A 56202-nucleotide genomic window follows, 5' to 3' on the forward strand; every position below is an offset into this window, starting at 1 on the left:
TCCCTGCGCGGCGAGGTGGGACAGCAGGGGACGGGCCTCGCGGCTCTTGCCTCCGCTGGTGTAGTGGCCGCCGTGGAAGTAAATCAGGACCGGCGCGTTCCGCGGCGCGTCCCGGTGGCGGTAGATGTCGAGGAGGTTCCGGCGGCCGGCGTCACCGTAGCTGATGTTCCGGATCCGCTGCACGTCACGCCGGCGCATGAAGCCCGGCAGCAGAAGGATGCGGGCCCACGGCCGGTTGCGGCGCATTGGCGTCTGCACCCGGTCCCGCCAGCCGGTCCCGAGACCGTCTTCAAGGGCCTGCCCGACGGCCTGATCCGAGCGCACACCCCGCGAGGCGGATACCGCCAGCCCGAGCGTGGCCGCGACGGACACCGCGACCAGCACCTTGGCGCCCGTCGAATCGAGGTCGCCCTGACCTGCGGCCAGGGCCGTGGAACCCACCAGGAAGTAGATGCCCACGAACGGCACCTCGTTGATGATCAGGCCGAACCAGAAGCTCATGCTCGCCAGCAGTTGGGGCCGGCGCGGCGCGACAACGGCGAAAAAGGTGCACCAGGCGATGAGCACGGTTGTCGCTAGATATCCCATTGGCATGGCGATCACCGTACCCGCGTCAACTCCGCTGTGTTGCTTGGCCTTTCTTCGACTACCGAACTCGCATGAGCGCAGTCGCACCGCTTGCCCGACCGCAGCTTGGCCGATGAGCCGAGTCGGCAGCTCGGCGGGCTGAGATACACGCAAGGATGCGCCTCGGAGCCTTCGATTCCGACCGAGACGTCGCCTGGAGAACCGCTACAGAAACGGTCCAGCTCCTCCGCCGGAGTGCCCGGTCGCCCGTACCGTGAGCTCTCTCCAGGCTTCGGGATCGGGCCGGGACGCGCGCATCGGTGTAAGGGTGAAGGCACATGTCGGATACAGCCGTCACCTCCCCCAACAGGCAGCACGCCCGAGGACGGATCAGCTGTTGCTTGGCCGCGACCGTGGCGGCTGTCATCGTCTGGCTGGTGGCGCACTCCGTGGCAGCCGTACTCGTTCCCGGATTCGCCCGTACCGCGCGAAAGGACTGACCATGGCAAAGACAGCTCTGACCCTGCGCAAGACGGGCGGCACGTTCGTCATCGACGGACTCGAATCCCCCTCCGGCACGCTGAGGTTCAACCGCGGCATGCGCACGGGCACGGTCACTGCGGATGGTCACGCTCTGCCGATCGCGGCCACCGGACGGCTACGGACCCGTGTCACGGCCGGCGAGGACGCGATCCTGTGTCTGGACGGCCAAGGGGCGTTCGTCCCGGGCAGCGGGGCGCCGGTCGAGTGGCGTACGTCCCCGCCGCGCCGTGGCCGGTACCACGCGACTCTCGTCCGGGGCTCCGACCTGATCGACTTCTCCCTGGCCCGGTCCGCAGGCAAGTCCGTGCGGATATCCGTCAGCGGCCACTGGGACGAGCTCGAACTGATAGCGCTCGCGGGCTCGTTCGCGCTGCTGTCCCGCCGCCGCGGCGACACGTACCTCAAGATGGCCATCGCCGGCATCGTCGGCGGACACGGCCCGCGCTGAGTGTCCGTCACGCGACGGCGGCCTCCTTGCCGGACTACCCAAACTTGCCGCACTTACCGACCGCAACCGCCCGCCGTCGCGATGGGGACCCGGGGACTGGCGCGTCCTCGACCCGCCGCTAGGCCCTGTCGTCAAACTGCCGTCGTCGCCCGGAGGGCGGCTACGCTGCGTCTGGTGCGTGTGACCGCGGGGCACTGGAATAGTCTCGCAGTGGAGCTGCCAGGGCGTTTCGGCAACGCTTCCAGCGCCAGAACGCCGAGTGGCAGACGGCAATTACGCCAGGAGTAGTTCCGCCATGTCCCCAGGCCGTAAAGGCCCGCCCAGGTCCTGACAGAAATGCCTGTGCGTCCGGGCTCGGACTCCCGGGGGCAGACACTCCGGCACAAGCAGCACGCTGAGCATCCTGCGGAGCGCTCCCTTCCGCGGACCGCCATGCCTACCCTGGCAGGCATGACTACGGGGGATGAACTACTCCTGCTCGCGATAGTCCCGGGCAGGCAGCGCATACGCATACGAAGCGACAATCGGCTTCGGTACGCCCTGCGGGCCTCGGAGTTGGCAGATCTGTTCCTGGCCGGACGGATCGCCGTCGGGCGCCGACGGATCGACGTGTTGGACACCCGGCCTGTCGAAGACCGTCGCCTGAACAATGTCCTGCAAGGTCTCGGCGCAGCTACTCCCCCGCCCGGCCTCAAGGACTGGCTGCGCCGGACACCGCGCTCCCTGACCATCGAGTACCTCTCCCAACTGGAGGACCAGAAGGCGGTCCGTGTCCGTCGGTGGCGCGATTCCAGCGGCCGTACTCGCAACGACATTCTTTCCGTGGACATGCCGCGCCGCCAGGCGCTACTGACCAGCCTCGACAGCGTGGTCCGCTCTGGCTCGGCAAGGTACACCGCTGACCGCAACCTCACCCTCGCCGTGCTTGCCCAGGCCGCGGGCCTCGCCCCTGCCGCCTACCCTGGACTGCGCGGCATCACCGACCGCCGCCGTATGGCCGCCCTCGCCGCAACGCACCGTCTCACCCCCGCAGCCGCCGGAGCGGTCCCGGCCGCCGACGTGGAGCTCGCTGCGGCACTGACCACCGGCGCCGACGTCCTCACCCGCCAACTCCTCGGCGAGCTCAGTGACCTCTACGCCGACTTCACTACCGGCGGCCACGGTCTTGGCCACGGATTGGACTCCGGCGGTTGGTCCGAGGGCGGCGCAGGCGGCACCGGCCACCACGGCGACGGGCACGCCGGCTGGTGACTCCGACAGCCGGGAGTCGCACGGTTCTTGACCTTGCCCGGACCCGGCGGAACTCGGGACGCGAGCCGTGCGGGCATCCCTCGCCATCCATCACATGACATGGTGTCAGGGGCGCCTCTACTATCCGTAGCTTAGCGTCGAGCCCACATCAGGAGCGATGCGAGAGCGACTGCTGCCTGGTAGGACTCGGCGTTCTTGTCGTAACGCGTGGCAATGCCGCGCCAATGTTTCAAGCGGTTGAAGCAGCGTTCGACGACGTTGCGCTGTTTGTAGAGCTGCTTTATCGAAGGTTGGCGGGCGCCCGTCGCGGCATCCTCGGCGGAGCCGGTTTCGGATCTGGTCGGCCCGTTCCGGGATTGTGTGCCCGACACCGCGCTGTCTGAGCCAGACCCGGATGGCTTTGGAGCTGTAGCCCTTGTCGCCCAGGACGTGATCGGGCCGATTCCGTGGCCGTCCCGGTCCGAGGCGGGGCATCCGTATCGCGTCCATCACGGCAGTGAGCTGGGTGCAGTCGTTGGTGTTCCCACCAGTGACAGTGAAAGCAAGCGGACGTCCCAGGGCATCGCAGGCCAGGTCGATCTTGCTGATCAGTCCGCCCCGCGAGCGTCCGAGTGCGGGACTGCCCCCTTTTCGTGCCCCGGCGGCGTGCTGGTGAGCCCGGACGGCCGTGGAGTCGACCGACACAAGCCAGTCGATGCCCCCGGCCGCGTCCGCCTTCGCCTTCGCCTTCGCCTGGGCGGACCGGAGCATCCGGTCGAGAGTGCCGTCCAGGGCCCACCGGCGAATTCGGGTGTGCAGCGTGCCCCACGGGCCGTACCGCCGCCCGCCGCGCAGCGCAGCACGATCCTGGCACGCAACGCGAGGAACTGAGCGGTCTTGGCCCGCCGCGCCCACTGCTGCAGCTGTCGGCGCTCAGTCTCGTCGAGGATCAGGTCGGCCTTCGGCCGGCCAATCCACCCGGCGTCCTCAAGCCCGGCCATCCGCTCCGCCGCGAAAGCCCGACGCCACTTGCCGACCGTCTTGGCCTGGACACCCACGAGCCGTGCGACACCAGCGTTTGACATGCCCTCAGCGCACGCCAGGATGATGCGGGCCTTCTCAGCCGAGCGCCGATGCGGCACCTCTGTCCGGCGCTACAACTCGGCACGCTCGCCCTCGGACAACGTGATCGCCACAGCAGAAGGTCCCGAATGCGACATGACATCAGGCTACTTACTAACCCTCAGGATTTCTGGCGCATCACACTAGCTGATCGGCACCGCACCCGCGCCGCGCAGCGGGAGCACGGAGCCGTCCTGGGGGCTGCGTCCGTCGCCGGCGGGGGTCGCCAGCAGGGCCTTCTGCAGTCGGCCGAGCCGGACGGACGGTTCGATCCCCAGTTCCTGGACGAGCGTGTTCCGCAGTCGGCGGTAGTGTCCGACCGCCTCGCCCCGGCGGCCGGAACGGTGCAGCGCGATCATGAACTGGGCATGCAGGTTCTCATGCGTGCGGTAGCGGCTCACCAGTACCGTCAACTCGGCCAGCAGCTCGCGGTGCCGCCCCAGCCTCAGATCCGCGTCGATGCGCTGATCGAGGGCGCGGAGGCGGCTCTCCTCGAGCCGTCTGACCTCCATTCCCAGCTGCCCGCCCGTCTGCACTCCGGAGAAGGGTGTTCCGGTCCACAGTGCCAGCGCCTGCCGCAGGGTCTCTGCGGCCCCGGGGTAGTCGCCCGCGTCCATGGCTCGGTATCCCATGCCTGCGAGCCGGTCGAACTCGCGGACGTCGCTGACCCCTTCTGCACCGCTGACGAGCATGTAGCCACCGGGCGCGGTGACCAGGACGTCCTTGGAGGTACGGGCAGGACGGTCGGCGGGGTCCTTCGACAGCGCCACGGCGATGTGGTCGCGGACCTGAAGCACGTAGGTCTGCAGGTTCGTACGGGCGCTGCGCGGCGGTGTGCCCGCCCACAACTCCTCGATGAGGACCGGCACATGCACCACCTGGTCCGCCTGCAGGGCCAGGAGTGCGAGAAGCTGACGGGGCTTGGGCGCGGTAGGGGTGACGGAGACCCCGTTCTCACGTACGTCCAGCGCACCCAGAACGTCGATGTCCACGCAGCTCGCCTCCCCGGCTTCCTGGCTTCCCTGACTTCCTGGCTTGGCGCACAAGGCTGACAGTAAAAAACAGCACGGGCGGTTTGTCAATGAGGCCGCTGGTGTCCGCGGTCCTTCGCCGTTGCGCCGGAATGCCTGTTACGCCTCGGCGGAAACGTGCTGCGTGTCGGTCGCGTTCCGAACCTCGGCCAGGACGCGGGCGCCACGGTCCGGTGCGGTGTCCAGCCTGACCAGCGCCGCAGGTGTGGCGATGGCAGGTAGCACGTGGCTGTACAGCACCGAGATGCGCCGTTCGAGATCTCCGTAGCCGGACTCCGCCTCGGAGACGAGCTGGGTGCCGACCCATGCACCGAGAAAGCACTCCGCGGTCTCCGCCGGATCGACGTGCGGCAGCACTTCGCCCCGCTCCTTCGCCTCCGTGAGGAACGTGGTGATCAGGCCGGTCCAGGCCGGCCACGCGCTGCCGAACCGAGCACGGCCCTGCGTGTCGGCCGACAGGCGGATGCCGGCGAGCAGGATGACATCGCCCGGGATGCGGTGGGCCAGCGTCATCCCGACGTCGACCCACTCCTGCAGTCTCAGATCACGCGGCACCCACCGCTCGGGGTCGACCTGCTCTTCTATGACTCCGCGCGCCAGCGCTTCCTTGGAGTCGAAGTGGAAGTAGAGGGCGCCCTTGGTCACTCCGGCCCGCTGGAGGATCTCGGCCATGGTGGCCGCGGTGTAACCCCGTTCGGCGAAGACCATGGCTGCCGCCTCGATAACAGCGCGACGGGTCCGTATCGCACGCTCTTGCTGTGCCATGGCCCCTCCTCCGGTAGCAAACAAAACCGAACAGGACGTATCTTACTCATTCTCCGCCACCGGACACAGCTCGCCTCACCCCGTCCGACCGCCGCCGTGGTCCGTCCCGCCGGGCCACCGCACCCTGCTCCGTTCAGCGGCGCCACGCCTGGCTGCCCCAGTCCTGCCGGGCCAGATGCATCATCGGCGAATGCCGCTGTCCCGCGTAACGCGCTACTGCCAGGTCGAGTTGATCAGGTGAGACGTCGAGCCTGCTGCCTTCGAGCGACAGGATGCGCAGGCCGCCCTGGTCCGTCTGGCACGGCCACCAGAGCGAGCGCGGTCTGACGGCGCCCGGCCGGAACCACACCACCAGCGAGTGCCTCACCGGTTTGGGACTGCACACGATGCCGATGCTCTCGATGTCTCCCCAGGGAACCCGCAGGGAGCGGGTACCGACCGGAGTCCGGAAGACGAGTGTCAGGCCCGGCACACCGACGTGGAAGGTGACCCGGTGCCGGCCCAGCAGGAAGTAGGCAGGCAGCCCGATCAGCGGAAGCGGTCCGAGGACCATCGCGTAGAGCGCGTCCAGCCAAGGCGGCGCGCTCCCGTTCGTCATGAACTGCGAGGCGGAGAAGCCGGGAGCCATGAGCAGCACGGTGAGCAGCACCGCCACACCCACGGAGCGGTATCCCGCGAAGGAGCTTCCTTCGTGGGGAATCGCGCCCCTGCGCGCGGACCTCGCGGCCTTGGCCGGGCTGGAGTACAGCCAGTCCCCGGCGTCGGACACCACCGGCGTGTCACCGGCGAAGCGTTCCAGTGCCTCCTTGACCTCGCGATGATTGTCGGCAATCTCCGGCAGCACGCACAGAGTGACGCGGCCGGCGGTGAGCCGTGGCAGGAGCCGACCGGTCCGGTCGACCGGTGTGTGCGTGCCGGCCGATGGCCGGACCGCCAGCAGGCCCATGCTGGTCATCCCCCTGGGCCAGCCGACGAGCGCGATCTCCTCGATTTCCGACCAGGCGTACGAGATCTCCAGTGCGGCCCTGGTCAGGCGGAGGCCTGCCGCGCTCACCACCAGCCGCACCGGGCTGACCAGGCGTGAGACGCTGAACCAGCAGACGCCGCAGGACAGGGCGCAGAACAGCAGCGGCATCACCTTCAGCCACAGGGTCTCCGGCTCCGTGAGAACCCGCTCGGGAAAGAAGGCGTAGGCGAGCAGTCCGAACAGGACCGCACAGGCCGTCATCACCTTTCTGTCCGCCGTGAGTTCCACGATCGGCTCCGTATTGCGGACCGAGCCGAGAGGCCCTGCGCTCGGCGTCCATGCCGACCCGGCCATCTCCGCGAGGGCGGCCTCCACCGCGGCCGGGGGCCCGTCCAGGTGCCGGAGGGCCGCGAAGTGAAGGGCGCCGGTCGTCGCGTCGCGACGGGGCCCCGGGGAGCCGCGACGCGACGTGCTGATGTACGCACCGGGTTTCGGCCGGAGGAGCAGCTCGTAGCGGGGCCCGCGGATGCGGCCGCCCGGCCGTGTCCGCACCCACACCCGGCTCACCCGGTGCCACGGGTAGGAGAAGCTGTCGTTCTTTCCGTAGCGGACTTCGATCCCGTCGGGCCGGATGATGAGGTAGTAGTCGCTCGGGTAGCGGCGCCACAGCACGGCGAGGATCAGCACGAGAGCGGTCAGGCATGCGCTGGTGACGATGCCTTCGGGGGTCTTCAGGTCGAGTTGCTGGTCGTCTCGGATTCCGAAGGCGGAGATCAGCCAGCCGAGCCCCAGTACGGCCGGCACGGCGATGCCCCACTGCATCACCCGGCTGTGCCGGACAGAGGCGCCGAAGCGGGTCTCGGTTCCCCGAGCAGCCCGTTCCCGCTCCGCGGGGCGGCTCGACACGCCGGACACGTCCTCGGCCAGGGTGACCGCACGGTTGCTCACGATGGCGAGTTCGGCATGCCCGTCGGAGCCCTGTTGCTGGGGAAGCGGCATGGAGCGCCGCTTCAGGGCTTCGCACAGCGGGCCGTACAGGGCGCTCAGGGACAGCAGTTCGGGCCCGCCCGGCACACCGTCGCGCATGAGTTGGATCAGTTCACCGCTGAAGGCGGTGTAGCGGTCCCCGGGCGGTGCGTACGAGAGCAGATCGGCCGAGGAGGACGTCAGGAGGTAGGTCCCACGGATCGCGGACTGCTCCGACGCCTCGGTGGAGTCGCCCATCATGGCATCGAGGATCCAGCCGCTCCGGCAGCAGTCCAGGATCAGTATCTTGTTGCGGCAGGACGAGGTCTCGAAGATCTCCCGCAGCGCCTGGAAAGGCACGGCCGTCCACCGCAGATCGTTCTGGTCGGCCCCTGTCAGTGCGAGATACAGCTCGCTGTAGTCGTAGTTGAGGATGCCGTGGCCGGAGAAGTACACGAGCAGGGTGTCCGGAGCGTCCTGCGCCGCCTCCCGGACCTTGCGGCAGACCTCCTGCGGAGCCGAGGAGTCCTGCACGACCGTGCACCGCCCGGGCAGGAATCCCCCGCCGCTGTCGGACGTGAGCAGCTCCTGCAGGACCTCCAGGTTGTTGCGCACGGCGAGCAGGGGTTTGAGGTCCACGCTGTCGTACGAAGAAGTGCCGATCAGGACCGCGCGGGACCCCCGCGGGTCCGGCAGTCTCACGCTCATGGCCGGGAGCGGTCGCGCAGGGCCTCCTCCAGGAGGAGCCTGGCGTCCTTCGCCGAATCGGCGGTGATCGTGGCGCTGCGCCCGTCGGCGAGCGTCACCTCGACGGTGGCGGCGGAGCGGCGCGCCTGCAGCAGGGCGGGGAGCGTGGTGACGAGGGCGGTGAGCGCGCCGCCGCTGCCCAGGCCGACGAGCAGCAGTTCGGTGCCGGAACCCATCGCGCCCTCGTCCGGCTCCGCGCTCACGGTGCTCACATGGCCGCGCAGATCACGCTGCGCCGTCAACTGCTGCCGGATGGACGCCACATCGGAGTCGGTGACTCCCTCGCCGAGCAGCCGCAGTTCCACGTTCATCGGCACATTCCCCCGTTTGCTCCGTAGTTGGTGCACAGTGTGCACCAACTCCCGTCCTGTGGTGAGTGGATCGGGATTCATACGGCGCCAGGTGGACGCTGCCGGCTCAGCGAGGGCAGCGCTCAGAGTGAACCGTCGGCCGTTCGCTCGGCCAGCTTCTGGAACTCTCCGAGGTCGTAGTTGGCCAGGACCGAGTCGAGGTTGGTGAGGGCTCCCACGTGTTCGACGAAGCCCTGCGGGTCGTACTCGATCTGCAGAGTCACCCGGCTCGACTCGTCGTCCAGCCGGTGGAACGTGACGACACCGGCGTGGTGGACCCCCGCCGTCGTCTTCCACGCGATCCGCTCCCCCTCCACGACCTCGCTGAGCTCGGCGACGAAACTCTTGTCCGCTCCCGGGAGGGAGAGCTGCCAGGCGAACCGGCGCTCGTCCAGCCGATCGACGCGCTGTACGTGGCTCAGGAACACCGGCCACCGTGACACGTCGCTCCACAGGGCCCATGCGACGGACACCGGTGCCTTGATGTCGACCGTCTCGACGAGTGAGGACGTCATGGAAGCTCCTTAGGGGTTTCGCCGGCCTCTGGGCCGTTGCGCGCCATTCCGTACCGGCCACGTGCCGTTCCGTTCCGGCTGTACGTCGATGCGTCGATGTACTCCGGACGACGCTGCGCCTACCCCCGCCGGCCGAGGCCACACACAGGGGGTCCGGGCGTCCGGGTGAGCGGTGCATCGGGGGTGACGGGGTATCCGAGGCAGGACGGTGATACCTGTCCATTCCGAGGAGGTTCGCCCCATGCACGCGTTGAAGCATTGGTTCGACCGCAGTCTGCTCGCACAATCAGTGTTCGTCCTGGTGCTCGGCGTGGGTATAGCGGCCCTGTTCCATCGGGGCGACAACCCGGTCTCGTGGGTCGTCCAGGGTGTGTTCTACGGGGCTGTCGTCATGGGGACACTAGCCTTCCAGCGTCGTAGGGCCGCCCGCGCCGCCGGTACGGACGCACAGGGCGTGACCGAGCTGCACCGCAAGATCCGGCACCGTGAGGTGCCGGAGGAGCCCGAGGAGCGGGCGGCCATGAGACGCCTGGTGGCCGAGCAGTTGGGCACGATGGAGCGCGCGGGTCGCTGGCTGCCCTACTCCCTCGGTTTCCTGGGCCTGATCGCGGTCGGTCTGGTCGTGCTCGGGGTGGTCGGCGGTTCACTGACCTTTCCGCTGATCTTCGCCGTGGCCTTGATCGGCTTCTGCTACTGGTGTTTCTGGATGCGCCGCCGCTCCCTGGGTCTCTATCACCACATGTGGGCAGAGCTGCAGGGTCACACCTGACGTGGCCGGGCGGTCTGCCAACCGTCCGTGGCCACTGGTCCGGACCCCGCCGCCGGCCCCTTGCACTCCCCCGCACCACCGCGACCGTGCCCGCTCCCCGAGGACTCGGGGAGCGGGCACGGTCGCGGTGGTGCGGTCAGACCTTCGTCGGGCTCTTCACGGGCGGCGGACCGGTCACCGGTCCCGGAGCGGTGGTGTGTCCAGTGGCGGGGCCCCCTTCGCTGAGGCCGATCCGTCCGTGGAGCTTCCGCAGGAAACCGGGTGCGTACCAGGCCGAGCGGCCGAGCACCCGCATCGCGGCGGGCACGAGGATGCCGCGTACGGCGACCGCGTCGATGAGAATGGCCAGCCCGCTGCCCAGGCCGAACATCTGCATGAAGCTGAGCTCCGCCGTACCGAACGCGAAGAAGCTGACGGCGAGCAGGCAGGCGGCCGCGGTGACGATGCGTCCGGTGTGGCCCAGGCCGTTGGTGACGGCGGACTCGTTGTCCTCTCCCTGATCGTGGAGTTCCTTGATGCGGCTGGTGACGAACACCTCGTAGTCCATCGAGAGTCCGAAGGCGATGCAGAACATCAGCACGGTCATGGACACCTCCATGGGCTGCGCGGTGAAGCCCAGCACGGAGGAGAGGTTGCCGTCCTGGAAGATCCAGGTCATCACGCCGAGGGTCGCGCCCAGGCTGATCAGGTTCAGGAGCAGGGCGCGGAGGGGCTGCACGACGCTGCCGGTGAACAGGAACAGCAGGAGGAAGGTGGTGACCGCGACCATGCCGACCGCGAGCGGGAGCCGGCTGCCGATGGAGGACTTGGAGTCGACGAGCTGGGCATCGACTCCGCCGACCAGGGGGTGTGTGCCGGCCGGCGCGGCGACTGCTCGGACCTGTCCGACCAGGCTCTCGGCCGCCGCCGATTTCGGTGCCGGCGAGCTCACCACGTTGATCCGTTGCGCGTCGGCACGGCCCAGGGCGCTGTTGCCTCTGCCGTTCGGTGCGGACTGCCCGTCGGCGTAGGTTCCCGTGCTGGTCTCGACCCGGACGACGCCCGTGAGCCCGGACAGGGCCATCGCGTACGACTCCAGCGAAGCCTTGCCCACGGAGTTGCCGATCACGACGTGGAGGGCGGCGTCGTCGCTGCCGTCGAACTTCTCCCGGAGTTCCGCCGACACCTGGCGGCTCTGGGCGTTGTCGGGCAGCACGCGTTCGTCGGGGGTACCGAAGGTGATGCCGAGGAGCGGGCTCGCCGCCACCAGCAGGACCGCGAGCACGGGAAGCGCGGTGAGCGCGGGACGCCGCATGACGGTGCCGGCCAGCCGTCCCCACAGGGGTGCCCGGGTGGCGGGGCGCTTCGCCTTCGCCCATGGCATCCGCCCGCTGTTGACCCGGTGCCCCAGCACGACGAACAGCGCCGGCATGACGAACAGGGTGCTGACGGCCGCGATGACGACGACGCCGACCCCCGCGTAGCCGAACGAGCGCAGGAAGTACTGCGGGAACACCAGGAGCGCCGCGAGTGCGGCCGCCACGGTCGCCGCGGAGAACGCGACCGTGCGGCCCGCCGTGCTCACCGTCCGCCGGACGGCGTCCTCCACGCCCGCCCCGGTGGCGAGTTGCTCCCGGAAGCGGTTGACCATGAGGAGGGCGTAGTCGATGCCGAGGCCGAGGCCCAGGGCCGTGGTCAGGTTGACCGCGAAGACGGAGACGTCGGTGACGCTGCCCAGGAGATACAGCTCCGCGAACGTGCCCGCGATGGCGATGACTCCGATCGCCAGCGGCAGCAGCGCCGCGACCAGGCTGCCGAAGACGAGGAGGAGCAGAACGAGGGTCAGTGGTACGGCGATGGACTCGGCGAGGACGAGATCCTTCCCCGACTGCGTACCCATCTCACTGGTGACGGCCGCGCCGCCGCCGAACCGGACGGTGAGTGAGTCCTCGTACTGACCGCTGTAGGCGTCGATGACGCTGTCGGCGTTCTCGCCCCGCTCGGTTTCGTCGTCGCCCTTCACATGGGCGAGGACCATCGCTTCCCGGCCGTCCTCGGAGCGGAGTTCGGGGGCGGTCGTGTCCCAGTACGAGACCACGTTCTCCAGATGCTGTTCCTTCTTGAGGTCGGCCACCAGGCTCCGGCCGCGCTGTTCGGCGGCCGGGGCGTCGACGCGGCCGTCGGACGCACGGACCAGCAGCACGAGGTTCGTCTCCCCGCCGAACTTCTCGTCGATGACCTTCGCCGCCCGGGTGGACGGGGAGGCCGGGTCGTCGTATCCGCCGCCCAGCAACTTGCCGAACGCGCCGGCTCCCAGGGCGCCCATGAGGGCCAAGGCCACTACGGCGACGACGAGTACCAGCCGTGACCTGCGTATCGCCAGTTCGGCTATGCGTTCAAACACGCCCGTTCTCCTTCGGTGTCCATACGGTGAAATGCGACGCGAGACGGCCGGGCCGGCCTGGGGGAAGGTGCGGTGATGATCCGCAGCCCCTCTCCAACTCGGCAGGAGCGGCAGCGGTGTTGCCCTCTTCGTCGCCGTGAGTGACGTTAGTGGGGCACCAAGAAATTTGGCAGTGTTAGATTTTCCTGGCATCTCGCACTCACCGGATGGTCCACAGCGGCGGCGGTTTCACGGTCGCCCCATGCCCGTAGAGGAATCCGCAATGACCCAGCCCTCCCTGCGCGAGCGACGCCGGACCGCGGCCACCCAGGAGATCGTGGACGCCGCCGAACGCCACATCGCCGAACACGGGCCCGCGGCCCTGTCCCTGCGGGCCGTCGCCCGGAGCCTGGGGATGACCGTGCAGGCGCTGTACCACTACTTCCCGAGCCGGGACGCCCTCGTCACGGTCCTCGTCACCAAGGCGTACGACGACCTGGCCGACGCCGTGCAGGCCGCCGTCGACAACCCGGCGGACGGCCCGCCCCTGCCCCGCCTGGTGATCGCGGCCGAGGGCTACCGGAACTGGGCGACCTCCCACCCCGAACGCTTCCAACTCCTGTACGGAACACCCCTGCGGGGCTACGCGGCCCCCGCCGACGGCCCCACCACCCAGGCGATGCGCCGGATGAGCGCGATCTTCGAGCACGAGATGTTCGGCGGGTTCACCCAGGAGCAGCTCGCCGCGGCCGAGACCTCCGCGCTCTCACCGGCGCTGCGCACCTACCTGGAGCAGCTGCCGCACTACGGTCTCGGGCATCTCCCGCCCGCCGCGACCGCACTCCTGCTGAGCTCGTGGGGACACCTGCACGGCCTCGTCGTGCTGGAGGTGTTCGGGCACAGTTCCTTCCTCGGTGAACACCAGGGCGAGATGTTCCGCGGGGCGATCCAGAACCTGCTGGACGATGTGAACCGCCGCATCCCCGCACCCGCGAGCCACGCCTGACGCGGACGGGAGGACCTGACCGGCGCTCATGATCCGTAAGGGGCCCGGCGGATCCGTAAGGGCATCCGACGCCGCGTCGAGCGGATGTCGGTGGCCGCCCGATGTTGTCGGCCCGCTGTCGGCGGCCTGTCGGCGGGACCTTGCACCGTTCCAGGGACGGCCGCCGCAGACGATCGGGCGGCCCCGACCCGGAGGAGCGATCATGCACACCCCCGTCACCATCATCGGAGCCGGACTCGGCGGACTCACGCTGGCCCGCGTCCTGCACCTCCACGGCATCCCGGTCACGGTCCACGAGGCCGAGGCCTCCGCGTCGGCGCGCGCGCAGGGCGGGATGCTCGACATCCACGACTACAACGGGCAGCGCGCGCTGGAGGCGGCCGGGCTGCTGGACGAGTTCCGTGCCGTCGTCATCGAGGGCCGCCAGGCGATGCGGCTGGTCGAACAGGACGGGACCGTGCTGCACGAGATGGCCGACGACGGCACGGGCGGACGCCCCGAGGTACAGCGCGCCGATCTGCGACGGCTCCTGCTCGACTCGCTTCCGGCCGGCACCGTCCGCTGGGGGCGGAAGGTCAGCGGGGCCCGCGCCCTCGGCGACGGCCGTCATGAGGTGACGTTCACCGACGGCGGCACGGAAGCGACGAGCCTGCTGGTCGGTGCGGACGGGGCCTGGTCGCGCGTGCGGCCGCTGGTCTCCGCCTCCGCGCCCACGTACGTCGGCACCTCGTTCGTCGAGACGTACCTGTTCAACGCCGACACCCGCCACCCGGGCTCCGCCGCACTGGTGGGCGGGGGTTCGCTGCTCGCGCCCGCACCCGGCAGGGAGATCGTCGCCCACCGGGAGAGCGGTGACACCCTGCACGTCTACACGGCGCTGTCCAAGCCGCTGGACTGGTTCGCCGCCATCGACTTCAGCGACGCCGGTGCAGCAGCCGCACGGATCGCGCGGGAGTTCGACGGCTGGGCACCCGAACTCATCGCTCTGCTCACGGACGCCGACACCGCACCCGTGCTGCGCCCCCACCACACCCTGCCGGCCGGCCACCGGTGGGACCGGGTGCCGGGGGTCACCCTGCTCGGTGACGCCGCCCACCTCACGGCACCGAACGGCGAGGGCGCCAATCTGGCCATGCTGGACGGCGCCGAACTCGGCAGGGCCCTCGCCGCGTCTCCCGACGACGTCGAGGCCGCGCTCGCCGCGTACGAAGAGGCCATGTTCGCGCGCGGTGCCGAGCCCGTCACCTTCGACGGCGCCGAGATCCATGGCATCGACTCCGAGAAGAACACGGCCCGGACGATGCTCGAGATGATCACCCAACAGGGCTGATGGGCGAAGCCCCTCGCGGCACACGGCCCATGACCATCGGCACGCGCTGACACCGGGACCATCGGCACGCGCCGACACCGGCCGGAGCCGATCGGCCCACACCCGCCCGCGTCCGCCCGGACCGGCCTGCACCGATGGGCGGATTACCCGCCTATCGGATGATTGATCGCAACCCATTCAGGGAAGGCGACTCCCATGATCGTCGATCTGTCAGGAAAAACGGCCCTCGTCACCGGCTCCACGCAAGGAATCGGTGCGGCGATCGCCGCCGGACTCGCGGCAGCAGGGGCCCGTGTCGCGATCAACGGCCGCAGCGCCGGCTCCGTGGCAGCCGCCATCGAGCACCTGCGGGCGCAGCATCCGGAGGCGGAGTTCGTCGCCGCACCGGGCGACATCGCCACCGACGAGGGCGCCCGGGAGGTGCGGGACGCGCTGCCGCACGCCGACATCCTCGTCAACAACCTCGGTATCTTCGGTGCCAAGCCGGCGCTGGAGATCAGCGACGACGAGTGGCGCCGCTACTTCGAGGTGAACGTGCTGGCCTCGATCCGCATGACGCGGGAGTACCTGCCGGGCATGACGGAGAACGGCTGGGGCCGTGTGCAGTACATCGCCAGCGACTCGGCGGTCGTGGTCCCGGCCGAGATGATCCACTACGGCATGTCCAAGACGGCGCTGCTGGCCGTGTCCCGCGGCTTCGCGAAGGAGGCGGCGGGTACGGGGGTCACGGTCAACTCCGTCATCGCCGGGCCGACGCACACCGGCGGTGTCGAGGACTTCGTCTACCAGCTGGTCGACAAGGATCTGCCGTGGGACGAGGCCCAGCGCGAGTTCATGCGCGTGCACCGGCCGCAATCCCTGATCCAGCGTCTCATCGAGCCGGAGGAGATCGCCCACATGGTGGTCTACCTGGCTTCCTCGTTCGCCTCCGCGACCACGGGTGGCGCGCTGCGGGTGGACGGCGGCTACGTGGACTCGATCCTTCCCTGAGCCCACCCCGCGGCACGCGGGGCCCCGCAGCGGACGGGTATCGCCGGTCTCGGTCCGGCGCGCCACGGACCTGCGGAAACGCGATCGGGGGCGGCAGAGGCCGCCCCCGGTTGCGTCTGCGCGCCATCAGGTCTGCGGACGGCTTCCGTGGTTTGCGCCGTTCTTGCGGCGGGCCTTCTTCTTGCGACGTCGCTTCGAGGACATCAAACCCTCCTTACTCTGCATCTTTGGATCATTATCTACCGGTTTGTCGCCTGTGGCGATCACAGGTCCCTTACCCACTCACACAACGACAAACTCTCGGCGGAGACACCCACGGGCGGTCCGCGTCACCGCCCCGTGACAGTCCCGGCACCCCGGCCTCGCCATGCCCGGAGCAGAGGGGTATTTGCGGCAGCGGGGCCTGATGAGCCTTTCTCATTCCCGTGCTCGGCGGTCTCTGTGGGAGCGATCAGGTCCGGTCGACGGCCGTCGTACGGGGGACAGCCGACGGGACTGGATACTGGCCCTCAACGCCGGCACGCATGAGGAGCACGACCGATGAGCAGCGACAACCGCATAGGACCGCCCAGCGTTGGCAGCGAACGCGACATGCTGCGGGCGTTCCTCGACTACCACCGCGCGACCCTCGCCATGAAGTGCGAAGGGCTCACCGACGAGGAGCTGCGGCAGCAGTCGGTGCCGCCGTCCACGCTTTCGCTGCTCGGTCTGGTGCGGCACATGGCGGAAGTGGAGCGTGCTTGGTTCCGCCGGGTGTTCGAGGACAACGAGGCGCCCATGGTCTGGTCCGACAAGATCGACTTCCAGGCAGCGTACGACGCGAGTGCGTCGACCAGGGCCGAGGCGTTCGCGGCCTGGGATGCCGAGGTGGAGAACTCGCGCCGTATCGAACGGGAGGCCGAGTCCCTGGACCAGGCCGGGCATCAGCCACGATGGGACGAGGAGGTGTCGCTGCGGATGGTGATGGTGCACGTGCTTCTGGAGTACGGCCGCCATAACGGGCACGCGGACCTGCTCCGCGAAGGTGTCGACGGGACCGTGGGCGCCTGACTCCGCCGGAGCCCTCGATCCCCGCATGCTGATCCGTTCCGGACAATCGCCTGCGGGGGTTGGCTCAGCCCGCAGGGCGGCGTCCTGGCGCTGACGGCCGCGATCCGGCGCAACGACCGTGCCGGGCAGACCGCTCTGCGCTCACTCACCGGATACGGCAATTGACCCTTTGGAATCGGTCATCCATGCGTCGGGGTGCGCCGGCAGGGCGAGCCACTGCGACCAGGAGATCTCGCGGCCGAGGAGGCGCGGCCGCTCGAACGGCCAGTCGGCGGCGATCCACCGCGGCACCAGCGCGTCCAGGGCCTGCTCGACCTCGCCGCCCACCAGCTCGTCCACCACCCACCAGGCGACTTCGCCGTCCGCGCCGGACTTCTCCGGTGGGTCGATGTAGACACAGCCGAGGAGTGCCGTCTCCCCCTCGTCGAACAGCGCGTAGTTGAAGGACTGGTGGGCGGCTATCTCCTTCTCGTGCCGCAACAGGTCGGCCCGGTCGGCCTCGTAGGTCATGGTGGCGGCGGGCCAGCCCCAGGCCGGACCGAAGATGGTCCACAGCCGCTCGCGCGAGCCCATCACGGCGCGATAGTCGTGCGGCGCATCCGCCTCCCGGATCGGCCGCAGGTGATGGCCCCCGCCCGGCAGCGGTACCAGGACAGGGTGGACGAAGTCATCGGGAAGCCAGCTCATGGCGACCGACCGTAACACCGTGCGGGCATGTGCTCCCGCGGCCGGGGCTCCGGCTCCGGCTGATCCGGCCCTGCCGCCACTTGTGTGAGTTGGCACCGGGCGCCGTGTGAGGCGAGCTGTTGTCGGGAACCTTGGTGCGGTGAAAAGTGAAATCACCGTGCAGGTCGACGGAATCACACGTCAGCTGACCGTCGACACGCGTACGACGCTGCTCGATGCCCTCCGCGAGCGGTTGGGGGTGACGAGCCCCAAGAAGGGGTGCGATCACGGACAGTGCGGCGCGTGCACGGTGCTGGCCGGCGGGCAGCGTGTGCTGAGCTGCCTCACTCTGGCGGTCACGCAGGACGGTGCCGAGGTCGTTACCGCCGAGGGGCTCGCTGCCGGTGATCAGCACGCCGAGGGGGGTCTGCATCCTGTGCAGCAGGCCTTCATCGACTGCGACGCCTTCCAGTGCGGCTACTGCACACCGGGCCAGGTCGTCTCCGCGGTCGGAATGCTCGACGAGTTCGCGCGGGGCTGGCCGAGCGCCGTCACCGGCGGCACCGAGGCCCCGGCGCTCGACCGTGCGGAGGTGGCCGAGCGGATGAGCGGCAACCTGTGCCGCTGCGCCGCCTACGTCAACATCGTGCCCGCCATTCAGCAAGCCGCCGCCGCTGCGTCCGGCGTCCAGCGGGCGGCCGGCATGGAGGTATCCGGGTGAAGCCGTTCGACTACCAGCACCCCACCGACGCGGCCGCCGCCGTGCGCAGTGTCGCGGGGGTCCCCGGCGCCGTGTTCCTCGGTGGTGGCACGAATCTGGTGGACCACCTCAAGCTGGGCCTCGTCGAACCCGATCTGGTCGTCGGTGTCACCGATCTCCTGCCCGCCGGGATCGAGGAGCTCGGCGGGGGCGGGCTCAGGATCGGCGCGGGTGTCAGCAACAGCGAACTCGCAGCGGATCCGCGGGTGCGCGAGTGGTTCCCCGTGCTGTCACAAGCCCTGCTGTCGGGCGCCTCGGGGCAGTTGCGCAATATGGCCACCACCGGCGGCAACCCGTTGCAACGCACCCGGTGCGTCTATTTCCAGGACGTCACGACACCGTGCAACAAGCGGGAGCCCGGCACGGGCTGCTCGGCGATCGGGGGCTGGACCCGCAACCACGCGATCCTCGGCGCCTCCGAGCACTGCATCGCGGTCCATCCGTCCGACATGGCCGTGGCGATGTCCGCGCTCGACGCACAGGTGCGCGTGCTCGGCCCCGGTGGCGAGCGCACCATCCCCTTCGTCGACCTGCACCGGCTGCCGGCCGACACCCCGGAGCGCGACACGGTGCTCGAACACGGCGAACTCATCACCGCGATCGACCTGCCCGCACAGTCCATCGCCCGCCGATCGGCCTATCGCAAGGTACGGGACCGTGCCTCCTACGCGTTCGCCCTGGTCAGCGTCGCTGCGGCGCTCGAGGTCCAGGACGGCGTGATCACTGACGCGCGCATCGCGTTCGGTGGCGTGGCGCACGCGCCGTGGCGCGCGTACCGGGCCGAGGAGACGCTGCGGGGCGCCGCGGCCTCGGAGGAGAGTTACCGTGCCGCCGCGGACGCCGAACTCGTCGATGCCCGGCCCGCCGAAGGCCTGGACGGCGGGAACGCGTTCAAGATCCCCCTGCTGCGCCGCACCCTCGCGGCAACCCTGCGTGACCTGGCCCGAGAGGACGCCTGATGACCTTCCTGAGCGAGCCGGTCGCCATCGGCAGTGACCTGCCGCGCCGGGACGGCGCGGTCAAGGTCCTGGGCACCGCCACCTATGCGTACGAGACGCCCCTGGAGAACGTCGCCTACCTGCATCCCGTCCAGGCGACGATCGCCCGTGGGCGCGTCTCGGGGCTGGACACCTCCGCGGCCGTAGCGCTCGACGGTGTGCTCGCGGTGCTCACGCCCGACACCGCTGAGCGCCTGGCTTCCACGGAGGACCGAGAGCTGGCGGCCCTGCAGGACGAGGCGGTCGACTTCCGCGGCCAGGTCATCGCCCTGGTCGTCGCCGACAGCTCCGAGGTGGCCCGGCATGCCGCCGCACTCGTCCGGCCGGCCTACGCGCAGGAGGAGCACGACGCCGAACTGCGGGCCGACCACGAGGCTCTGTACGCGCCCGAGCGGGTGAACCCGGACTTCCCCACCGACACCGCGGAGGGTGACGTCGCGGCAGCCATGGCGGCCGCGGAGGTGACGGTCGAGCAGACCTACACCACCGCGATGTACCACAACAACCCGATGGAACCCCACGCCACGACAGCCCTCTGGGACCCGGCAGGCGAGGGCTTCCTGACGCTGTGGGACTCCACCCAGGGCGTCCATCCCGCGCGTGCCACCCTGGCGTCCGTGTTCGGCCTCGACGAGGCACGGATCCGGGTCGTCTGCCCGTACGTCGGTGGCGGGTTCGGGTCCAAGGGCGAGCCGCACGTCAATGTGGTCCTCGCCGCGATGGCCGCGCGCGCAGTCCCCGGCCGGCCCGTACGACTGGCGCTGACCCGTCAGCAGATGTTCTCCCTCGCCGGTTACCGCACACCCACCATCCAGCGGTGCGCTCTCGGCGCCGGCCGCGACGGCAAGCTGACCGCCCTCTCGATCGACGTGGTCGAACAGACTTCGCGGATCAAGGAGTTCGCCGAGCAGACCGGTGTGCCCTCCCGGATGATGTACGCGGTGGCGAACCGGCGGACCACGCACAGGCTCGCTGCCCTGGATGTCCCGGTGCCGTCCTGGATGCGCGCCCCCGGCGAGTGTCCCGGCATGTTCGGGCCCGAGGTGGCGATGGACGAGCTGGCGGAGCGCCTGGGGATGGACCCGGTCGAGCTGCGGATCCGCAACGAGCCCGACGTCGAGCCCGGTTCGGGCAAGCCGTTCTCCAGCCGCGACCTTGTCGGCTGCCTGCGGGAGGGCGCGGCGCGGTTCGGCTGGGCGGAGCGTGATGCGCGGCCCGGCGTGCGGCGCAGCGGTGACTGGCTGGTCGGCACGGGCGTCGCGTCCTCCACCTACCCGGTGCACCGTATGCCGCGGTCGACGGCGACGATCCGGCGGGAAGGCGACCGCTATGTCGCCGAGATCGGCGCGGCCGACCTCGGCACCGGCGCATGGACCACGCTGGCGCAGATCGCCGCGGACGCGCTCGGCGTACCGGTCGATGCGGTGGAGGTACGGATCGGTGACACCGACTACCCGATGGCGACGGTGGCCGGGGGTTCCTCGGGCACGGCGACGTGGGGCTCGGCCGTGGTCGAGGCCGCACGCGCCTTCCGTGACAGGTTCGGGACCGAGCCGCCGGACGGGGCCGAGGCGTCCGGTGACGTCGGCCCGCTCGACGACCGCTACGCGATGCACGCCTTCGGCGCGCAGTTCGCCGAGGCGCACGTCCACGTGGACACGGGCGAGGTGCGGGTGCCGCGCCTGCTCGGCGTGTTCGCCGCCGGCCGGATCATCAACCCGCGCACGGCACGGTCCCAGTTCATCGGCGGGATGACGATGGGGCTGTCCATGGCCCTGCACGAGAACAGCGTGCTCGACCCCCGCACCGGCCATGTCGTCAACCACGACTTCGCGGGCTACCACATCGCGGCCAACGCGGATGTCGACGAGGTCGAGGCCCACTGGCTCGACGAGCACGACCCCCACGTCAACGCCATGGGGTCGAAGGGCATCGGAGAGATCGGCATCGTCGGCACGGCCGCCGCGGTGTCGAACGCGGTGTGGCACGCCTGCGGTGTGCGCGTACGAGACCTGCCGATCACTCTGGACAAGGTCCTGCACGCACTGGAGGACCGGCCCGAGCGGTGAGCACCGGGCGACAGCCGGTATTGCGGCTCTGCTGGAAAGTCGTTCAAGCCCCGAGACTGCCCGCCATGGCCGCCCTGTCCCACCTTCTCGGGCAACGGGTGGAATGGACTTCAGGCGGCCTCGTGCGTGCTGTGCGAGGCCTTCTCGACGGTGTCAGCAAGCCGGGCGAGCATGCTGCGGTGGCGCAGTTGGATCAGCGCGTCCACGGCTGTGTTGTGAAGCTTCCCCGCGGGTCCGCGCAGCGGGTGTTCGTCAATGGTCACCAGGGCGTTCTCGCCCCAGGGACGGACTTCCAGAGCGATCCGGGCGGTGCCGAGCCACCCGCTGTCGACTTCCAGTTCCAACACTCCGGGTGCCTCGCAACGCCGAACGACCGTTCTTCCAGCCACCGACCACGGTCCGAACCGAATCGTGTACCTGATGCTGGAGCCGACCTGCGGCCACTCTCCGTCCGCGGGACGCGACCGCGAGGTCCCCACCACCCAGTCGCCGTACCGCGTACCGTCGGCCAGGACGGCCCAGACTTCCCCGGCGGGACTTTCGATCAATCGATGTCGTACGGCCATCGGTCCTCCACGTTCTCGTCGGATGCACCGGGCCCCGTACCGGCCCCTTCCGGCGTACGCATTCATTCACCCGAGCAGGGGTGAACCGCGCGACGCGCCGACAGGACCGGGCGCCCCGGCCCGGCAGGTCAGACCACGCGCTCAGGGAACCAGCAACGTCTTGATCATGCCGTCCTCCTTGTCCTGGAACGTCTTGTACGCCTGCGGCCCCTCTTCGAGCGGCAGATGGTGCGTCGCGAAGCCGTCGACGCCCAAAGGGTCCTCGTCCGTGAGCAGCGGGAGGATCTCGTCGACCCAGCGCTTGACGTTGGCCTGGCCCATCCTGAGCTGAATCTGCTTGTCGAACATGGTCAGCATCGGCAGGGGGTCGGCCGCGCCCCCGTACACCCCGGACACCGAGATCGTGCCGCCCCTGCGCACCACGTCGATCGCTGTCCGCAAGGCGGCCAGGCGGTCCAGTCCCGCCCTGTCCATGAGTCGTTCCGCCAGACGATCGGGCAACATTCCCACGGCCCCGTGCGCCGCCTTCGCCACGGGGGCGCCGTGGGCCTCCATACCGACCGCGTCGATCACCGCGTCGGTGCCTCGTCCGTCGGTGAGGTCGCGGATGGCGTCGCCGAGTTCCTTGCCGAGCCGGCGCAGGTCCAGGCATTGCACTCCGTCCGCGGCGGCGCGGGACAGACGCGCGGGTACGAAGTCGACGCCCACCACCACGCCCGCGCCCCGGTGCCTGGCGACTCGCGCCGCCATCGCGCCGATCGGCCCGAGTCCCAGAACGGTCACCGACCCGCCGGGCGGGATCGCCGCGTACTCCACGGCCTGCCAGGCGGTGGGCAGTACGTCGGAGAGGTAGACGAACCGGTCGTCCGCCGGACCGTGCGGAACCTTGATGGGCAGGCTGTCCCCGAAGGGAACCCGCAACAGCTCCGCCTGGCCACCGGGCACCTGGCCGTAGAGCTTGGTGTAGCCGAAGAGGGCGGCCCCCATGCCCCTCTCCCGGACCTGCGTGGTCTCGCACTGGGAGTGCAGCCCTCGATCGCACATGTAGCAGTGCCCGCACGAGATGTTGAAGGGGACGACCACTCGGTCCCCCGGGGCGAGCGAAGTCACCTGTGGGCCGACCGCCTCCACGATGCCCATGGGCTCGTGGCCGAGAATGTCTCCGGGGTCGAGGTAGGGGCCCAGGACTTCGTACAAGTGCAGATCCGAGCCGCAGATGCCCGTGGACGTGATCCTGACGATGATGTCCGTCGGGTCCTCGATCCGCGGATCCGGAACCGTGTCCACCCGGACGTCCCTTTTGCCTTGCCAGGTCAGTGCGCGCATGAGGCGAGTCCTCTCAGGAGGAACTGCGAAAACGACCCGTGAAGTGTGCTGTGCGGACAGAATTCAACTTCATACATTCCTCGTCGATCTTCGTCGCCACCCACTTCACCCGGTCTCCTTCTTCCGCAAGGACTGAGGTTTATGGACAGCACGACGGCCGGATTTATCGCTCTCGACCTCGTACTGCGGTCGGTCCTCTGACGCGTCGACGGTACGTCCCGCCGCCTCGGTGCGTTTCGTGATCTTCTTCTTTACTCTTCCGGGTACGACCTGACCATGGCTGCTCCAGGCGACCTGGTCCCCCGGGTCGAGCTTCTTGCCTTTCGCCATGATCCCTGCGCTCCCCGGACTCGAAAATCGGCTGCGGCAGCCCGCACTTCACTGTCGCGCCCTTCATGGCTCGGCGCACTCCGGCAGGCTGCTGCGCCAGAAAGTGGCCAGAACACCGATGAGCGAGGGCGCGCATGGCCTCATTCCGACCCCAGGCTGTCGGCCTTTGCTCTCGGGAGGAGTAACCCGGCGGATAGGTAAAAGCCCTCTCAGGGCATAGGTACGGGCGTGAGCGATGAACAGAACAGCCGCCCGGACACTTCACACCAGCGCCCCGAAGGCGTCAGCGACAAGACCGTCGAAGCGCTGGGGGCCCTGTCGAAGGCGTTGGAGACGACAGAACGCGCGCGCGGCGCACTGTACGAGTTCCATCAACTGACCGGAAGTGCCGACTTCGCCGTCGGCGACGCCGTCCGCCTCCTGCGCGAGGCCGGCCACGATCAGGACGCCGACCTCGTCGAGCGCGAGATCCTCGGCCGCAATGTCATCCCGGGCCACTGGACCTTCCAGCTCATCGAGACGTACAACCAGACCTACTACCGGCCCTTCACCGATATCGAGCAGCAACTGGTCCACAGGCTTGCCCAAGGCCGCGACCACCTGTACGAAGCCGAAATGAAAGGGGCACGCCGTCCTCTGGGCGGCACTCCCAGGACCACCATGCGCCCGGATTAGGCGTTCCGCCGGTGGCTTCTCCCTTATCCGGTCCGGGCTCGCCCACAATGCGGCTTGACGCCGTAGGCTGGTAGCAGCGTCAAGCGAAGATGGAGGACGCCATGATTGTCCTCGGCATCATTCTCCTGGTCATCGGTTTCGTTGCGGGAATCTCGATTTTGTGGACCATCGGGATCATTCTGCTCGCCGTCGGTGCCATTCTCTGGATCCTGGGGGCAGCGGGGCACGCCGTCGGCGGACGTCGGCACTACTGGTAGTCGCGGGCGCTCCTGGTAGTCGCGTCGGAGCGTCATCTTCCGGAGCCGAATCGCGGAGGATCTCGAGGCCGCCGTGGCGCCGGCTTTGCCGTGCCGACGCCGAACGCATGGCCTTCTGGGCGTAACCGGCAGCCACTAGGACGCCAGTCCCGGGGTCCGGCACGGCACCTCACTGCACGCGGCGCGACTTCCCGGGAGCGCTCTTCTCCTCGTCGTCGTCCGCGCTGTCGTCGTCACCTGGCACGTAGACGTCCAGAACCCTGATGTTGATCTCGACGACCTCCAGCCCGGTCATCGTCTCCACCGCATCGGTGACATGGATGCGGATCTTCTTGGCGGTTTCCAGGATGAGAGTTCCGTACTCGACCACGATGTCGACGTCGACGGCGGCCTGCTTCTCGCCCACCTCGACCTTCACTCCGCGGCCTGGATCGTTGGAGCGGGACACCTTGTCCTTCATCGCTCCCACAGCCCGCGAAGCTCCCCCGCCGATAGCGTGAACCCCATCGGTCTCACGTACCGCGATCCCCGCGATCGTCGCGACGACGGTATCCGCGATGACCGTCGTCCCCTTGGTTCCACCCGACGATTCGTTCGATCCGAGCGCCGTTCCGTTTTCACTGCCGTTCGCCATGAGTACCTCGCAGCGAGAGTTCTGTGAGGGGGCCGACCGGAATTGGCGGACGTTTTCCACCACCCGTGCCCCTCTTCCACGGTGCTCCCGGATCACGACATACGCCATTCGAGTGCTGGGGAAGCGCAGCGTATTCGTGCTCGCCCCTCTGCCTGTCCTCAGTCCCGGGGCAGGAGAGAGCCCAGGGGGCCGAGGTCAAGATTGAGGTCTTCCATCCGTACACCGTGCTGCTCGCAGAGCTCTCGCATGCGCTGATCGAGCATCATCAGGGTCGTGCCGATCTCATCGGTCTGATCGTCGGTCAGGTCGCCTTCGTCGATGCGCCGCAGGGCTTGTCGTTCCATCAACTGGCGGAGCAGTTCGACCACCGTCAGGACCAGGGTGACCAGATCCCGCCCCATCTGCTCGGAGTCCAGATCTACTCGTGACGTCGTCACAGCGGCCCACTGTCGGCCCAGGGGGCGGGAACACGCTCGTTGACCGACGACAGCAGCGCATGGAGTGAGACACGTACAAGTGGGACGTCGGCGATGGCGATGACCAGGTCACCGCTCACGACCACCCCGGTCGCCAGGACACGGTCCAGCAGATCGACCAGTGGCACGCCGATCGGGCCGCTCAAGCCGCCCGGGTTGTCCCACGGAACTGTTTCATGCGTCACGGACTACACCTCGCCGACGAAGGAGTAGGGCACCCAGGGCCCAGAGACCTCGATGTGCGCACCGGTGCGCTCTCGCAGTCCAGCAACCAGCAGGTCCAGCTCGGCGGCCCGTTGCCCCGCGACCAGATAGGTCGCGTTCAGGACCTGAACGCGACCGTCGCCAACGGCTCCGTTGCCGTGCGGCCGGAGCCGGCGGGACTCCGTGGCGATGCGGCTCACGTCCGCATCCACGACATCCGCGACCCGCAAGGAAGCCGCTTGCCGCTCCTCACGCTGCGACTGCAGGTTGCGCTTACGTTCCAGATAGGCCCTGCCCGCTCCAGGAGCCGGGCGCGCGCGGTCGGCCGCCGCGGCCGGCTGTTCCTCCGGGGTGTCATCGCCCGCGCTCCGCGAGACGGGTGCGTAGACCTTGATTCCCCATTCGGCGTGATGCGCGATACGTGTCAGCGCCGTGCGGAAACGTGTCGACTCACTGGCCAGTGCGCGTGCCGCCCTCTCGTCCCCGTTGTACAACGTGGCCAGCGGCAAGGGGACTGTGGGGAAGCGGGCAGCGACCGCCGAGACGACCTCATGGTGAGCGCGAGCGTATCGCTCCAGTTCAGCCTCGTCGGTCAGCCTCTTCTGCCAGACCTCGTCCGTGAAGTCAGCCCCCCGGACGGTCTGCACGATCGCTGTGAGCGAGCCGATGCGGAGGGAGCGCACCGGCTCGGCCCGCGTCACCCCGGTGAGCCCCTGCACGTCGGGGGCCTCCTCCGCGCGGCAGACCGCGAACACGTAGATGGCGTTCTTCTCCGACGTCCCTGTGCCGCACTCCGTCATGAGCCCCTGCTCTTCCTCTCCCTGACTCATCACGAGTCCGACGATGTCTCTTCGGAGCCCGATTCAAGTGCCTCAAGCCTCGCCCGCAGCTCGCGGTTCTCGTCCTTCAGTGCGTTCCTCGCCGCATGGGAACTGAGCGCGGGGTCGGTCTCCCACCAGTCGATCCCGGCCTTCTTCGCGGTGTCCACGGAGGCTACGAAGAGCCGCAGCCGAATGGTGAGGAGCTCGATGTCGAGAAGGTCGATCTTGATGTCCCCGGCGATGACGATGCCCTTGTCGAGCACGCGCTCGAGGATGTCCGCCAGGTTGGTGTTCTGCGGCCCGGCAACGGGATAGGAAGCATCCTGCCGGAAGTCCAGATCAGTCACTTCGCGCTCTCCGTGATCGCTGCTTCGTGGGCGCGGACCGCCTTCTGCGCGGCGCCTCTTCTTCCTCTTCTTCCTCGTCTTCCTCGTCCGGCTCTTCCTCTTCGTCCGGCTCTTCCTCTTCCTCCTCGTCCTCGTCCGTCAGTTCGTCCTCGTCCTCGTCCTCACCGTCGTCCTCCTCGTCCCAATCGTCCTCGTCCTCCTCCGGCTCTTCCTCGTCGCCGCCTTCTTCCTCGTCGCCGCCTTCTTCCTCGTTCTCGTTCTCCGCTTCTTCCTCTTCCATGGCCTCTTCGTGCGACACGACGACTTCTCCGTCGCGGATCTCGCCACGCCACCCTTCCGGCTCCTCCTCCGTGAGCGTGACGTACCGCTGGAAGTGCTTGAAGTCGAGGCGGACGCGGCGTCCTTGCGCACGCCACAGGTTGCCCGTCTTCTCGAAGAAGCCGGACGGGTAGTACTCCATGACCAGGACGATGCGGGTGAGGGACGGTGCAAGTTCGTGGAAGCTCACCGCGCCTCGCGTCGTCCCCTTGGCGCCTTCGGAGGTCCAGACGATGCGTTCGTCAGGGACCTGCTCCTGCACCGTCGCCTTGAAGCTGCGGGAGGAGGGCCCCACCTTGACCTTCCAGTCGCTCGACATCTCTTCGTCCATCGAGACGTCGCGCACGCCCTTGGCGAAACTGCTGAACTGGTCGTACTGGGTCCAGTGGTCGTACGCCGTGCGCAGCGACACTCCCACATCGAGGACCTCGACGATGTTCATGAGCTTTCCGCCGCTCGCCTTGCGTTTGCCCTTGCCACCGCCGAAGGCTTCCTTGGCCTTGTCCACGACGTTGTCCTTGACACCCTTGGCCTTCTCCGAGACGAACGCCTTCACCGGGGAGTCGCCCTGGAGGATGCGAGAACCGATGGCCGGCAATGAGCCGCCGTTCTCCGCGGCATCGTTCAACTGACCGGTGACATCGGTCAGCTTGTCCCCTGCCTTCTCCGCGAGCTTCTCCACCTGTGTGCTGAGGAAGTTGGAAACCTCACCGCGGAGTTTGTCCATTCCGGACTCTTCGGTCTCTTCGGCCTCTTCGGTCTCTTCCGACTCAGGCTCTGCGTTATCCGTCCTGGCCATGACTCGCTACCTCCGACCGCTGGTGCGCTTGGATGCGGCCCGCTTCGACGATGCCTTGCCTGCTGCCGTCTTCTTGGCAGCCGCCTTCTTCGCCGGAGCAGCCTTCTTGGCGGCCGCCTTCTTCGCCGGGGCCGCCTTCTTGGACGCAGACTTGGCCGGGGCTGTCTTCTTGGCTGCGGTCTTCTTCGCCGTACCGCCGGACTTCTTGGCGGCCGCCTTCTTCGCCGGGGCGGTCTTCTTGGCAGCCGCCTTCTTCGCCGGGGCCGCCTTCTTGGCTGCGGTCTTCTTCGCCGTACCGCCGGACTTCTGGGCGGCTCCACCGCTCTTGCCCGTGGCCGACGACGACCGGCGGGGCGCGCGCCTTCTCGGCTGCTTCTCCTCCGGCTCCTCCTCGGGCTCCGGCTCTTCCTCCTCCTCGGGCTCCTCCTCTTCCTCGGGCTCCTCCTCTTCTTCCTCTTCTTCGTCTACTGGCTGCTCGTCCTCTTCGTCGCCCTCCTCGTACTCCTCGTCCTCGTACTCCTCGTCCTCTTCTGCGGGTTCCTCTTCGTCCTCGTACTCGTCCTCGTACTCATCGCCCTGGTCCTCGTCGCCCTCGTCCTCATCGCTCGGCGGTTCCAGGAGACGAGCCGTGCGCTCACTGATCGAGCCGGCCAATGTGCTCATGCTGCGGTTGGCCGCGGCGGTCATGGCCTTGCGGCCCGCCTCCAGGACCTCGCCCCTGAGCTGGTCCTGGAGTTCCGCAACCTGGGGGACCTCGCCGAGTCGGCGCATACCTTCTGCGGCGAGCTGGCGTGGCTCCAGACCGAAGCGTCGACCGGCGAGATACGTGGCGACACTGAGAGCCAGCCGCCCCTTCTTGGTCCGGCCCAGCACGTAGCCGCCGACTACTGCGACCGCTAGGGTCAACTTCGTCTGGTCTTCCATGAGCACGTCACCTTCGATCACTTTGTGCCGGGCCGACCCGTACGGCGTGCAGCCGGTCAAGCAAGCGTTCCTCTTCGCGTTCGAACTCCTCCAGGCTGATGTCTCCGGATTCAAGTTCCTGATTGAGTACCGCCAACTGCGCACGCAGCACAGCAGGGTCGTGCAGCTCGCGCTCGGCAGCGTCGTTGAGCTTCTCCGCCACCCACACCACGCCACGTACCGGCGCGATCGGAAGCGTGAGCAGTCCGGTGATCAGCCCCATGTCATTTCCCGCCCACGAGCACGGGGCGAGCCTCGGCCGAAACGAAGCTGTAGCAGGGAAGGGGGCCGGCCGGCCGGATCTCCGCATGCTCCCGAAACTCCGCCCCGAGGCTCTGGGCCCGCAGGAGGAAGGCTTCGCTCTCGGCACGGTCGACGAGAAAGGACTCGTTCAGCACGCACCCCTGGACCTCCGGTCCGGGGACGGACGCCCGGGCAGCAGGCGCGAGCTCGCGGAGGATCCGCTGCCCCGCAGTGGCCGCACGCCTGGTGAGCGCACCGGCGATGGCCTCGCCCAGCCGGAGACTGGCCTCGTAGCCCGGGGTTCTCCGAGCTGCCGCACGGAGCTGCCGCACGCCTTTGTCCTCGGCGACGAGCGCCTCCAGCGCGTTCTGCGCGGGAAGGACCTTGACGTTGATCTCGATGCGGCCCGCGAGCCGGTCCAGGACGGCGGCATACCCGGATTCACCGGCGGCGAGTTGCGCAAGGACCGACTGCTCGTCCGCCGCGACCATTCCGAACCGCATGGGAAGCACCGGCCCGTCGTCGGACAGGCGCATCAGGAGGTCTTGGTGTGCCAGCAGATCGCGTCGGCGGGCTCGGAGCTTCGGGGGCGCGTCGCTGACGACCGCCTCCAGGAGGCCCTGCCTGATGACCCTGAGGACCGCGGGTGGGGATCCGACGCCGACCGCGTCCTTCGGCAGCGCCGTCGCGGCCCGCAGGATCGCGTAGACGTAGACACCTTCGGTCGCTGCGCTCACGCTCATGCCTCCACGCGCCGTCGTCGGCTCTCGCTGCTGCGGGCGGGTGCGCGTCGCTTCTTCGGCCGCTCCTGCGGCTCGTCCTCATCGTCGGACGAGTCGTCGCCACCGCCTACTGCCTTGCGCACGGTGTCGCCAACGGACTCGGCCGCGTTCCGCACCTTGCGCTTCCCCACGGACTTGGCCACACCGCCACCGAGCAGCTCGGGAATGGTGGTGCTGCCGGAATCGCGCTCAAGGTCCAGCCGGTTGCACGCCTCCGCGAAGCGGAGGTAGGTGTCCACACTCGCGACAACGATACGGGCGTCGATCTTCAGGATCTCGATGCCGACCAGGGAAACCCGGATGAATACGTCGATGACCATGCCACGGTCAAGAATCAGCTCCAGTACGTCGTACAACGTCCCGGCGCGGGGCGGGCAGGCCACTACCTCGTCCGAGTAGGTGGTCGCGGTCATGGAGGAGTCCTTCCAAGAGGGAGCAAAGCGCGAGTCACTCGTCGGCTGCACCACGTCGGTACCGCCGGACCCTGCGGTATTCCAGGAGTTCGCCGTCGCGGTCGAGCTGCACCTCGTAGGAGGCGAGGAGGCTCGTGGTGTCGGGGATCCGTGGCACTTCGAGAACGTCCACCACCACGCACCAGCCGTCGTCCTCGCGCCGCACGGCGGAGACCCCCTCCGCGGGGTGGCCGATCAGCCCCTCCAAGGTCTTGCTGGCAGCACGGGCCGCATGCTCCGGCCCCCGCGCCGGTCGTCGGGCGCGGGAGGCGGTCGCCGTCTTCGAGCTCCCGGCGTGTGTGCGACGTTGTTCTGCCATAAGGCCAGTCTCGTCACTCCTGTCGACCGCGCATCTTGAGTGGATCCATCGGAGTGCGTGGTATGAGGACCGGAGCGTCTGTCGAGGGCTCCAGCGGCACACAGGGGCGGGGGCACACAGCGACAGCCCCCGCCTCGCGAGGCGGGGGCTGTCGCACGAAACAAATGGGAGGCTATTGCTCGTTCGAAAGGAAACCTCGGTGCATGGTGTGATGGCGCATGGCTTGCCTCATCGAGTGATCTCACGATCTCCGAGGCCATCGCTGCCGACCATCCCCGTGGCACCCACAGCTAACGTTGTTCTTCCAGCTAACGCCGTTCTTCCGCGTACGTGAGTGCCTCGCGATGCTCGTCGAGCCCCTGCCGCCCGTCCCGCGCCCTCAAGGACAGGTCCGAGCACAGTCTCCGCGCCATCTCCCGTGCGTCGTCCTGCGGCGCAGCCCCCTCGACGTACTCCAGGAATCCCAGCAGGGCCTGCAGCTCCCCGGTGCGCAGCGCCACCTCGACGACCTCCTGCTTCCCGGCGGTCAGGGCGCTCACGGCCCGCTTCTGGCAGGCGTCGATCTGAAGGCGGGTGAAGCGGCTGTCGTAAGGCGGTGAATCCGCACCACTGTCGTCGTTGAAGGCGGCGAGCCGCTGGAGGAGAGCGCCCGGCTCCGTGTGCGGAGCCCGGTAGAAGGGTCGCTCGTCACTTCCGGAAAGGGCGGCATCCAACTGAACCTCGGAGAGGAACGCGGCCACTCGGCCAGGGTCAGGCGTCAAACCCCCGCCCATCCACCGAGCGGACTCCATCAGTGTCCGGCCGGACCCCTCGGGTATGCAGAAGAAGCACCACCCCGAAACCCCGCACCACAGCAGCCCTGCATCTCGCCCGTCACCGAAGAGCTTTCGCCGGAAGGCGCGGGTGAACTCCACGCTTCCCTCCACGTCCGCACCGAACGCGTCCTGGCTGGAGTCGTCATAGGCCCCGTACGAGGAAATGGAGGAAACCGGGAGGCCTTCGTCGAGAAGCCTGGCGGCGACAGCCACCATGTAGTGGCCTATGGCAGCTTCGAGATCGTCACTCATCTGCTGCGCACGGTCTTCCTTGTACAACACCAGGGTTCTCCGATTCGGCTCCGGTTGCGGGTCCTGTCCTCAAGCCGATTCCCGGAAAGCTGCAGTTCACACGGGGGGCGGCACATCTGACCTCGCGTCAGTCCCCGCTCGGAGGCTTCGGCCGGCGGGGCGTCCTTGGGCCGTCCCCTCAGGCCCGTGCTTCTTCGCCGGGCCGTTGCCGATCGGTGCGGTAGCGGATCAGGCCCCGTTCAGACGGACGGCACTCTGGAGAAGGGGCTGTCGTCGAGGCCCGCCAGAAGGCCGGCCGGATCCGGATACACGGCGTCCGCTCCGGCCTCTTCCAGGTCCTCGCGAGAGATTCCCCCGCACAGCAGGCCGATGACGGCCACGCCCGCTCCGACTGCGGCCTTCATGTCCCAGACGGAGTCTCCGATGAACACCGCTCGCTCCGGCACCACATCCACCAGTTCCAACGCCTGGCGAACGGGGTCAGGCGCGGGCTTGCCCTTCTCCACGTCGTCTGCCGTGGCGGTGGCGCTGATGGCGTCATCGGCTCCGATGGCCACACGCAGAGCAGCAAGTTCGCTGTCCTTGGCCGAGGTGACGAGCACGACCTTCCACCCGGCCGACGACAGGGTGCGCAGCAGATCCGCGGCCGAATCGAAGGCCGGAAGGCGGTCGAAGTACGTGGCGTAGAGCGTGTCGTGAGCAGCGCTCAGCCGCTCGTCGTCCGAGGAGTCGCGGTCCTGGCCCAGGAGGTGACCGAGGAGTTCGGGGCCGGGGAGGCCGATGGCCCGGTGGATGGCGTGCATGGACACATGGTGGCCGGACTGCCGGAGTGCCTCCCACCAGGAGGTGACGTGGAGGTGATTGGTGTCCGTGAGGGTGCCGTCGACGTCGAAAAGAGCAGCGCGGTTCATCGGTGTCGTCCTTACAGGGTGCGTCGGAGCGCGGGCAGCAGCTCGGCCTCGGCCCACTCCAGGAAGCTCTCCTGGTGGTCTCCGCCGATCTGGACGAGGGCGATCTCGGTGAACCCCGCCTCCGCGTAGGGGCGTACCGCGTCGACGAAGGAGTCCACGTCGTCGCCGCACGGAATGGCCTCGGCAACGTCCTCGTGCCTGATGTGCTGCGTGGCCTGGTCGAAGGAAGAGGGGCTGGGAAGCTCGGAGTTGACATGCCAGCCGCCGAGGGACCAGCGGAACTGATCCCGGGCGCGGGCAATCGCGGCTTCTCGATCGGTGCCGTAGCAGACGGGCAACTGGCCGACGCGCGGTTTGCCCACCCCGCCGTGTGCGTCGAACCGGTCCAGTAGTTCCGGCTTGGGCTCCGTGGCGATCAGGAGGTCGCCCTGTCGGCCGGCGAGCTCGCAGGACCGGGGCCCGGACACAGCGATCCCGATCGGGGGCACTTCGTCGGGCAGGTCCCAGAGCCGCGCGTTCTCGACGTCGAAGTGGGCTCCGTGGTGGGTCACGCTCTCCCCTGTGAACATCCGCCGGATGATGTCGACTGCTTCCTCCAGCCTTTCCAGCCGCACAGGCGCCGCGGGCCAGCCTGCTCCGATGATGTGCTCGTTGAGGTTCTCGCCCGAGCCCAGCCCCAGACGGAATCGCCCCTGGGACAGAATCTGCATCGTGGCCGCCTTCTGCGCGACCACCGCCGGGTGGTAGCGGAAGGTCGGGCAGGTCACGTACGTCATGAGCGGGATCCGGGAAGTGGCCTGCGCGGCCGCCCCCAGGACGCTCCACGCATACGGCGCGTGCCCCTGTGATTCCAGCCAGGGAAACGAGTGGTCAGAGATGACAGAGAAGTCGAAACCTGCCCGCTCCGCCCCCACCACGTGGGACACCAGCTCACGTGGACCGGCCTGCTCGGTCATCATTGTGTACCCGATTCGCACCATACGGGGCGCCTAGCCGCCATCACGACGAGCGAAACCCTCCGCCCGGCAGCAGTGCCCAGATGGCCCACAACCCTGGGAGGGGCGCGGCTCCGCGAGAATCCGGCTCCCGGGAGGGTCCTCTTCTCCCGGGAGCCCCGGCGAAGCGGCGAGCGGCTCCCCGTGATCGGAGTGACGCTCGGCAGATCTCCCTCAGGTGCCGCGGTCGCGGCTCAGACGTTCACCCTCGGAACGCTCTCGTTCCAGGTACGGGAGAAGACCCTGCGGCCGTCTTCGTAGCCGTCCAGCGTGGCGTCGACGTGGAACTCCTCCTCGTCCGACGTCAGGACGGTTCGGGTCTCCACCCGGACGTCCCATCCGGGGCGCCCGAACCGCAGGGTCCAGGCCGACTCGCCGGTCACCGATCCGAAGTCGTCCGCGACGGAGGTGTACTTCTCGCAGGCCCGCAGCCCGACCTCGATCCCGTTCTCCTCGAACCGCTGGAGTCCTCGGTCCTTGACGATGTCGAGCGAGGAATGGTAGTTGACCAGATTCCTCGACACGGTCCATGCCTGTTCCGGCTCGGTCAGCCGGGTCACGTCCGGTGGTGCGCATCCCTCGGGCTCGCCGAAGGGTGCTGAGGGCAAGGTCTCCGGGGTGTCCGTCGGCCGGACCGGCAGGGTGAGGGAACTGCCGCTCTCGTGAATGCTCAGCAGGGCGGGTGCGGGTGCCGGCCAGACCAACGGCCAGTACGAGGTGGAGAGCGAGAGCCGGATGCGATGGCCGGCCGGAAAGGCCTGCGCGACTCCGTTGAGGGGAATGCGGACGCGGTACTTCCTGCCCGGCTCCAGTGGTTCGGGACCACCGTCACCTGCCCGGTGCGCGAGGTTGAGCACGCCGTAGGTGACCCTGGTCGCCCGGCCGTCGGCCGCCACGTCGGACAGCCGGACAGCGACCTGCGCCGATTCCCGGGACGAGGACACCAGGAGCTCCACCGCGGGAGCGCCGAGGATCTCCACGCGTTCCGTGAGCGGCTGCGTCTCGAAGACGAGCGAACCGCCGTCCTCCTCGCGCTGGTCGTACGGGAGGTCCGGTGGGGCGTTGTACGAGGCCCACTTCCCGGCGAACTGCCCGACCGAGAGGGGTGACTGAACCGTGTGGACACGTTCCGCCGGTTCGGCCTCCCCCGATGGGGCGGGCTTGCCGTCGTCGTTCACGATCACGTGGTCCCGCAGGGGGCACACCACCTCCTGGACATGGGGAGAGGGCCAGCCAGGCTCCCCCACCCAGCGGCCCGGGCGTTCCTCGTAGGACGTGGAGGGAGGCACGCTCTCCTGCATCCAGGCGCGGATCATGGGCCCGTCCATGGCGCCGTTGTCGGCCCCCTTCAGCCAGTGGTCCCACCATCGGACCACCTCCTGGAGATATCCGATGGCCGGTCCGGGTTCACCGAGGTGCGGCAGCGTGTGCGACCAGGGGCCGATCAGCCCCTTGCGCGGCACATCGACTTGGCTCAGCAGCCGGGTGACCGCGTTGGAGTACCCGTCCGCCCAGCCGCTGGAGGCGAGTACGGGGCAGCCCAGGGCCCGGTAGTCCTCACTGAGCGACGCATGGCGCCAGTAGTCGTCCCGGTGCTGGTGGCGAAGCCACTCGAGGACCCACGGGCTCGCGGAGTCCAGGCGTTCCCGCCACATGTCCCGCCAGCGTTCGCCGACCACGGCCGGATCGGGAGGGCAGGTGGCGTAGGCGAACATGGTCCCGGCCTCGGCCAGATTGTCGGACAGCATGGCACCACCGACGTAGTGCATGTCGTCTGCGTACCTGTCGTCGGTGAAGGACGCGACGACGATGGCGGCCAGACTCGGTGGCCGCCGGGCGGCGACCTGAAGTGCGGCGAACGCACCCCAGGAGATGCCCATCATTCCCGTCGTCCCGTCGCACCAGGGCTGCTCGGCGAGCCAGGCGAGCACTTCTTCCGCGTCGCACTGTTCTCGTTCCAGGTATTCGTCCAGCAGGACGCCCTCCGACTCGCCCGTGCCCCGCAGGTCGACGCGTACGCAGGCGTAGCCGTGCCCGGCGATGTAGGGGTGATGGATCGCGTCGCGGGTGGAGGTCAGGTCGTTCTTCCGGTACGGGATGGCTTCCAGGATCGCCGGGACCGGCTCTTCGTCGGAGGTGATGGGGCGCCAGATCCTCGCCGAGAGCCGGATCCCGTCCGACATCGTGATGGTGACGTGGTCCTCCTGCTTGACCGCGTGCGGAAGTCGGTCGACGTGTCGCATTCCGATGGTGTGCTCCTTCCTGGTCCGGGGCGTGTTCACACGGTGCTCGGGTCGCGGCCGCCCGGAGCGGTGTCGTCGAAGGTGAGGCCCAGAGCCGCGATGCACTGGTCGAACTTGCGCCGCATGCCCTCCTCGTCTTCGGCGCCGGTGAAGATGTGGGCGATCTCGTAGCTGTAGCTGTCCTGCTGGGACACCGACGAGAGCTTCTGCCCTTCCGCGGGCACGACATCGATGCGTACCCCGGGTATCGCTCGTTCGATGGCCCCGAGCTCCTCGCGTTTGGGCACCTGGTGCACCGTTCCTTCGCCGAACCACCGGTAGTACCACTTGGCGGCCACGCGGTACGGGCCCTGCCCGCTCGGCGACGTGGGGTCGCGTCCGAGCGCGAGGCTGATCATCCGGTGGTGGTTGGGGGCGCCGTCGACGTAGTCGAACAGCTCCGCGTGCGACTGGGAGTGCCGGGGGTTGATCTCCAGCAGGGAGATGTCACCGGTCTTCGGGTCGTAGAAGTACTCGATGCTGAACGTGGCCGAGTCCATGCCTATCTGCCGGATGACCCGCTCGCTCACGTCGTGCAGCTTCTGGATCACCGAGGGCGGGAGAGCGCTCGGGTACTGGTGACGCAGGAAGCAGGGGGAACCGGGGTAGTTGATCGAGTCCAGTACTCCGTAGACGGTGACCTCCCCGTCGTACGCGAAGCCCTCGACGGCCACCTGGATGCCGGTCATCGCTTCCTCGGCCAGACAGACCTCGGCTCCCACTCCCGCCATCTCCGGCGGAAGTTCGAGGAGTTCGAGTACCGAATTGAACGGCCTCCCCACCCGCCCGATTCCGTCCCGTATCTTGTCCACGGCGGTGCGGAATTCCGCCATGTCGGAGACCCCGTATGCCAGTTCCGACGAATAGGCGAGAGCAGGCTTGAGCCACATGGGGAAACCCACCCCATCGGGCGGCTGAGGATCCGCGCTGTGCAGATCCACCCGTCCGAAGTTCGGGTACTCGTCGATCACCTTCTGCTGTTCCAGCCGACTCCAGTACTTGTGCTCGCACTTGACGACCGACTCGAGGCTCGTGCTGCGCGTGCCGTACTCTCTGCCGAGCATCGGCACCAGCGTGCTCACGGGGAAGTCCCAGTAGCCGACAATCGCGTCGATACTGCCGTCGTGCGCGTCAAGGATCTCCCGGGCGCGACTCATGAGATCGGCCACGGACACCTCCCCCTCCTGCAACTCGCCGATGCTCAACAGGGGATGGAATTGGTAGGTATCGGCTTCCGGGACGGCTTCCAGGGTCGGCAGATTCGCCTCGTCGAGGCCCAGTACGAAGATGTTCTTCCGCTGTGCTGACACCGTGCGGTCCTTTCGTGGGATTCACGGCGCGTACCCGCCGCGCAGCCTCCGAACCGAATCAGTGCCCGGCCAACACGATCACCTCGTCGTCCGCGCTCCAGTGCCGGACCTCTGCCTTGGCGGGGTTGATCCGCACTCCGTGGTCGGCGCCGACCTGGGCGAGACCGCGGCTGCGGTATCCGAGAGCGCATTCCCCTCGGCGCGAGGCGGCTTCGACGACCGTGGCGAAGGATGCCCGCCGTCCGGCCCGGACGTAGTCACCGGCCGGCTTGAGGTGGATCGCGTTGCCCCGCGGTGCCAGCAGTTCCGCGAACAGGCCGGCGAGATGCCAGTTCTGGGAGATCTGGGCCATCAGAAGGCCGACCAGTTTCCCGCTCACGATGAAGTCGGCGCCGACGCCGGCGGGGGCGAGGGCTCTGTTGCGGTCGTCGGTCATCTCGGTGACGACCCGGACCGGGATCCCCGACGTGCGCTCGCGGTCGCGCAGGAGCAGCAGCGTGACCAGCGTCCGGTCGTCCGGTGAGTCGTGACCGGGACCGTGGTCGGGGCCGAGGACGATGACGCCGTCGTGCTCGGAGAGGTCCAGGTCGTTCACCGTCCCCGGCAGGGTCGGGTCGCCCGGACCGAAGGTGACGGTCAGCGCGGGGCGGCTTTGCGCGGCGGCGTCGCGCACCTCTGCTGCCAGGCTCTCGTCGCCGTGGGCCACGACGTGGAGGGCGGAGCCGGGCGCGACGTGGTGGGAGAGGTGACGGAGGATGTGTGGTGCGCGGCCGTTCCATCCCAGGAGGAGGATGCGTTCGGGGCGCGCCGCCGCCGGCGCCCTGCTCACCATCACCGGTTCGTCGAACGCGGCGGGTTCGTCGGTGGTGACCGTGGTGTCGTCGTCCTGGGCGATCACGACAAGCCGGTCGCCCGGTCCCAGGACCGAGGTGGGCGGCGGGTTCAGACGGAGGGCGCCGTCCGGGCGTACTACCCCGACCACGCTGGACGTGGGGCAGGCTCTCAGTACCTCGGCGAAGGCCCGGCCCGTCAGGTCCGGTGCGCCGACGACGTAGAACTCGTCGCCGGCGAAGTCGAGTAACTCCTGGTAGACGAGCGACAGCCCGGGCTGTCTGGCGCACTGGGCCACGAGCCGGGCGGTGACGTCGTCGATCTCGAGCACGACCGCGTCCCGGCCTGCCGCCAGTTCGGCGGCGAGACGGTAGCGCGTGTCACGCACCACCGCCACGGTCCGCACCCGGCTGTCGTCGTCGACCGCGGTCCGGAGGGCCAGCAGGTTCTTGACGACCTCCGCGTCCTCGTCCGGGTGGTCACGGGGCAGGACCAGGACGACGTCCGCCGTGGCCGGGCTGACTCGGGCGAGCGCGGCCGGATCGGTGGGGCGTCCGTTTCGGCACACGATCCTCGTCCGGCCGGTGCTCCCCACCTCGCTGCGCAGTTCCTCCTCCATCTCGGTCACGTCCCGGTCGGCCAGTACCGCGATGGCGCCCCGGCGCTGGTTGGCGTCGGCTGCGACGAGTTCGGCCACCACGGTGAAGATCTGGTCCGACCAGCCGAGCACGACGGTGTGACCGCTCTCCAGCACCGTGGAGTGGCCACGCCGCAGGGCGATGAGTTCCTCGGTGATCGCCGTGGTGACGAGGCCGACGATGGTGGAGACGTAGAACAGTGCCATCAGCGCCAGCAGGACCGACAGGATCACGCGCAGCGGTGAGCCGACCTCTCCTCCCAGCCTGAGGGTCTGCCCGACGCTCTGCCACACCGCGGCCGTCTTCGCCCATGTCGTGTCCGGGGCCCGGTCGTCCGTCCACACCAGCAGTGCGCTCGCCGGGATCACGACGGACAGGCACGCGACGGCAAGCCATCCGATGAGAACGGTCACGCCCCGCGCCAGCGTGTTGTCGAACCAGTAGCGGGCGCGTTCGTACAGCGGAGCCCGTGGCGGTGTCGCCCGCGCCGGGCGCGTCACTCGGGCCGGTGCGCTCCGCGGCTGTCTCTGCTTTCCCACACGGGCGCCGGCCACGCTCCGGCGCCGGCCCTGATCCTTGATCATCCTGTACACAGGAGCAGCGTGCGGAATCATCTGGTCCGCCACACGGGTATCCGGAGTCGTTTCATCCGATAGGGATCAGGACCGGCCCCGGAGGGTCCTGAAGCGCTCATGGAGCCCGAGCGGCACGGGTGCCTCACGGCTCGGTACCGCCGCAGGAACAGTGCCAGCGGATGCGCGACACGTGGGGACCCCATGGAATGGAGAGTGTCTTGCGGCTCGCTCCCCTGCCCGGACAGCGCACTCGGCATCCATGCGTCGTCTCGGGACCAGCGGGTAAGCGAGCCGGAGCACCAGCCGCCCCGTACCGGGGGCGGACGCGCGTCGACAGGAGCAGTGAGATGACCGACCGCAGGCCTGAGGGCACCGCCTACACCGGGGCGAAGGCCAGTCCCCCGCCGATACCCGCCGATGTACCCGACCAGCAGGTCCAGGAAGGCGAGGATGCCCTGGACGTGGTTCTCCCGCCGGGTTCCGAACACCTGGAGGGCGAGTCGGAGCCCGAGGGTCCCGACCCCGATGAGGCCGGAGCGGGCCGCAACACAGCGCGCAACGCCGGTGTCCACCCGGAGCACCCCACCCCGGACGAGTCGACCGGGTGACGGGCGGCATGCGTACGACAGGGCCCCGTCCGTACGGCCAGGGCGCTCGCGTCCCGCGATCCCGCTGAAGCGGGACAGCCGGGCTTCGACCCGGGCAATACCCGTGCCGCCCCTGTCGGCCGGAAGGACCCGAATCCGTACCAGGAGGAGTTGGCCTTGCTGCATCCCACGCCCGGCGACATGCGTGCCACGTTGTCCCGCTACGCCGACGCGGTGATCGAGGACGAGCGGCACTCCACGCCGGGCACCGTCCGGCGACGCGAGGACACGGCGTACACACTGTGCGTCATGACTGGCGTCACCGATGTGAAACAGGCCCTGAACGCGGCCGACGCGCTCCTTCGGACGAGTGCCCGCGAGACGGCAACCGCGCCGAGCACAGGAGGAGCCCGCTAACCGGCCTCGCGCTCGTGGCCCGGCTGCCGCCGGGGACGCCGGCACGGATCCGGCGATCCGGCGTGGCCGTCTACGCGGCAGGGGCCTTTCGGTTCCTCGTCATGCAGTACGCGGTGCCCACGGTCCCGAACGGCCCGATGTCTCCTCCTGAGGGCTGTCCCGCACGCAGGGGGAGACCGGTTCTGGCCGGCGTCTCAGGCAGGGGTGGCCAGTGTGAACGTGTGCCCGGCAGGATCGGAGTAGAGGCGCGTGTCGTGAACGCCCCCGTTGTTCTTCGTGTCCACCGGGCGTGCGCCGAGACCGACCGCCTCACGCTCCGCCTCGTCGATGTCCTCACGTGCCACCAGTATGCGCAGGTGAGCCTGTTGGGAATCATCGGGGCGCGGCCAACTCGGGGGCGCGTAACCGTGATCCCTGCGGATCGCGAGATGCACCCCGGAGTGGCCCACGACCTCAATGAGGTCCGGCTCGCTGCTGACGTGGACTTCGGCATTGAGCAACATGGCGTAGAAGTCAGCCAGTTCCCTGGGCTCCGCGCAGTCCAGCACCAGCACGCTCGTCTTCGGTACCGCCATGGCCATCCTCCTGGTTTCACAGTGTCCGGGAACCGGACGATGTTCCGATTACCCGTACCCGAGGTCCGCACACCCGGTCCGCGCCGAATGAAGCGACGCGTCGAGGAGTATCCGAAGGCTGTCCCCGGGCCCCTAGGCACGCCGGACCTCCTGTCGGCGCCTTCCGGAGCACGAGCGGCGACGACCGGGGCTCCGGCCCGGAGTGGCCCCGAGCGCGCATACTGGCTTCATGGACTCGTTCACGCGTGCCGCAGCCGGCCTGCGGGAGCGTCTGGGCAGCGCGATCTTCGCCCAGGTCGCCGGTCCCGCAGGACCGAGGAACCGAGCCCGTATCCACGGAGAGCCCGGCTCGCGCTGGTTCGCTCCCGACCGGCCCATTCGCACCGTCCATGGCGACGCGTCCATGTTCATCGGTGGGCTGCGGGCGCTGCTGCTCCAGTCCTTGCACCCGCTGGCCATGGCTGCCGTGGAGGCTCACTCCGGCTACCGCGGTGACCCCTGGGGGCGGCTCCAGCGCACCAGTACCTTCCTCGCCGTCACCACGTACGGAACAGCGGACGACGCACAGCAGGCCGTCGACCACGTCCGTGCCGTACACGGCCGGGTGCGCGGAACGACGTCGCGCGGAGAGTCCTACCACGCCGCTGATCCCCACCTTCTCGGCTGGGTGCATGTGGCCGAGGTCGAAAGCTTCCTGTTCGCCCACCAGCGATACGGTCTCGAACCGCTCGACGCGGCCGGGTGCGACGGCTACATCGCCGACACGGCGCGCGTGGCGGAAGCACTCGGCGTCACCGACCCTCCACGCGATCGCAGGGAACTCGCTGCCCGCCTCGGGGCGTACCGGGGTGAGCTGCGCCCGACGGAGGAAGCACGCCAGGCAGCACGCTTCATCCTGCTGCACCCGCCGCTGCCCTGGGCCGCCCGCGCCCCCTATGCCGTCCTCGCCGCGAACTCCGTCGCTGCCCTCCCCCGGTGGGCCCGGACATCGCTGTCGCTGCCCCGGCTGCCCGGCATGGCCGAGGCCTGCGTGACGCCGACGGGGCAAGCACTGACCGCAGCGATTCGCTGGGCCATGACCCCGCCCCGCCCACCCGGATGATCACTCAATCCCGCGCGGCGGGGCACGGCGTCGAAGACGATCGGCTTCCTGTTTCTCCGGGCACGGAGAATATCTCCCGAGCGTCGGAAGAGTCCGAGAAAGCCTTGCCCAGGAGTAGTCCATCACGTGGAAATCATTGGGCGGCATGGTGTGCCGGACATGAATTCCCGAACGTGCCCGCAGCCCACTCCATGCGCTCGAATCCGTATCTGCTTATCAGTCGAGGGTCCGGTCCCCGGCTATTGTCTGTCGTGACGCAGTTCTCCGGGCCTTAAGGAAGGTGTCGTTGATGAGCGGCACGGAAGTGGCACGCGCCAGAGTGCTGGGCGAGCTGATCGCTGCGAGTCATCTGATGACCCTGGAGCAGTTGCCCGGCACGGTCGCGTCACATGCGGGTCGGGCGGGCTGGCCACACGTGTTCATCTATCTGGCTGACCTTCGTCAGGAGCGGCTGTACCTGCTCGCCGGCAACGTCGACACCAGCCCCGACGGGATTGACGTGCCGACTGACCTGGCCGTTGAAGGAACCGTGGCCGGGCGGGCCTTCCAGCTGGGAAGAATCACGCCGGCCTCGGCTTCCACGACGGGGCAGTGGTGGGTCCCCTTGCTGGACGGTACCGAGCGTCTGGGGGTGCTCCGCGTCGGCAAGCCGGGGGCACGGATCGCAGCGGACGACGACCTGCACAGGCTCGCCGGCCTTGTCGCCCTCCTTCTGGCGAGCAAAAGCGGAACAAGCGACTCGTACTCCAGGCTGGTACGCCGCCGGAAAATGAAAGTGGCCGCCGAGATGGAGTGGCGGCTGATGCCGCCGCGGACTTTCGCGACCGATCGGCTCTTGGTCAGTGCGGTCATGGAACCGGCTTACCAAGTCAGTGGAGATGCCTTCGACTACGCCCTGGCAGGGGAGACCATTCATCTTTCCGTCTTCGACGCCATGGGCCATGACACTGCTGCCGGGCTGACGGCCAATCTTGCGCTGGCCGCTGCCCGCGTGCACCGTTGCCAGGGTGCCGACCTCTTGCAGACGGCAGAAGGAGTCGGTGCGGCACTGACCGAGCAATTCGCAGGCAGCCGCTACGCCACGAGCATCATGGCCGACCTTCACCTCGATACGGGTGTACTGACCTGGACGAACTACGGTCATCATCCTCCGGTGATCATCCGCGGCAACCGCACCGTCGTGCATCTGTCCTGCCCGCCCGCCCCGCCGCTGGGAACCGGACTCGGAGTGCGCGGTGCCCTGCGCCGTGACCGGCTCGAACCCGGGGACCGTCTGCTCTTCTACACCGACGGCATCACCGAAGCACGCAACGAGGAGGGGCAGGAGTTCGGCCTTGACGGCCTGACCGACTTCCTCATCCGCCACCACTCCGACGGCCTTCCGGTCCCGGAGACCCTACGGCGGCTGATCGGGCACCACTTGGACTACCACCACGGCCGTCTCAACGACGACGCCACCGTCATGCTCCTGGAGTGGCACGGTCCGACTCCCTACCCGCCGGCCGAGCTGAAGGCGCTGACGGGTCTGCCCCCGGCCGTCGCCGCGGACGAGATCGCCTCCGCATGGGTCCAGAAGCCCCCTGTCGACGACAGCGCCTGACGGCGGTTCGCGTCCGTCTGCCACCGGCAGCAGGAGCCGAGAGCGGCTCCTGACCGGTCGAGGGCTCCGGCGACCACGCCGGAGCCCTTGCCTCGCGCCCGCGTCAGCCGGCCGGGCCGTCGACGTGCCTCTCTCCGCGGCCGGGAAACGCGAGCGGCGCGCTGTGCCGGCTCGCCGGCCAGGCGTCGGTCAGGCGTGTGCCGTGCCGGACGGCCTGACACCCGCCCGGTACTCGGCGTTGATGCGCTGGGCCTCTTCCAACTGGTCCTCGAGGATGACGATGCGACAGGCAGCCTCGATGGGGGTGCCCTGGTCGACGAGTTCCCGGGCGCGCGCGGCGATACGCAGTTGGTAGCGGGAGTAGCGGCGATGGCCGCCCGCGGAGCGGAGCGGGGTGATCAGGCGGGCTTCGCCGATGGCGCGGAGGAAGCCCTGTGTGGTGCCGAGCATTTCCGCGGCCCGGCCCATGGTGTAGGCGGGGTAGTCGTCGTCATCGAGACGGCCGAACGAGTCATCTGCTGTCATTTGCACCTCTCTGTGGAACGCGTGGAGGGGCCCTGGTGCCGTACGGCACCAGGGCCCCGAAGGAACTGCTACACCATCTGCCGGCCTTCTAATGCTGTGCCGGCCTTCTGTTTCCGCATGTCCCGACGTGATCGTGCCGGGGGTACGGGGATCGCGGTTGCTTGACCGGAGACCACCTCACTATCGATGTCCTGCGGTACCCGGGCCCAGTCATTCCGCCCGGGCGATCCTGATGGCGCCCGCCTCCTCCGTTCTTCCCTCTGGATCGATGACTTGCACCGGCTGACGAACCTCCCGGTGCACACGTCCGCAGCCTGCGCACGCGCTCACGGGCACTGCTGCAGGGCCGCCCCTGATCACTGCGGGCCACCCGGTCCGGTCGCCAGCCCCGTCGCCGTCCTGCAACAACCCTGGCTCCGGAACTCCGCCACCGAACCGTCCTGCGAACTGCAGCCGCCTGTGCGGCACGTGCTGATGCCGGGCAGTTCATCGCTGCCTGGCCCTGCTGCCTTTCTGAACTACGAGAGAAACCATAACGACGCCGACAGCCAATGTCTATCATCGCCGCCATAGATTTCCGCGTGCTCGATCATGAGGTAATCAGCCTCGGGTACTGAGTCGAGGTGGCCGGCACGGGATTCGCCGGTGGACGTCCGTGCACCGGTCCGCAGGCGGCCCACCCGGACATCGGTCAGGTCACATCGATCACGCAGCCCACCGTTCTCGCCGGACCGGCGAAGGGTCAGAGGCGCAGCAGCACCGCCCGCGTGCCCAGGGTCGGCACGTCGACGGTCGTCGCGCCCCCGGCATCCGGCTCCAGGCGCTCACCGGCAGCGCCGAGATAGTCGGCCGCCGAGGTCTCCGCGACGCGGAAGCCGGGGGTGATCCGGCAGGCGACCGGCTCCTGGGCGTAGGACTGGAGCCTGACCAGCACCTGTCCGGGGGCGGGGACGGTCAGTCCCACGACGCGCACGCGTGGATCGCCGACCGTCAGCAGTTCGTAGGAGCCGTCCGGCTCCTCGCGGTCCTCGCCCAGCGCGCGGACCGCCAGCAGCGGGCGGCTGCCCGCGGCGGCCGTGCGCATGCCGAGTTCGGGCCCCGTGGTGTGCGGGGCGTGCCCCACGGCCACGCTGTAGCGGAACACGTGGTCGAAGGCCTGCTCGGAGGGGAAGTTGGTGTCCCAGATGTTGTTGTGCACCCAGGAGAAGAGGGTGCCCGGCTCGTCCTGGGCCAGGGACTGCGGATAGGGCGCGTACGGAATCGCGATCCCGCCCACCTGTACCAGCGGGGCGTCCTGGGTGGCCACGGCGGCGACCACGGTCTCGTCCTCGAAGCTCACCCAGCGCCGCACGGCTCGCATGTGCTGCGCCGATCCCGGCACCGTCGGCAGCCCCGTGCCCGTCATGCCGCCGGTGGCCTCCATGCGGACGACCGGCTGGGGCATGGCGAAGGGGAACGCGAAGAACGCGCTCTCCTTGGTCAGTGTCGACCGCTTCACGATCCGGTTCTCCAGATCGATGCGGGCCTGCCCGTGCGGAAGGTGGACGCGCACCCGCAGCAGGTCGGCGCCGGCCGGCGCGCATTCGTAGATCAGCGTCTCGCCGGTGGCGTCGGCGAAGCGGTCCACGAGCGCGGCCGGCGGGGCCGCCGCCCGGGAGGCGAGGAGGTGCATCGACTCGTTGGCCGTGGTCTTGCTGGACTGGTGGTTGAAGCCGCCGGCGGTGGCGTACTCGTCGTACACGTAACCGTTGAGGCCGAGCGTCGCGTCCTGCCGGACCAGCTCCCTGCCGGTCCGTTTGTCGGTGACGGAGCTGATCCACGCCGCGCGCAGATCGACACTCACCCGCAGGAACTCGTTCTCCAGCACCGTGGGCTGTGCGGCGTGGGTCGCAACGGCCGGCGTGGTCCCCTTCCCCTCGACGACGTCCACGCGGACCGCCCCGTGGGCGGGCACGTCCGCCAGCCGGAACAGCAGGAAACGGCCGGCGGCCCGGTGCAGCTCGTTGGTCTGGGCCTCCTCGGTGTGCTCCAGCGGCGAGCCGTCGCGGGCGTCGAGGAGCAGGACGGAGTCCTCCAGCGGGACCGTGCTCTCGGGGAGGAACAGCCGGACCGTCTCCGAGCGCCGCCAGCTGCACGTGTTGGTGACGTAGTAGCCGGCGAGGGTGCCCGAGCGCGGTGAGAGACGCTCGCCGAGTGCCGCGCCGGCGCCGTCGAGGAGCGTCTTCGCGTCGTCGTGGGCACGCAGCGCCTGCGCGTACTTCCAGTGCCACTGCCGTTCGCCGGACGCGTGACCGTGATCGCCGTGCGTCCAGGGGTCACCACCGCCCCAGGTGTGCTCGTTGAACAGCGAGGCGGCCCGGTAGACCTCGGGAGCCGACGCGGTGATTCCGGCGGCGGCCGCGCCCAGGATCTCCGCGTGCCCGGCGACCGTCTGGGCGTCGGCCAGCGCCGCCTGGCCGTCACGGGTGGCCGCGAGCGGGACGGCACCTGCGCCGACGCCGTCCACCCACCAGTCGCTCCAGTCGCCCTCGAAGGTCTCCAGCCGGTCGCCGAGGCGGGCTTCCGCATCGGCGAAGAAGTCCTCGTTGCGCGAGGTGCGCAGGACGGGGAAGGCCCATTCCTCGTTCCACCGGTTCACGGTGTCCGCGATGACCCGGCGCGGCGGGCCGTTGTCCGCGAACTTTCCGAGCACCCGCAGGTGCAGGATGTCCCAGGGGTACGGGTCGCCCTTGAACTCCTCGTCCAGGACCGGGAACCCGGGGATGCCGCGCCCCTCGTGCGGGTACTGGTGGGTGGCCAGCGCCGTCAGGTAGTGGGGCAGCAGGTCGTCCACCCGGTCGAAGGACTCGTCGAACCCCAGGATCGAGCCTTCCATGTACGCCAGCCCGTGCGGGGTGTCGGTACGCCACACCAGCACGCTGCGGCCGCTCGGCGCCTGCCACCTGAACAGCCGGGGCAGCGCCCCGCCGCCGGTGTGGTGCGGCACCGCCCGCCCGGCCCAGTTGTGGGCCACCGAGAGATAGCGGATGCCGCTGTCGGCGAGTACGTCGGGCAGCCCGACGACCTGTCCCGGGACGTCCGTCTGCATGGCCGTGGTGATGTCGATCCCGTGCTGTTCGCGCAGTTCCCGCACAGGGCGCAGCAGTTCGTGGAGTTCGTCGGTGGAGCACGTCTCCGTGTGCAGGTTGAACGGCATCGCGGTCAGCTCGATGCGGCCCTCCCGTACCCGCTCCAGGAACCGGGCGACCTGCTCCGGCGGACGGTTCGCCGACCAGTTCTCGAAGCTGAAGAACCCCTCGACCGCCCAGCGGAACATCGAGGCGTCGGGCCGGTCGTCCGTCGCGCGGCACAGTTCGAGCAGGGAGTCGAGGTACTTGCGGCCCTCGGCGAGCACGGTGCCCTGCGGGTCCGTGTAGCCGATGTCGAGATGGGCGTGCTGTACCAGGTGCAGCGTCCAGTGCCGCTGCGGGGTCAGCAGCACCTCGATGCTCTCGCCCGGCGCCAGCTCGGGCAGTTCCACCAGGACCGGCAGGGGCGAGTCCACCTCGGGGACCAGCAGCCGGGCGCTGTCCTGCGGACCGGGTATCACCTCGCTGCGCACGGCGGTGCCGGACAGGGTGGTGACGTGGGCCCGTGTCACGGGCCGGCCGGCCCGTATCCGCACGGACTGCAGAAGCCCGCCGTCTCCGTCATGGCGCAGCAGAGGTTCGCAGGAGAGCCGGACGGCGTGTCCGCCGAGTACGCCGGCGGCGCTCACGCCACGGTCGCGCAGGATGTCGCGGGCGATGTCGGAGTCCCACCAGGAGGCGCGGGACAGGTCGGGGCGGGGCATGGAGAGGGTTCTCCGCTCTGGCGTGGTGTGCCGGTTCGGTGCGTTCGGGAGGGGGTGCCGGTGAAGCCGGCAGTCAGGAGCCGTCGGTGGCGAGGCCTGCGAAGATCTGCACCATCGCGGACTGTTCGAGGGTTTCGGCGGGGGCCGACGGGTCGTAGTCGCCGCCGCCGGAGGGCTGGAAGCGGAAGAGTCCGTTCGACGGGTCCCGGTTCTCCTTCCAGGTGCGCTCCGCGTAGGTCTTCTCCACCTGCCGGTAGGCCTCGTCCCCGTGCGCCCCGGCCAGGATCCGGAGGTTGTCGAAGTAGATCGCGTTGAAGATCGCCGGCTGGTCGTGCAGGCGCTCGCCCTGCTTCCAGTACGCGAGCGAGCCGTCCGCGTCCTGCACGGCGCGCTTGAGGTACGAACGGTCCCCGGTCACCCGGTAGAGCGTCGTCGCGGCGCCGATCATGGCTCCGGAGTTGTACGTCCACAGCGTGGGGTCGACCGTGCCGTCGTCACCGCGGCTGTTGCGGTAGAGCCCCGGTGACTCGCGCAGGCAGGACCAGTTCCACTCGTACCACGTCCGGGCACTCGTCAGGTAGCGGCTCCGGTGGGTCTCCTGGCTGAGCCGGGCGGCGAGTTCCGCGGCGAGCCCCGTCACGTTGGCGGCGCGCATGGTGTTGGCCGGGGAGTCGACCCAGTCCATCCCGCCGGGGCATTCCTTGGCCGGGTCGTCGTCCCAGCCGCGGCTGACGATGTCGAAGGTCAGTTCCGCGCGGTGGAGGTAGGTGGTGTCGCCGGTGGAGCGGTACTGGTCCAGCAGGGACAGGCCCACCACGGAGTTGTCGTCGTAGAAGACGTCGCCGCCCTGGCCGAGCGGTGCGGGGAGGTACGAGTCGTAGCCGGGCCGGCCGTCGCGGGGCTCGAAGTAGAGCTCCAGGGTCGCGAAGCGCTCGGCCGCGTCCGCCCCGTAGGTGTCGCCCGCGCCGGGAAGGGCGGCCATGTCGACCGTCGCGGCCGCCGCCTCACGCATCGGCCAGAGGTAGGAGTGGGCGTTGTCGGCGCTCTGGCGCGGGGTCTTCTCCTGGTAGAGGCCGTGGTTGTCGGCCCCTTGGTACAGGTGCTTCTGGAGTGCGTCGTACGTGTGGACCGCGCGGTCCTTCCACGGATCAGCCGCCGGCTGCGCGGCGGCGGGCGTGGGGCACAGCGCGGCGCACAGCAGGGGGGCGGCGGCCAGCGCGAGGGCGGTGCGGGCGGGGATCTTCACCGGGGTGCCTTTCGGGGGTCGGCTCGGGGCGTCGGTGCGGGGGCTGGTGCGTACTGCCTCGGAGGTCAGCCGAGCTTGAGACTGCTCACGAAGAAGCGCTGCGCGGAGAAGAAGAGGACGACGGTCGGCAGCGACACGAGCAGCGCTCCGCCCAGCACGACCGGGGGTCCGACGTTGGAGTAGTTGCCCTGGAGTTCGGCGAGCGCGGCCATCACCGGACGGATGTTGCGGCTGGTGGACAGGGTGATGCCGAAGAGCAGGTCGTTCCAGACGGCGACGAACTGGAAGACGAACGCGGCGACCATCGCCGACTTCGACAGCGGCACATGGATCTGCCAGAACACCCGCCACCAGGACGCGCCGTCCAGCCGCGCCGCCTCGATCACCTCACCGGGCAGCGTCTGGGCGAAGTTGCGCATGATGAAGTACGCGAACGGGATCGCGACCGCGACGTAGACCAGGAACAGACCGATCTGCGCGTCGTAGAGGCCGGTGCTCGCGTACGCGAGGAACAGCGGACGCAGGAAGACCTGGAGGGGCAGCAGCGTGCCCGAGTAGATCAGCCAGAACCACAGGGTCTTGCGCTTCACCGGCATGATCACGGTGGCGAACGCCGCGGTCGTGGCGACCACGATGGCCGCGGCCGAGCTGGTCACCGCGTACAGCAGGCTGTTGCCCATCGCGGGGCCCAGCCTGGCGCGGGTCCACGCCTGGGACATGTTGTCGAACAGACCGAAGCCCCCGTGCGGCAGCCAGTGCGGGCTGCCGCCGTACTCGGCGGCCGGCACCAGTGCGTTGACCACCAGCAGCCAGGTCGGCACGGCCCAGAGGAGGGAGACGAGCACCAGGACCGTGTTGCGGACGGCGGTGCCGGCGGAAATGCGGCGGATGGACATGCTCATGCGCCTTTCGGGGTGAGCTGGCGCCGCAGGTACAGCCAGGAGGCCAGCAGCACGATGACGGTGAGGACGACGGCGACCGCCGCGCCGGCGCCGGGGCGCAGCGCGAGGAACGTCTCCTGGTACATCGAGACCGCGAGCGTCTCGGAGTTGCGGCCGGGGCCGCCCTGGGTCAGCACCCAGATCAGGTCGAACGACTTCAGTCCGTTGACCAGGCTGCTGCCGACGACGATCACGGAGACGGTCCGCAGCTGGGGCATGACGACGTACCAGAACTTCCGCAGGCCGTCGGCTCCGTCGAGCGACGCCGCCTCCAGGGTCTCCGGGGGGATGGTCTGGAGACCGACCAGGAAGAGGATCACCGCCACACCGGTGGACTGCCAGGTGTTGGCGACGATCATCACCAGGGTGTTGCCCGGCCATTCGAGCAGCCAGCCCTGGGCGAAGGAGCCGAGACCGAGCGCCTGGAGTGCCTGGTTCGCCGCGCCGTCCGTGGTGAGGATGAAGTTCCACACGACGGCCACGGCGGAGCCGGAGATCGCGTAAGGCAGGACCACGAGCAGGCGCGCCACCCGGGACCAGCCGGACTGGTTGGTCATGACCGCGATGCCCAGGCCCAGGACCAGGGGCAGGGCGACCGTGCCGACCACCCACATGAGCGTGTTCTCTATGGACTTCGCGAGAACCGGATCGCTGAGGAAGAGGCCGTAGTTGGTGAACCAGGTGAAGGAGGAGACCCGGCCGTCGCTGAAGAAGCCGCGGTACAGCGTCACCGCGAACGGGGTGAGGAGCAGGGCCGCGACGAGCAGGACGGCGGGTGCCAGGAATCCGGCTCCGGCCAGCCTGTCCTTCGTCCTGCGCGGAGGCCTGCGGACCGGGGGTGCGGGCGGCGGCACGGGTGCGGCGGCCGTCGTGGGGCGCCTGTCGAGAGCCGATGTCATGATTCGTCCTTGTTCCAGGCGGCCCACTCCTTGGAAGCCCGGCTCGCCATGCTGCGCAGCGTCGCCTCGGGTGACATGGCCTGCGTCATGAAGGCTCCCAGGTCGTCGGTGTTCCCCTGGATGAGGTTGGGAGGCCCGGACTGTCCGTACCGGGGGAGCTCGGTCCAGTGCTCGCGCAGGGCCTGCTTCCTGATGCGGGCGAGCACCGGATTGGCGGTGACCGCCTTCGGGTTGGCCGAGCCGTCCTGGAGGAAGTCCGTCCACACCCGCTGGACCGAGGGGTGCAGCCAGTGGGCCGCGTTGGCCATGGCGGCGTCGTGCGACACCGCCTTCTCCGGAACGGCCAGCACGCCCGCCTCGGTGATCACGGACCGCTTGGTGGAGGCGTCGACCGGGGGCAGGACGAAGGCGTCGAAGTCCTCGCCCGGCTTCATCCCCGCCGCGGCGAGACCCTGCGACTGCCAGGAGCCGTGCAGGAACATGCCGACCTTGCCGGTCTTCAGCGCGGCCGGGCCGTTGTTCTGGTCGAAGTCGGCCGGGGTCGTCCAGCCCTTCTTCATGAAGTCCTGCCAGATCTGCATGGCCTTGTGCGCCTGCGGATCGGTGTACTTCGCGCGGCCCGCGATCAGATCGGCGTAGAAGACCGGGTCGACCTTGCTGATGAGCTCCTCGAACCATTCGTACGCGGGCCAGTTGCCGCTCTGCGTGGCGACGAAGGGTGTAATGCCGGCCTTCTTGAGCACCTCGGCGGTGTGGAGCAGTTCCTCCCACGTCTCCGGCGCCCGCAGCCCGTGCCGGTCGAACACCTGCGTGTTGTAGAACAGCACGTAGTACGACTGGTAGAGGGGCACCCCGTACACGGCGCCCCGGTAGGACATCGCGTCGCGGAGGGTCCGGGTCACCCAGCCCTCGCGCTCGTAGGCGTCCCACATCTGCGTCAGGTCACTGAGGCTGCCGGTGCGGGCGAGCTGTTTGAGGTTGTAGCCCGACTGCCACTTGATCAGGTCCGTCGCCTTCGTGGTCTGCAGCGAGATCTGCGTGACCTGGGTGTAGGCGGTGGGGTTCGGGTTCGACAGCGGGCGCAGCGCGTACCCGGTGAGCTTCTTGAGCTCGCGCCCGGCCGACACGTATCCCGCGTCCCAGGTCGCGTTGTCGTTGGCCAGTGACGTCGTGCCCGGTATCGAGGCCGTGCTGTCGCCCCGCGCGCATCCGCCGGTCAGCGCGGCCGCCGCGCCGGCCCCGAGGCCCGCCAGCAGGGTGCGGCGGCGGAGCGGGGGAGACGACTGCTCTGTCGTCTCGCCGGTTGATCTCATGGGTTCACTTCCCTCTGGATCCCGGCGGGATCCGTGGCTCTGGGGTGCGGTGTGGAGATCCACCGGAAGCGCGTCTGGCGTTCGTCTGCGCGCTCCGGGTTGCCAGGATGTTAACGACACCACGAGATCGAGACAAGGCTTTCTCCTGGACTTTGACAGATCCGCACTTCAGCCGGGTGAATCGGGGGTCATTTCCTCGTGCGTCTTGTTCGTGTTGAATGTTATCGATACCATTCACACGCTTGCCGGTCCCGTCCTCATCAGGAGCATCTGTGCACCAGCCCCGTCCCTACGAACGCAACCCGCGGTACGCCGCCACCGGCGGCACCGTCGTCACCGGCTGGGCGGCCGCCGTCGCCGACGTGCCGACGACCTCCACCGTTCTCGCCCTCGACGGGCCCGCCGCACTGGACTGGGAGGAGGCCGCCGCCTCCCTCGCCGCCGCTCTGCGCGCCCGGGGCACCGAGGTCACCCTGTGCGACGTCCGGGATCTCTGGTCCGCGGACGCCGTCGAACGGCTCTGTGTCCCGCACGCGGACGCGGACCCGTTCTTCCTGCCCCTGGCCGAGTTCTCCATGGGCGACCTCTTCGTGACGCCCCCCGTCCAGCCGCGTCCGCGCGCCGGCGTCAGGCTCGTCTTCGGTCCGGGAGCCGCGCTCACCGAACCCGACCTGTTGTGGTGGGCCGACCTTCCCAAGCGGTACGCCGAGGAGGCCGTCACGCGGGGAGAGCTGCCGCTCGGTGCCAACCTGGGCCGCCCCCGGACCCCCGGCGAACTGCGCAGCCTCTTCTACACCGACTGGCCCGTCGGCGACCGCCACCGCGACGCCGTCGCCCGCCGGGTCGACCGATGGGTCGACCTGCAGGGCGCGCGGGGCCCCGCCTCTCTGGACGGCGCCGCCGTGCGGGCCACCCTCGCCGTGCTGGCTAGCGGCCCCGTCCGTACCCGCCCCTTCTTCAACTCCACGCCGTGGGGCGGCCAGTGGGGCGCGCGGGAGCTGGGCTTCGAGCCCCGGGGCGGCAACACGGCCCTCGGCTACGAACTCATCGCACCCGAAGCCGGAATCCTGGTCGGCCAGGACGAGGCGGCCCAGGTGGAGCTCCCCTTCCAGCTGCTCTGCGAGCTGCACCCCGAGGAGTTCCTCGGCCCTGACGTCCACCGTCGCTACGGCACGTCGTTCCCCATCCGCTTCGACTACCTCGACACGGTCGGCGGCGGCAATCTGTCCCTGCACCTGCACCCGCGGGAGCAGTACATGCGGGACACGTTCGGCTGGCCGTACACCCAGCACGAGACGTACTACGTGACCGCGAGCGAACCCGGTGCGCAGGTCTACCTCGGCCTGCGGGAGAGTGCTGACGTGGACGTCATGCGCAAGGAGGTCGAGGCGGCCGCGGCGGACGGGCTCCCGCTGCGCGTCGAGGACCACGTCATGACGCACCCGGCCGATGCCGGGCAGCTCTTCATGATCCCGGCCGGCACCCCGCACGCGTCCGGCGAGGGCAACCTGGTCCTGGAGATCAGCGCCACGCCCTACCTCTACTCCCTGCGCTTCTACGACTGGCTGCGCAAGGGCACCTCGGGTGCGCCGCGGCCGCTCTCGTACGCGCACGGGTTCGCCAACCTCGACACCTCGCGGCGCGGCGACGACGTGCTGAAGGACCTCGTCCAGCAGCCGCGGACCCTGCGCGAGGGCCGGGGCTGGCGCGAGGAGGTCGTCGGCGCGCTGCCCGACATGTTCTACGCCGTGCACCGCTTCGTGATCGAGGGGCCGGAGGCCGCCGATGACGACACCGCGGGCCGCTTCCACATCCTCAACGTCTCGGCCGGTGACGGCGTCGTCGTGGAGACCGCCGGCGGTCTCCGTCACGAGCTCGCGTTCGCCGAGACCCTCACCGTGCCCGCGTCCGTCGGCCCCTACCGGCTGCACCCCGTCGGCAGTCGTCCGGTGCACGTGGTGAAGTCCCTGGTGACGCAGGTATGAACCGCGTTCCCGTACTGGAGATCGGCGGCACCCATGTGACGGCCGCGGTCATCGACACCGCGGCCGGACGGCCCGTCCCCTTCTCGGTCGTACGGCAGCCGGTCCCCGCCGGCGCGCCGGCCCGTGAGCTCCTCGACGCGATCGCCGCCGCCGCCGACCGCGTGGACGTCCCGGTGGCCGCGCACTGGGGCGTGGCGATACCGGGTCCCTTCGACTACGCCGCCGGTGTCGGGCGGTTCCGGGGCATCGGCAAGTTCGAGGCGCTGCACGGTGTGGACGTCGGCGCGGAACTGCTCGGCCGGCTGCCGGGAGCCCCGAGCGGCATCAGTTTCGTCAACGACGCCGACGCGTTCGCCCTGGGCGAGTACCGGGCGGGCGCGGCCGCCGGCCGGAGCCGGGCCCTGTGCATCACGCTCGGGACGGGTGTCGGCTCCTCCTTCCTGGCGGGCGGGCACCCGGTCGTGGAGGGCCCCGACGTGCCGCCCGGCGGCAGGGCGCACCGGATGACCGTCGACGGGCTCCCGCTGGAGGAGGTCGTGTCGCGGCGGGCCATCCGCAGGTTCTACGCCCGCACCGCCGGGGTGCCCGATGCCGACGGCCTCCCGGACGTGCACGACATCGCCGGTTCGGCCCGGGCCGGTGACACACACGCCCTGCGTACCGTCCGGCACTGCTTCGGGGCGCTCGGGCGCGCGCTCGCACCCTGGTGCGAGCGGTTCCGCCCGGAGCTGATGGTCGTGGGAGGGTCGATGGCCCGCTCCTGGGGGGACCTGGTGGGGCCGGCCGTCCGGGAGGGGTTCGACTCGTGGGCACCCGGGACCGCGCCCCCGACCGTCACGGCCGGACGCCCCGCCGACGCACCGCTCATCGGCGCGGCCCACTGGGCGTTGCACAGGTCCGCCGGCACTCCCCCCGTACGGACCTAGAATGACGGCGTTCGCCAACCACCGGCCACCCGACGACCCCGCAGGAGAACCGCCCATGGCACAGCAGCGATCGGGTGAGGGCGGAGCCCCGACGATGCGCGACGTGGCCGCGAGCGCCGGCGTCAGTGCCATGACGGTCTCCCGGGTGCTGAAGAACGACACCCGGGTCAGCGAGGCCGCCCGGGAGCGCGTGCTCGCCGCCGTCGAGGCACTCGGCTACCGGCGCAACGAGACGGCGCGCAGTCTGCGGCTGGGCGGCAGCGGGATGATCGGACTGGTCGTCACCAACCTCGCCAACCCCTTCTACTCGCGTCTGGCGCTCGGTGTGCAGGAGGTGGCGTCCGAGCACGGCCTGCGGGTGCTGCTCAGCAACACCGCGGAGCAGGTCGACAGGGAACGCGGGCTCGTCGAGGACCTGGCGTCCCGTCAGGTCGACGGCATGATCGTCGTGCCGGCGGGCAGCAGCCACCGTCATCTCGCGCCCGCGGCGCTGCGCGGCATGCCGATCGTCCTGGCGTCCCGGCCGCCCGCCGGGATGGACGCCGACTGCGTCCTCGTCGACGACTTCGGCGGCGCCGAGCAGGCCACCGGACAGCTCATCGCGGACGGCCACCGCCGCATCGGCTTCCTGGGCAACCCGCCCGCCCTGTACACCGGCGCCGAACGGTTCCGCGGATACTGGGCCGCCCATGAGGCGGCCGGGCTCGAACCCGACGAGGGCCAGGTGCGGCGCGGCCTCACCGATGTGCCCACCGCGGAGGCCGCCGCACGGGCGCTGCTCGACGCACCCGACGCGCCGACAGCCCTCTTCTGCACCAACAACCGCCTGACGCAGGGCGCCATCCGCGCCGTGCGGGCGCTCGGCAGACCGGTCGCGCTGGC

General features: G+C 69.3%; 55 protein-coding genes and 2 pseudogenes (2 of these 57 running past the window's edge). 19 read left to right on the forward strand and 38 right to left on the reverse strand.

Annotated features, from left to right (window positions below; all coding sequences use genetic code 11):
• Window positions 1-741, reverse strand: the 5' portion of a protein-coding gene (locus tag OG408_RS01500) for an alpha/beta hydrolase (RefSeq protein ID WP_326667629.1). The gene continues 576 nt to the left of window position 1, outside the view; only the first 741 of its 1317 coding nucleotides appear in the window; the start codon lies at window positions 739-741; the stop codon falls past the left edge of the window.
• Window positions 742-1069: 328 nt separating this feature from the next.
• Here OG408_RS01500 and OG408_RS01505 point away from each other — a divergent pair, with 328 nt between their 5' ends.
• Together OG408_RS01505 and OG408_RS01510 are read left to right on the forward strand one after the other, a co-directional pair.
• Window positions 1070-1558, forward strand: a complete 489-nt coding sequence (locus OG408_RS01505; RefSeq protein WP_326667630.1) for a hypothetical protein — start codon at window positions 1070-1072, stop codon at window positions 1556-1558.
• 450 nt (window positions 1559-2008) lie between these two features.
• Window positions 2009-2809, forward strand: a complete 801-nt coding sequence (locus OG408_RS01510; RefSeq protein ID WP_326667632.1) for a GOLPH3/VPS74 family protein — start codon at window positions 2009-2011, stop codon at window positions 2807-2809.
• 131 nt (window positions 2810-2940) lie between these two features.
• On the opposite strand, the pseudogene OG408_RS01515 reads toward OG408_RS01510, so the two are convergent.
• From OG408_RS01515 to OG408_RS01545, 7 genes and pseudogenes are all read right to left on the reverse strand, one after another.
• Window positions 2941-3628, reverse strand: a pseudogene (locus OG408_RS01515) (IS5 family transposase); the annotation flags it as partial.
• A 128-nt stretch (window positions 3629-3756) separates the two neighbouring features.
• Window positions 3757-3930: pseudogene (locus tag OG408_RS01520) on the reverse strand (helix-turn-helix domain-containing protein); the annotation flags it as partial.
• A gap of 123 nt (window positions 3931-4053) precedes the next feature.
• Window positions 4054-4902 carry an AfsR/SARP family transcriptional regulator gene (locus OG408_RS01525; RefSeq protein ID WP_326667634.1) on the reverse strand — a complete coding sequence of 283 codons (849 nt, stop codon included), beginning with the start codon at window positions 4900-4902 and terminating at the stop codon, window positions 4054-4056.
• Between the two features lie 138 nt (window positions 4903-5040).
• Window positions 5041-5706 carry a ScbR family autoregulator-binding transcription factor gene (locus OG408_RS01530; RefSeq protein WP_326667636.1) on the reverse strand — a complete coding sequence of 222 codons (666 nt, stop codon included), beginning with the start codon at window positions 5704-5706 and terminating at the stop codon, window positions 5041-5043.
• Window positions 5707-5839: 133 nt separating this feature from the next.
• On the reverse strand, window positions 5840-8347 hold the full coding sequence (locus OG408_RS01535; RefSeq protein ID WP_326667638.1) for a caspase family protein: 2508 nt from the start codon (window positions 8345-8347) through the stop codon (window positions 5840-5842).
• Entirely contained in the window at window positions 8344-8697 is a 354-nt protein-coding gene (locus tag OG408_RS01540; RefSeq protein ID WP_285563869.1) for an effector-associated constant component EACC1, read from the reverse strand. The genes OG408_RS01535 and OG408_RS01540 overlap by 4 nt, the downstream gene beginning before the upstream one ends.
• Window positions 8698-8819: 122 nt before the next feature.
• Window positions 8820-9251, reverse strand: coding sequence for an SRPBCC family protein (locus OG408_RS01545; RefSeq protein WP_285563870.1), 432 nt, complete (start codon window positions 9249-9251; stop codon window positions 8820-8822).
• 241 nt (window positions 9252-9492) lie between these two features.
• Between OG408_RS01545 and OG408_RS01550 the strand changes: the two genes are divergently transcribed.
• A complete protein-coding gene (locus OG408_RS01550; RefSeq protein ID WP_326667642.1) occupies window positions 9493-10020 on the forward strand; it encodes a hypothetical protein in 528 nt (175 codons plus the stop codon).
• 136 nt (window positions 10021-10156) lie between these two features.
• Here OG408_RS01550 and OG408_RS01555 read toward each other — a convergent pair whose 3' ends face one another.
• Window positions 10157-12403 (reverse strand): MMPL family transporter, encoded by a 2247-nt coding sequence (locus tag OG408_RS01555; RefSeq protein ID WP_326667644.1) that lies wholly within the window; start codon window positions 12401-12403, stop codon window positions 10157-10159.
• A 241-nt stretch (window positions 12404-12644) separates the two neighbouring features.
• Between OG408_RS01555 and OG408_RS01560 the strand changes: the two genes are divergently transcribed.
• The 3 genes from OG408_RS01560 (at window position 12645) to OG408_RS01570 (ending at window position 15708) form a co-directional block, all read left to right on the forward strand.
• Complete coding sequence (locus OG408_RS01560; protein ID WP_405401283.1) at window positions 12645-13388, forward strand: TetR/AcrR family transcriptional regulator; 744 nt, start codon at window positions 12645-12647, stop codon at window positions 13386-13388.
• 202 nt (window positions 13389-13590) lie between these two features.
• A complete protein-coding gene (locus OG408_RS01565; RefSeq protein WP_326667648.1) occupies window positions 13591-14718 on the forward strand; it encodes an FAD-dependent oxidoreductase in 1128 nt (375 codons plus the stop codon).
• Window positions 14719-14913: 195 nt separating this feature from the next.
• On the forward strand, window positions 14914-15708 hold the full coding sequence (locus OG408_RS01570; protein WP_285563875.1) for an SDR family NAD(P)-dependent oxidoreductase: 795 nt from the start codon (window positions 14914-14916) through the stop codon (window positions 15706-15708).
• Window positions 15709-15834: 126 nt separating this feature from the next.
• Here OG408_RS01570 and OG408_RS40115 read toward each other — a convergent pair whose 3' ends face one another.
• Window positions 15835-15912 (reverse strand): 50S ribosomal protein bL37, encoded by a 78-nt coding sequence (locus OG408_RS40115; RefSeq protein WP_371604899.1) that lies wholly within the window; start codon window positions 15910-15912, stop codon window positions 15835-15837.
• A 336-nt stretch (window positions 15913-16248) separates the two neighbouring features.
• Between OG408_RS40115 and OG408_RS01575 the strand changes: the two genes are divergently transcribed.
• The gene (locus OG408_RS01575; RefSeq protein ID WP_326667651.1) at window positions 16249-16758 is read left to right on the forward strand and encodes a DinB family protein; all 510 of its coding nucleotides are present in this window, start codon (window positions 16249-16251) and stop codon (window positions 16756-16758) included.
• Window positions 16759-16899: 141 nt separating this feature from the next.
• Here the strand turns inward: OG408_RS01575 and OG408_RS01580 are convergent, their stop codons facing one another.
• Window positions 16900-17445 carry a GNAT family N-acetyltransferase gene (locus OG408_RS01580; protein WP_326667653.1) on the reverse strand — a complete coding sequence of 182 codons (546 nt, stop codon included), beginning with the start codon at window positions 17443-17445 and terminating at the stop codon, window positions 16900-16902.
• Window positions 17446-17584: 139 nt separating this feature from the next.
• Between OG408_RS01580 and OG408_RS01585 the strand changes: the two genes are divergently transcribed.
• Genes OG408_RS01585 through OG408_RS01595 form a run of 3 tightly spaced genes read left to right on the forward strand, consistent with a single transcriptional unit; the run spans window position 17585 to window position 21251 of the window.
• On the forward strand, window positions 17585-18145 hold the full coding sequence (locus OG408_RS01585) for a (2Fe-2S)-binding protein (RefSeq protein WP_326667655.1): 561 nt from the start codon (window positions 17585-17587) through the stop codon (window positions 18143-18145).
• On the forward strand, window positions 18142-19143 hold the full coding sequence (locus OG408_RS01590) for an FAD binding domain-containing protein (protein ID WP_326667658.1): 1002 nt from the start codon (window positions 18142-18144) through the stop codon (window positions 19141-19143). Before OG408_RS01585 ends, OG408_RS01590 begins: the two co-directional genes overlap by 4 nt.
• A complete protein-coding gene (locus tag OG408_RS01595) occupies window positions 19143-21251 on the forward strand; it encodes a xanthine dehydrogenase family protein molybdopterin-binding subunit (RefSeq protein ID WP_326667659.1) in 2109 nt (702 codons plus the stop codon). Before OG408_RS01590 ends, OG408_RS01595 begins: the two co-directional genes overlap by 1 nt.
• Window positions 21252-21361: 110 nt before the next feature.
• Here OG408_RS01595 and OG408_RS01600 read toward each other — a convergent pair whose 3' ends face one another.
• The 3 genes from OG408_RS01600 to OG408_RS01610 all read right to left on the reverse strand — a co-directional run bounded on the left by OG408_RS01600 (window position 21362) and on the right by OG408_RS01610 (window position 23473).
• Complete coding sequence (locus OG408_RS01600) at window positions 21362-21817, reverse strand: SRPBCC family protein (protein ID WP_326667660.1); 456 nt, start codon at window positions 21815-21817, stop codon at window positions 21362-21364.
• Window positions 21818-21958: 141 nt separating this feature from the next.
• Window positions 21959-23143 carry an alcohol dehydrogenase catalytic domain-containing protein gene (locus OG408_RS01605; protein ID WP_326667662.1) on the reverse strand — a complete coding sequence of 395 codons (1185 nt, stop codon included), beginning with the start codon at window positions 23141-23143 and terminating at the stop codon, window positions 21959-21961.
• A gap of 105 nt (window positions 23144-23248) precedes the next feature.
• The gene (locus OG408_RS01610; protein ID WP_326667663.1) at window positions 23249-23473 is read right to left on the reverse strand and encodes a DUF2945 domain-containing protein; all 225 of its coding nucleotides are present in this window, start codon (window positions 23471-23473) and stop codon (window positions 23249-23251) included.
• A 228-nt stretch (window positions 23474-23701) separates the two neighbouring features.
• Here OG408_RS01610 and OG408_RS01615 point away from each other — a divergent pair, with 228 nt between their 5' ends.
• Both OG408_RS01615 and OG408_RS01620 read left to right on the forward strand, forming a co-directional pair.
• Window positions 23702-24148: a hypothetical protein gene (locus OG408_RS01615; RefSeq protein ID WP_326667665.1), complete on the forward strand. Its 447-nt coding sequence runs from the start codon at window positions 23702-23704 to the stop codon at window positions 24146-24148.
• A gap of 101 nt (window positions 24149-24249) precedes the next feature.
• A complete protein-coding gene (locus OG408_RS01620) occupies window positions 24250-24405 on the forward strand; it encodes a DUF6131 family protein (protein ID WP_285563885.1) in 156 nt (51 codons plus the stop codon).
• A 169-nt stretch (window positions 24406-24574) separates the two neighbouring features.
• Here the strand turns inward: OG408_RS01620 and OG408_RS01625 are convergent, their stop codons facing one another.
• The 17 genes from OG408_RS01625 to OG408_RS01705 form a co-directional block, all read right to left on the reverse strand.
• The gene (locus OG408_RS01625; RefSeq protein ID WP_285563886.1) at window positions 24575-25039 is read right to left on the reverse strand and encodes an Asp23/Gls24 family envelope stress response protein; all 465 of its coding nucleotides are present in this window, start codon (window positions 25037-25039) and stop codon (window positions 24575-24577) included.
• Between the two features lie 158 nt (window positions 25040-25197).
• A complete protein-coding gene (locus tag OG408_RS01630) occupies window positions 25198-25476 on the reverse strand; it encodes a gas vesicle protein K (protein ID WP_285563887.1) in 279 nt (92 codons plus the stop codon).
• On the reverse strand, window positions 25473-25700 hold the full coding sequence (locus OG408_RS01635; protein ID WP_285563888.1) for a gas vesicle protein: 228 nt from the start codon (window positions 25698-25700) through the stop codon (window positions 25473-25475). The genes OG408_RS01630 and OG408_RS01635 overlap by 4 nt, the downstream gene beginning before the upstream one ends.
• A 3-nt stretch (window positions 25701-25703) precedes the next feature.
• Entirely contained in the window at window positions 25704-26519 is an 816-nt protein-coding gene (locus OG408_RS01640) for a GvpL/GvpF family gas vesicle protein (protein WP_326674447.1), read from the reverse strand.
• A gap of 29 nt (window positions 26520-26548) precedes the next feature.
• Window positions 26549-26887, reverse strand: a complete 339-nt coding sequence (locus tag OG408_RS01645; RefSeq protein WP_285563890.1) for a gas vesicle protein — start codon at window positions 26885-26887, stop codon at window positions 26549-26551.
• Window positions 26880-28004, reverse strand: coding sequence for an SRPBCC family protein (locus OG408_RS01650; RefSeq protein ID WP_326667670.1), 1125 nt, complete (start codon window positions 28002-28004; stop codon window positions 26880-26882). The genes OG408_RS01645 and OG408_RS01650 overlap by 8 nt, the downstream gene beginning before the upstream one ends.
• Window positions 28005-28010: 6 nt before the next feature.
• The gene (locus OG408_RS01655) at window positions 28011-28928 is read right to left on the reverse strand and encodes a histone protein (RefSeq protein ID WP_326667672.1); all 918 of its coding nucleotides are present in this window, start codon (window positions 28926-28928) and stop codon (window positions 28011-28013) included.
• 7 nt (window positions 28929-28935) lie between these two features.
• Window positions 28936-29190 (reverse strand): gas vesicle protein GvpG, encoded by a 255-nt coding sequence (locus OG408_RS01660; protein WP_285563893.1) that lies wholly within the window; start codon window positions 29188-29190, stop codon window positions 28936-28938.
• 1 nt (window position 29191) lies between these two features.
• The gene (locus OG408_RS01665) at window positions 29192-29953 is read right to left on the reverse strand and encodes a GvpL/GvpF family gas vesicle protein (RefSeq protein WP_442805995.1); all 762 of its coding nucleotides are present in this window, start codon (window positions 29951-29953) and stop codon (window positions 29192-29194) included.
• On the reverse strand, window positions 29950-30405 hold the full coding sequence (locus tag OG408_RS01670; protein ID WP_285563895.1) for a gas vesicle structural protein GvpA: 456 nt from the start codon (window positions 30403-30405) through the stop codon (window positions 29950-29952). Before OG408_RS01670 ends, OG408_RS01665 begins: the two co-directional genes overlap by 4 nt.
• A 34-nt stretch (window positions 30406-30439) precedes the next feature.
• On the reverse strand, window positions 30440-30763 hold the full coding sequence (locus OG408_RS01675; protein ID WP_285563896.1) for a gas vesicle protein GvpO: 324 nt from the start codon (window positions 30761-30763) through the stop codon (window positions 30440-30442).
• Between the two features lie 308 nt (window positions 30764-31071).
• A complete protein-coding gene (locus tag OG408_RS01680) occupies window positions 31072-31860 on the reverse strand; it encodes a hypothetical protein (RefSeq protein WP_326667676.1) in 789 nt (262 codons plus the stop codon).
• A 209-nt stretch (window positions 31861-32069) separates the two neighbouring features.
• On the reverse strand, window positions 32070-32741 hold the full coding sequence (locus OG408_RS01685) for an HAD family hydrolase (protein ID WP_326667678.1): 672 nt from the start codon (window positions 32739-32741) through the stop codon (window positions 32070-32072).
• 11 nt (window positions 32742-32752) lie between these two features.
• Window positions 32753-33721 carry an LLM class F420-dependent oxidoreductase gene (locus OG408_RS01690; RefSeq protein WP_326667679.1) on the reverse strand — a complete coding sequence of 323 codons (969 nt, stop codon included), beginning with the start codon at window positions 33719-33721 and terminating at the stop codon, window positions 32753-32755.
• 209 nt (window positions 33722-33930) lie between these two features.
• A complete protein-coding gene (locus OG408_RS01695; protein ID WP_326667680.1) occupies window positions 33931-35979 on the reverse strand; it encodes a CocE/NonD family hydrolase in 2049 nt (682 codons plus the stop codon).
• Between the two features lie 35 nt (window positions 35980-36014).
• The gene (locus tag OG408_RS01700; RefSeq protein ID WP_326667682.1) at window positions 36015-37328 is read right to left on the reverse strand and encodes an ATP-grasp domain-containing protein; all 1314 of its coding nucleotides are present in this window, start codon (window positions 37326-37328) and stop codon (window positions 36015-36017) included.
• Between the two features lie 58 nt (window positions 37329-37386).
• Window positions 37387-39297: a CASTOR/POLLUX-related putative ion channel gene (locus OG408_RS01705; RefSeq protein WP_326667684.1), complete on the reverse strand. Its 1911-nt coding sequence runs from the start codon at window positions 39295-39297 to the stop codon at window positions 37387-37389.
• Between the two features lie 422 nt (window positions 39298-39719).
• On the opposite strand from OG408_RS01705, the gene OG408_RS01710 reads away from it, so the two are divergent.
• Window positions 39720-39980, forward strand: a complete 261-nt coding sequence (locus tag OG408_RS01710; protein ID WP_285563903.1) for a hypothetical protein — start codon at window positions 39720-39722, stop codon at window positions 39978-39980.
• A gap of 156 nt (window positions 39981-40136) precedes the next feature.
• Window positions 40137-40376: a DUF5133 domain-containing protein gene (locus OG408_RS01715; protein ID WP_326667685.1), complete on the forward strand. Its 240-nt coding sequence runs from the start codon at window positions 40137-40139 to the stop codon at window positions 40374-40376.
• 194 nt (window positions 40377-40570) lie between these two features.
• Here the strand turns inward: OG408_RS01715 and OG408_RS01720 are convergent, their stop codons facing one another.
• Window positions 40571-40951 carry a VOC family protein gene (locus OG408_RS01720; protein WP_285563905.1) on the reverse strand — a complete coding sequence of 127 codons (381 nt, stop codon included), beginning with the start codon at window positions 40949-40951 and terminating at the stop codon, window positions 40571-40573.
• 229 nt (window positions 40952-41180) lie between these two features.
• Here OG408_RS01720 and OG408_RS01725 point away from each other — a divergent pair, with 229 nt between their 5' ends.
• Together OG408_RS01725 and OG408_RS01730 are read left to right on the forward strand one after the other, a co-directional pair.
• A complete protein-coding gene (locus OG408_RS01725) occupies window positions 41181-42053 on the forward strand; it encodes an oxygenase MpaB family protein (RefSeq protein WP_326667688.1) in 873 nt (290 codons plus the stop codon).
• 289 nt (window positions 42054-42342) lie between these two features.
• Window positions 42343-43653 (forward strand): PP2C family protein-serine/threonine phosphatase, encoded by a 1311-nt coding sequence (locus OG408_RS01730; protein ID WP_326667690.1) that lies wholly within the window; start codon window positions 42343-42345, stop codon window positions 43651-43653.
• A gap of 189 nt (window positions 43654-43842) precedes the next feature.
• On the opposite strand, the gene OG408_RS01735 is transcribed toward OG408_RS01730, so the two are convergent.
• The 6 genes from OG408_RS01735 to OG408_RS01760 form a co-directional block, all read right to left on the reverse strand.
• Window positions 43843-44178 carry a MerR family transcriptional regulator gene (locus tag OG408_RS01735; RefSeq protein ID WP_285563908.1) on the reverse strand — a complete coding sequence of 112 codons (336 nt, stop codon included), beginning with the start codon at window positions 44176-44178 and terminating at the stop codon, window positions 43843-43845.
• 742 nt (window positions 44179-44920) lie between these two features.
• Window positions 44921-48010, reverse strand: coding sequence for an alpha-mannosidase (locus tag OG408_RS01740; RefSeq protein ID WP_326667693.1), 3090 nt, complete (start codon window positions 48008-48010; stop codon window positions 44921-44923).
• Between the two features lie 73 nt (window positions 48011-48083).
• Window positions 48084-49256 carry a glycoside hydrolase family 76 protein gene (locus tag OG408_RS01745; protein WP_326667694.1) on the reverse strand — a complete coding sequence of 391 codons (1173 nt, stop codon included), beginning with the start codon at window positions 49254-49256 and terminating at the stop codon, window positions 48084-48086.
• Between the two features lie 65 nt (window positions 49257-49321).
• Window positions 49322-50152, reverse strand: coding sequence for a carbohydrate ABC transporter permease (locus tag OG408_RS01750; RefSeq protein WP_405401316.1), 831 nt, complete (start codon window positions 50150-50152; stop codon window positions 49322-49324).
• Window positions 50153-50154: 2 nt separating this feature from the next.
• Entirely contained in the window at window positions 50155-51099 is a 945-nt protein-coding gene (locus OG408_RS01755; RefSeq protein WP_442806120.1) for a carbohydrate ABC transporter permease, read from the reverse strand.
• Window positions 51093-52409 carry an ABC transporter substrate-binding protein gene (locus tag OG408_RS01760; protein ID WP_326667698.1) on the reverse strand — a complete coding sequence of 439 codons (1317 nt, stop codon included), beginning with the start codon at window positions 52407-52409 and terminating at the stop codon, window positions 51093-51095. The genes OG408_RS01755 and OG408_RS01760 overlap by 7 nt, the downstream gene beginning before the upstream one ends.
• Before the next feature lie 272 nt (window positions 52410-52681).
• Between OG408_RS01760 and OG408_RS01765 the strand changes: the two genes are divergently transcribed.
• The 3 genes in view from OG408_RS01765 to OG408_RS01775 are tightly spaced (at most 55 nt apart) and all read left to right on the forward strand, a layout consistent with a single transcriptional unit that may run on beyond the window.
• Complete coding sequence (locus OG408_RS01765) at window positions 52682-54394, forward strand: class I mannose-6-phosphate isomerase (protein ID WP_326667700.1); 1713 nt, start codon at window positions 52682-52684, stop codon at window positions 54392-54394.
• Window positions 54391-55320 carry an ROK family protein gene (locus OG408_RS01770; protein ID WP_326667702.1) on the forward strand — a complete coding sequence of 310 codons (930 nt, stop codon included), beginning with the start codon at window positions 54391-54393 and terminating at the stop codon, window positions 55318-55320. The genes OG408_RS01765 and OG408_RS01770 overlap by 4 nt, the downstream gene beginning before the upstream one ends.
• Before the next feature lie 55 nt (window positions 55321-55375).
• A protein-coding gene (locus OG408_RS01775) for a LacI family DNA-binding transcriptional regulator (protein WP_326667704.1) crosses the window boundary here: on the forward strand, window positions 55376-56202 show its 5' portion. 190 nt of this gene lie beyond the right edge of the window; the window shows 827 of its 1017 coding nt (coding positions 1-827); its start codon is at window positions 55376-55378; its stop codon lies beyond the right edge, outside the window.

The organism is Streptomyces sp. NBC_01257 (genome assembly GCF_035917255.1).
Taxonomy (GTDB): domain Bacteria; phylum Actinomycetota; class Actinomycetes; order Streptomycetales; family Streptomycetaceae; genus Streptomyces.

Coding starts and splice junctions, on each gene's coding strand:
- OG408_RS01505 (WP_326667630.1), top strand. CDS start 1,070: ATGGCAAAGACAGCTCTGACCCTGCGCAAGACGGGCGGCACGTTCGTC.
- OG408_RS01510 (WP_326667632.1), top strand. CDS start 2,009: ATGACTACGGGGGATGAACTACTCCTGCTCGCGATAGTCCCGGGCAGG.
- OG408_RS01530 (WP_326667636.1), bottom strand. CDS start 5,706: ATGGCACAGCAAGAGCGTGCGATACGGACCCGTCGCGCTGTTATCGAG.
- OG408_RS01535 (WP_326667638.1), bottom strand. CDS start 8,347: ATGAGCGTGAGACTGCCGGACCCGCGGGGGTCCCGCGCGGTCCTGATC.
- OG408_RS01540 (WP_285563869.1), bottom strand. CDS start 8,697: ATGAACGTGGAACTGCGGCTGCTCGGCGAGGGAGTCACCGACTCCGAT.
- OG408_RS01545 (WP_285563870.1), bottom strand. CDS start 9,251: ATGACGTCCTCACTCGTCGAGACGGTCGACATCAAGGCACCGGTGTCC.
- OG408_RS01550 (WP_326667642.1), top strand. CDS start 9,493: ATGCACGCGTTGAAGCATTGGTTCGACCGCAGTCTGCTCGCACAATCA.
- OG408_RS01560 (WP_405401283.1), top strand. CDS start 12,645: ATGCCCGTAGAGGAATCCGCAATGACCCAGCCCTCCCTGCGCGAGCGA.
- OG408_RS01565 (WP_326667648.1), top strand. CDS start 13,591: ATGCACACCCCCGTCACCATCATCGGAGCCGGACTCGGCGGACTCACG.
- OG408_RS01570 (WP_285563875.1), top strand. CDS start 14,914: ATGATCGTCGATCTGTCAGGAAAAACGGCCCTCGTCACCGGCTCCACG.
- OG408_RS40115 (WP_371604899.1), bottom strand. CDS start 15,912: ATGTCCTCGAAGCGACGTCGCAAGAAGAAGGCCCGCCGCAAGAACGGC.
- OG408_RS01575 (WP_326667651.1), top strand. CDS start 16,249: ATGAGCAGCGACAACCGCATAGGACCGCCCAGCGTTGGCAGCGAACGC.
- OG408_RS01580 (WP_326667653.1), bottom strand. CDS start 17,445: ATGAGCTGGCTTCCCGATGACTTCGTCCACCCTGTCCTGGTACCGCTG.
- OG408_RS01595 (WP_326667659.1), top strand. CDS start 19,143: ATGACCTTCCTGAGCGAGCCGGTCGCCATCGGCAGTGACCTGCCGCGC.
- OG408_RS01600 (WP_326667660.1), bottom strand. CDS start 21,817: ATGGCCGTACGACATCGATTGATCGAAAGTCCCGCCGGGGAAGTCTGG.
- OG408_RS01605 (WP_326667662.1), bottom strand. CDS start 23,143: ATGCGCGCACTGACCTGGCAAGGCAAAAGGGACGTCCGGGTGGACACG.
- OG408_RS01610 (WP_326667663.1), bottom strand. CDS start 23,473: ATGGCGAAAGGCAAGAAGCTCGACCCGGGGGACCAGGTCGCCTGGAGC.
- OG408_RS01620 (WP_285563885.1), top strand. CDS start 24,250: ATGATTGTCCTCGGCATCATTCTCCTGGTCATCGGTTTCGTTGCGGGA.
- OG408_RS01625 (WP_285563886.1), bottom strand. CDS start 25,039: ATGGCGAACGGCAGTGAAAACGGAACGGCGCTCGGATCGAACGAATCG.
- OG408_RS01640 (WP_326674447.1), bottom strand. CDS start 26,519: ATGACGGAGTGCGGCACAGGGACGTCGGAGAAGAACGCCATCTACGTG.
- OG408_RS01650 (WP_326667670.1), bottom strand. CDS start 28,004: ATGGCCAGGACGGATAACGCAGAGCCTGAGTCGGAAGAGACCGAAGAG.
- OG408_RS01655 (WP_326667672.1), bottom strand. CDS start 28,928: ATGGAAGACCAGACGAAGTTGACCCTAGCGGTCGCAGTAGTCGGCGGC.
- OG408_RS01660 (WP_285563893.1), bottom strand. CDS start 29,190: ATGGGGCTGATCACCGGACTGCTCACGCTTCCGATCGCGCCGGTACGT.
- OG408_RS01665 (WP_442805995.1), bottom strand. CDS start 29,953: ATGAGCGTGAGCGCAGCGACCGAAGGTGTCTACGTCTACGCGATCCTG.
- OG408_RS01670 (WP_285563895.1), bottom strand. CDS start 30,405: ATGACCGCGACCACCTACTCGGACGAGGTAGTGGCCTGCCCGCCCCGC.
- OG408_RS01675 (WP_285563896.1), bottom strand. CDS start 30,763: ATGGCAGAACAACGTCGCACACACGCCGGGAGCTCGAAGACGGCGACC.
- OG408_RS01685 (WP_326667678.1), bottom strand. CDS start 32,741: ATGAACCGCGCTGCTCTTTTCGACGTCGACGGCACCCTCACGGACACC.
- OG408_RS01690 (WP_326667679.1), bottom strand. CDS start 33,721: ATGGTGCGAATCGGGTACACAATGATGACCGAGCAGGCCGGTCCACGT.
- OG408_RS01695 (WP_326667680.1), bottom strand. CDS start 35,979: ATGCGACACGTCGACCGACTTCCGCACGCGGTCAAGCAGGAGGACCAC.
- OG408_RS01710 (WP_285563903.1), top strand. CDS start 39,720: ATGACCGACCGCAGGCCTGAGGGCACCGCCTACACCGGGGCGAAGGCC.
- OG408_RS01720 (WP_285563905.1), bottom strand. CDS start 40,951: ATGGCGGTACCGAAGACGAGCGTGCTGGTGCTGGACTGCGCGGAGCCC.
- OG408_RS01725 (WP_326667688.1), top strand. CDS start 41,181: ATGGACTCGTTCACGCGTGCCGCAGCCGGCCTGCGGGAGCGTCTGGGC.
- OG408_RS01730 (WP_326667690.1), top strand. CDS start 42,343: ATGAGCGGCACGGAAGTGGCACGCGCCAGAGTGCTGGGCGAGCTGATC.
- OG408_RS01735 (WP_285563908.1), bottom strand. CDS start 44,178: ATGACAGCAGATGACTCGTTCGGCCGTCTCGATGACGACGACTACCCC.
- OG408_RS01740 (WP_326667693.1), bottom strand. CDS start 48,010: ATGCCCCGCCCCGACCTGTCCCGCGCCTCCTGGTGGGACTCCGACATC.
- OG408_RS01750 (WP_405401316.1), bottom strand. CDS start 50,152: ATGTCCATCCGCCGCATTTCCGCCGGCACCGCCGTCCGCAACACGGTC.
- OG408_RS01760 (WP_326667698.1), bottom strand. CDS start 52,409: ATGAGATCAACCGGCGAGACGACAGAGCAGTCGTCTCCCCCGCTCCGC.
- OG408_RS01770 (WP_326667702.1), top strand. CDS start 54,391: ATGAACCGCGTTCCCGTACTGGAGATCGGCGGCACCCATGTGACGGCC.